This window comes from Porphyromonas gulae (genome assembly GCF_000765945.1).
Classification (GTDB): domain Bacteria; phylum Bacteroidota; class Bacteroidia; order Bacteroidales; family Porphyromonadaceae; genus Porphyromonas; species Porphyromonas gulae.
Window position 1 is genome coordinate 1 of the sequence record NZ_JRAT01000022.1, and the last position, 57,671, is coordinate 57,671.

The 57,671-nt window shown below is 51.1% G+C and carries 48 protein-coding genes, 1 tRNA gene and 1 other RNA gene (1 of these 50 running past the window's edge); 35 read left to right on the plus strand and 15 right to left on the minus strand.

Features of this window, described 5'->3' with window-relative positions; all coding sequences use genetic code 11:
- Window positions 1-357 precede the first annotated feature (357 nt).
- The 4 genes from HQ49_RS08080 to HQ49_RS08095 all read left to right on the plus strand — a co-directional run bounded on the left by HQ49_RS08080 (window position 358) and on the right by HQ49_RS08095 (window position 7,031).
- Window positions 358-1,872, plus strand: a complete 1,515-nt coding sequence (locus HQ49_RS08080) for a T9SS type A sorting domain-containing protein (RefSeq protein WP_039419431.1) — start codon at window positions 358-360, stop codon at window positions 1,870-1,872.
- A gap of 371 nt (window positions 1,873-2,243) precedes the next feature.
- Window positions 2,244-4,145, plus strand: a complete 1,902-nt coding sequence (gene dxs / locus HQ49_RS08085) for a 1-deoxy-D-xylulose-5-phosphate synthase (protein ID WP_039419432.1) — start codon at window positions 2,244-2,246, stop codon at window positions 4,143-4,145.
- 54 nt (window positions 4,146-4,199) lie between these two features.
- Entirely contained in the window at window positions 4,200-5,540 is a 1,341-nt protein-coding gene (trkA, locus tag HQ49_RS08090) for a Trk system potassium transporter TrkA (RefSeq protein ID WP_039419434.1), read from the plus strand.
- Between the two features lie 27 nt (window positions 5,541-5,567).
- Window positions 5,568-7,031 carry a TrkH family potassium uptake protein gene (locus HQ49_RS08095; RefSeq protein ID WP_039419435.1) on the plus strand — a complete coding sequence of 488 codons (1,464 nt, stop codon included), beginning with the start codon at window positions 5,568-5,570 and terminating at the stop codon, window positions 7,029-7,031.
- Window positions 7,032-7,231: 200 nt separating this feature from the next.
- Here the strand turns inward: HQ49_RS08095 and HQ49_RS08100 are convergent.
- A tRNA-Cys gene (locus tag HQ49_RS08100) sits at window positions 7,232-7,302 on the minus strand.
- A gap of 159 nt (window positions 7,303-7,461) precedes the next feature.
- Here HQ49_RS08100 and mtaB point away from each other — a divergent pair.
- From mtaB to husA, 7 genes are all read left to right on the plus strand, one after another.
- Entirely contained in the window at window positions 7,462-8,796 is a 1,335-nt protein-coding gene (gene mtaB, locus HQ49_RS08105) for a tRNA (N(6)-L-threonylcarbamoyladenosine(37)-C(2))-methylthiotransferase MtaB (RefSeq protein WP_018965118.1), read from the plus strand.
- Window positions 8,793-9,710 carry a lysophospholipid acyltransferase family protein gene (locus HQ49_RS08110; protein WP_046200967.1) on the plus strand — a complete coding sequence of 306 codons (918 nt, stop codon included), beginning with the start codon at window positions 8,793-8,795 and terminating at the stop codon, window positions 9,708-9,710. The genes mtaB and HQ49_RS08110 overlap by 4 nt, the downstream gene beginning before the upstream one ends.
- Window positions 9,707-10,717, plus strand: a complete 1,011-nt coding sequence (locus HQ49_RS08115) for a glycosyltransferase family 2 protein (RefSeq protein WP_018965120.1) — start codon at window positions 9,707-9,709, stop codon at window positions 10,715-10,717. The genes HQ49_RS08110 and HQ49_RS08115 overlap by 4 nt, the downstream gene beginning before the upstream one ends.
- 142 nt (window positions 10,718-10,859) lie before the next feature.
- Window positions 10,860-11,456, plus strand: coding sequence for a hypothetical protein (locus tag HQ49_RS08120; RefSeq protein WP_018965121.1), 597 nt, complete (start codon window positions 10,860-10,862; stop codon window positions 11,454-11,456).
- Entirely contained in the window at window positions 11,449-11,745 is a 297-nt protein-coding gene (locus tag HQ49_RS08125; protein ID WP_026292201.1) for a winged helix-turn-helix domain-containing protein, read from the plus strand. The genes HQ49_RS08120 and HQ49_RS08125 overlap by 8 nt, the downstream gene beginning before the upstream one ends.
- A 77-nt stretch (window positions 11,746-11,822) precedes the next feature.
- The gene (locus tag HQ49_RS08130) at window positions 11,823-14,045 is read left to right on the plus strand and encodes a TonB-dependent receptor (RefSeq protein WP_039419437.1); all 2,223 of its coding nucleotides are present in this window, start codon (window positions 11,823-11,825) and stop codon (window positions 14,043-14,045) included.
- Window positions 14,042-14,698, plus strand: coding sequence for a hemophore-like protein HusA (gene husA, locus HQ49_RS08135; protein ID WP_039419438.1), 657 nt, complete (start codon window positions 14,042-14,044; stop codon window positions 14,696-14,698). Before HQ49_RS08130 ends, husA begins: the two co-directional genes overlap by 4 nt.
- A gap of 76 nt (window positions 14,699-14,774) precedes the next feature.
- Here the strand turns inward: husA and HQ49_RS12755 are convergent, their stop codons facing one another.
- Window positions 14,775-14,852 (minus strand): DUF1661 domain-containing protein, encoded by a 78-nt coding sequence (locus HQ49_RS12755; protein WP_394331908.1) that lies wholly within the window; start codon window positions 14,850-14,852, stop codon window positions 14,775-14,777.
- On the opposite strand from HQ49_RS12755, the gene HQ49_RS12235 reads away from it, so the two are divergent.
- The 3 genes from HQ49_RS12235 to cdd all read left to right on the plus strand — a co-directional run bounded on the left by HQ49_RS12235 (window position 14,821) and on the right by cdd (window position 16,021).
- Window positions 14,821-14,913 (plus strand): DUF1661 domain-containing protein, encoded by a 93-nt coding sequence (locus tag HQ49_RS12235; protein WP_230587988.1) that lies wholly within the window; start codon window positions 14,821-14,823, stop codon window positions 14,911-14,913. The two genes, HQ49_RS12755 and HQ49_RS12235, sit on opposite strands and share 32 nt — an antisense overlap.
- Window positions 14,914-15,015: 102 nt before the next feature.
- Window positions 15,016-15,424, plus strand: a transfer-messenger RNA (tmRNA) gene (gene ssrA, locus HQ49_RS10865).
- Window positions 15,425-15,544: 120 nt separating this feature from the next.
- Window positions 15,545-16,021 (plus strand): cytidine deaminase, encoded by a 477-nt coding sequence (gene cdd, locus HQ49_RS08140; RefSeq protein WP_018965125.1) that lies wholly within the window; start codon window positions 15,545-15,547, stop codon window positions 16,019-16,021.
- 16 nt (window positions 16,022-16,037) lie between these two features.
- Here the strand turns inward: cdd and HQ49_RS08145 are convergent, their stop codons facing one another.
- Together HQ49_RS08145 and rmuC are read right to left on the minus strand one after the other, a co-directional pair.
- Window positions 16,038-18,623 carry a beta-mannosidase gene (locus tag HQ49_RS08145; protein WP_052073468.1) on the minus strand — a complete coding sequence of 862 codons (2,586 nt, stop codon included), beginning with the start codon at window positions 18,621-18,623 and terminating at the stop codon, window positions 16,038-16,040.
- Between the two features lie 32 nt (window positions 18,624-18,655).
- A complete protein-coding gene (gene rmuC, locus HQ49_RS08150) occupies window positions 18,656-19,954 on the minus strand; it encodes a DNA recombination protein RmuC (RefSeq protein ID WP_039419505.1) in 1,299 nt (432 codons plus the stop codon).
- A gap of 320 nt (window positions 19,955-20,274) precedes the next feature.
- On the opposite strand from rmuC, the gene HQ49_RS08155 reads away from it, so the two are divergent.
- The 4 genes from HQ49_RS08155 to HQ49_RS08170 are packed head-to-tail and all read left to right on the plus strand — an operon-like array spanning window position 20,275 to window position 26,225.
- Window positions 20,275-21,468 (plus strand): FMN-binding protein, encoded by a 1,194-nt coding sequence (locus HQ49_RS08155; protein ID WP_039419439.1) that lies wholly within the window; start codon window positions 20,275-20,277, stop codon window positions 21,466-21,468.
- Window positions 21,469-21,525: 57 nt separating this feature from the next.
- Window positions 21,526-24,222 carry a DNA gyrase/topoisomerase IV subunit A gene (locus HQ49_RS08160; RefSeq protein ID WP_039419440.1) on the plus strand — a complete coding sequence of 899 codons (2,697 nt, stop codon included), beginning with the start codon at window positions 21,526-21,528 and terminating at the stop codon, window positions 24,220-24,222.
- Complete coding sequence (locus HQ49_RS08165) at window positions 24,209-25,156, plus strand: DUF3316 domain-containing protein (protein WP_039419441.1); 948 nt, start codon at window positions 24,209-24,211, stop codon at window positions 25,154-25,156. Before HQ49_RS08160 ends, HQ49_RS08165 begins: the two co-directional genes overlap by 14 nt.
- The gene (locus HQ49_RS08170) at window positions 25,149-26,225 is read left to right on the plus strand and encodes a S41 family peptidase (RefSeq protein ID WP_052073469.1); all 1,077 of its coding nucleotides are present in this window, start codon (window positions 25,149-25,151) and stop codon (window positions 26,223-26,225) included. The genes HQ49_RS08165 and HQ49_RS08170 overlap by 8 nt, the downstream gene beginning before the upstream one ends.
- 29 nt (window positions 26,226-26,254) lie before the next feature.
- On the opposite strand, the gene bioC is transcribed toward HQ49_RS08170, so the two are convergent.
- Genes bioC through HQ49_RS12760 form a run of 3 tightly spaced genes read right to left on the minus strand, consistent with a single transcriptional unit; the run spans window position 26,255 to window position 27,920 of the window.
- Entirely contained in the window at window positions 26,255-27,022 is a 768-nt protein-coding gene (gene bioC / locus HQ49_RS08175) for a malonyl-ACP O-methyltransferase BioC (protein ID WP_039419444.1), read from the minus strand.
- Entirely contained in the window at window positions 27,001-27,687 is a 687-nt protein-coding gene (locus HQ49_RS08180) for a DUF452 family protein (RefSeq protein ID WP_039419445.1), read from the minus strand. The genes bioC and HQ49_RS08180 overlap by 22 nt, the downstream gene beginning before the upstream one ends.
- 32 nt (window positions 27,688-27,719) lie before the next feature.
- Entirely contained in the window at window positions 27,720-27,920 is a 201-nt protein-coding gene (locus HQ49_RS12760) for a DUF1661 domain-containing protein (protein ID WP_039419447.1), read from the minus strand.
- Here HQ49_RS12760 and HQ49_RS12245 point away from each other — a divergent pair.
- The 7 genes from HQ49_RS12245 (at window position 27,889) to HQ49_RS08215 (ending at window position 38,786) form a co-directional block, all read left to right on the plus strand.
- Complete coding sequence (locus tag HQ49_RS12245) at window positions 27,889-27,963, plus strand: DUF1661 domain-containing protein (RefSeq protein ID WP_230587314.1); 75 nt, start codon at window positions 27,889-27,891, stop codon at window positions 27,961-27,963. The genes HQ49_RS12760 and HQ49_RS12245 overlap by 32 nt on opposite strands.
- A gap of 187 nt (window positions 27,964-28,150) precedes the next feature.
- Window positions 28,151-29,572, plus strand: coding sequence for a cardiolipin synthase (gene cls, locus HQ49_RS08190; protein WP_039419448.1), 1,422 nt, complete (start codon window positions 28,151-28,153; stop codon window positions 29,570-29,572).
- A 69-nt stretch (window positions 29,573-29,641) separates the two neighbouring features.
- Entirely contained in the window at window positions 29,642-31,882 is a 2,241-nt protein-coding gene (locus HQ49_RS08195; RefSeq protein WP_039419450.1) for a RelA/SpoT family protein, read from the plus strand.
- Between the two features lie 146 nt (window positions 31,883-32,028).
- Window positions 32,029-35,016, plus strand: a complete 2,988-nt coding sequence (locus HQ49_RS08200; RefSeq protein WP_039419451.1) for a tetratricopeptide repeat protein — start codon at window positions 32,029-32,031, stop codon at window positions 35,014-35,016.
- A gap of 47 nt (window positions 35,017-35,063) precedes the next feature.
- Complete coding sequence (locus HQ49_RS08205; RefSeq protein ID WP_235290099.1) at window positions 35,064-36,833, plus strand: TonB-dependent receptor; 1,770 nt, start codon at window positions 35,064-35,066, stop codon at window positions 36,831-36,833.
- Between the two features lie 24 nt (window positions 36,834-36,857).
- Entirely contained in the window at window positions 36,858-38,081 is a 1,224-nt protein-coding gene (locus tag HQ49_RS08210) for an HAD-IIB family hydrolase (RefSeq protein ID WP_039419454.1), read from the plus strand.
- A gap of 33 nt (window positions 38,082-38,114) precedes the next feature.
- Complete coding sequence (locus HQ49_RS08215) at window positions 38,115-38,786, plus strand: M15 family metallopeptidase (RefSeq protein WP_039419455.1); 672 nt, start codon at window positions 38,115-38,117, stop codon at window positions 38,784-38,786.
- On the opposite strand, the gene HQ49_RS12765 is transcribed toward HQ49_RS08215, so the two are convergent.
- Window positions 38,760-38,933 carry a DUF1661 domain-containing protein gene (locus HQ49_RS12765; RefSeq protein ID WP_230587984.1) on the minus strand — a complete coding sequence of 58 codons (174 nt, stop codon included), beginning with the start codon at window positions 38,931-38,933 and terminating at the stop codon, window positions 38,760-38,762. The two genes, HQ49_RS08215 and HQ49_RS12765, sit on opposite strands and share 27 nt — an antisense overlap.
- Here HQ49_RS12765 and HQ49_RS12255 point away from each other — a divergent pair.
- From HQ49_RS12255 to HQ49_RS08245, 7 genes are all read left to right on the plus strand, one after another.
- Window positions 38,902-39,009 carry a DUF1661 domain-containing protein gene (locus HQ49_RS12255; RefSeq protein ID WP_230587983.1) on the plus strand — a complete coding sequence of 36 codons (108 nt, stop codon included), beginning with the start codon at window positions 38,902-38,904 and terminating at the stop codon, window positions 39,007-39,009. The two genes, HQ49_RS12765 and HQ49_RS12255, sit on opposite strands and share 32 nt — an antisense overlap.
- Before the next feature lie 154 nt (window positions 39,010-39,163).
- Entirely contained in the window at window positions 39,164-41,020 is a 1,857-nt protein-coding gene (mutA, locus tag HQ49_RS08220; RefSeq protein WP_039419456.1) for a methylmalonyl-CoA mutase small subunit, read from the plus strand.
- A 28-nt stretch (window positions 41,021-41,048) separates the two neighbouring features.
- Window positions 41,049-43,196: a methylmalonyl-CoA mutase gene (gene scpA, locus HQ49_RS08225; protein WP_039419457.1), complete on the plus strand. Its 2,148-nt coding sequence runs from the start codon at window positions 41,049-41,051 to the stop codon at window positions 43,194-43,196.
- 274 nt (window positions 43,197-43,470) lie between these two features.
- Complete coding sequence (locus HQ49_RS08230) at window positions 43,471-44,391, plus strand: CsgG/HfaB family protein (RefSeq protein WP_039419458.1); 921 nt, start codon at window positions 43,471-43,473, stop codon at window positions 44,389-44,391.
- 24 nt (window positions 44,392-44,415) lie between these two features.
- Window positions 44,416-44,772 carry a hypothetical protein gene (locus HQ49_RS08235; protein ID WP_052073471.1) on the plus strand — a complete coding sequence of 119 codons (357 nt, stop codon included), beginning with the start codon at window positions 44,416-44,418 and terminating at the stop codon, window positions 44,770-44,772.
- Between the two features lie 80 nt (window positions 44,773-44,852).
- The gene (locus HQ49_RS08240; protein ID WP_039419459.1) at window positions 44,853-45,206 is read left to right on the plus strand and encodes a DUF4810 domain-containing protein; all 354 of its coding nucleotides are present in this window, start codon (window positions 44,853-44,855) and stop codon (window positions 45,204-45,206) included.
- Window positions 45,203-45,901: a GNA1162 family protein gene (locus HQ49_RS08245; RefSeq protein WP_039419461.1), complete on the plus strand. Its 699-nt coding sequence runs from the start codon at window positions 45,203-45,205 to the stop codon at window positions 45,899-45,901. The genes HQ49_RS08240 and HQ49_RS08245 overlap by 4 nt, the downstream gene beginning before the upstream one ends.
- Window positions 45,902-46,010: 109 nt before the next feature.
- On the opposite strand, the gene HQ49_RS08250 is transcribed toward HQ49_RS08245, so the two are convergent.
- From HQ49_RS08250 to HQ49_RS08280, 7 genes are all read right to left on the minus strand, one after another.
- Window positions 46,011-47,630 (minus strand): protein FimE, encoded by a 1,620-nt coding sequence (locus tag HQ49_RS08250; protein ID WP_235290100.1) that lies wholly within the window; start codon window positions 47,628-47,630, stop codon window positions 46,011-46,013.
- An 8-nt stretch (window positions 47,631-47,638) separates the two neighbouring features.
- The gene (fimD, locus tag HQ49_RS08255) at window positions 47,639-49,651 is read right to left on the minus strand and encodes a fimbrial tip adhesin FimD (protein ID WP_039419463.1); all 2,013 of its coding nucleotides are present in this window, start codon (window positions 49,649-49,651) and stop codon (window positions 47,639-47,641) included.
- A gap of 19 nt (window positions 49,652-49,670) precedes the next feature.
- On the minus strand, window positions 49,671-51,065 hold the full coding sequence (locus tag HQ49_RS08260; protein ID WP_039419464.1) for a fimbrial protein: 1,395 nt from the start codon (window positions 51,063-51,065) through the stop codon (window positions 49,671-49,673).
- The gene (locus HQ49_RS08265; RefSeq protein WP_039419465.1) at window positions 51,052-51,963 is read right to left on the minus strand and encodes a FimB/Mfa2 family fimbrial subunit; all 912 of its coding nucleotides are present in this window, start codon (window positions 51,961-51,963) and stop codon (window positions 51,052-51,054) included. The genes HQ49_RS08260 and HQ49_RS08265 overlap by 14 nt, the downstream gene beginning before the upstream one ends.
- Window positions 51,964-52,094: 131 nt before the next feature.
- On the minus strand, window positions 52,095-53,255 hold the full coding sequence (locus tag HQ49_RS08270; protein WP_039419467.1) for a fimbrial protein: 1,161 nt from the start codon (window positions 53,253-53,255) through the stop codon (window positions 52,095-52,097).
- Between the two features lie 50 nt (window positions 53,256-53,305).
- Entirely contained in the window at window positions 53,306-54,778 is a 1,473-nt protein-coding gene (locus HQ49_RS08275; RefSeq protein WP_039419468.1) for a DUF3868 domain-containing protein, read from the minus strand.
- Window positions 54,779-54,803: 25 nt separating this feature from the next.
- A complete protein-coding gene (locus HQ49_RS08280; RefSeq protein WP_018965152.1) occupies window positions 54,804-55,385 on the minus strand; it encodes a DUF3575 domain-containing protein in 582 nt (193 codons plus the stop codon).
- Between the two features lie 620 nt (window positions 55,386-56,005).
- On the opposite strand from HQ49_RS08280, the gene HQ49_RS08290 reads away from it, so the two are divergent.
- The 3 genes from HQ49_RS08290 to HQ49_RS08300 form a co-directional block, all read left to right on the plus strand.
- On the plus strand, window positions 56,006-56,599 hold the full coding sequence (locus HQ49_RS08290) for a hypothetical protein (RefSeq protein WP_152567057.1): 594 nt from the start codon (window positions 56,006-56,008) through the stop codon (window positions 56,597-56,599).
- A gap of 217 nt (window positions 56,600-56,816) precedes the next feature.
- Window positions 56,817-57,299, plus strand: a complete 483-nt coding sequence (locus HQ49_RS08295; protein ID WP_018965155.1) for a TlpA family protein disulfide reductase — start codon at window positions 56,817-56,819, stop codon at window positions 57,297-57,299.
- Between the two features lie 61 nt (window positions 57,300-57,360).
- Window positions 57,361-57,671, plus strand: partial view of a DUF6029 family protein gene (locus HQ49_RS08300; RefSeq protein WP_039419470.1) — the 5' end (the start) only. 1,450 nt of this gene lie beyond the right edge of the window; 311 of the gene's 1,761 nt are visible here — the first part of the coding sequence; it begins with the start codon at window positions 57,361-57,363; its stop codon lies beyond the right edge, outside the window.

Consider the following 57,671-nt stretch of genomic DNA (forward strand, 5'->3'; position numbering starts at 1 on the left):
GGAGAGTAGGACGCCGCCGTTTTTTAAGAAGAAGAGGGGTATTATTTCCCCGAGTCAAGGAGAGAGTCTCTAACATACAGAGACTCTCTCCTTTTTTGATTCCTATTTTTGCCAAGGAAGTATGAAGCAAGAAGGAAGGGAGAAGACAGAAGATCAACTTTTAATATCAAACTCCGGATATATCTGCCTTTTAGGAGTCCTTTTGAATAATAAGTCAGTTTTCCTTACTTTAGCGGGCGAAAAATCATCGGTAAGGGTGTTTTCCTTTCCTCCCAAATGCTTTCTTTAGTCCTTGAATACCGAGGATCGACCGAAATATCTTATTCAAATCACCAAATAATTATAACCAATACAAGTATGAAAAGAAGTAAATTACTGGGTCGTATGGCCGTACTGTCTCTGTGTGCTGCCACCGTCTCGGCTCCTGCAGTGGGGCAAGCCGGTACAGCTCCGATTCAGTCCATTCACGCTTCCGACCGCACATCTGTCCGCGAATCTCAGGATATAGCCGACGAATGGAGTGCTGCCATGCCCCAAACGACATGGAGCAGTCATGCCGATATCAGTTGGTACACAGCAGAGGGTACGGAATTTACCCTCACGACGCCACAGCAATTTGCCGGTTTGGCCAAACTCGTCAATAGCGGCAAATCCATGAAAGGCGTGACCATCAAACTGGGTAATGACGTGGACTTTTCGGCCCATCGCTTCGACGAGGTGATTGGTAAGAATAATGACAATCCCTTTTCCGGCATTTTCGATGGAGCTAATCATACAATATCGGGTGTGATGATCAGTGATCCGGCCTTGGGTTTTATCGGATTCTTCGGACAAACGAATCAGGCTGTTATCCGCAATACGATCATTCGCAATGCTACGGTCGTAGGCTCTGCTCCTGCCGGAGCTCTTGTTTGCAACATCTACAACAAAGGGCTCGTGAGCAACTGCCATGCCTACGACTGTCGAGTGGTTTCCGCCCGATTCGAAACGAGCTTCGGTGGTAGTGGTGCCGGCTCTTTGGTCGGAGGCCTTTTGGATGAGTCGAGGATTGAAAACAGCTCTGCTACTCGTGTGGAAGTCTATAGCCAGGGACAAAGTGGGGCTTTCATTTCACAGGCTTATAACCTCTGCGAGGTGACTAATTGCTTCGTGGCCGATAGCAAGGTGATCGCAGACGTCGGGTTGATCGGTGGATTTGTCGGCGTAAACTTTGCTTTCTTCCCCGGAACCGAGTCTACTTTCTCCAACTGCTATGCTCTCAATGTGGAAGTCGCATCGCTCGACAGTGGTGATCAAGCCGTTCTCGGAGGGTTTGCCGGTCAGGTATCAGCCAACTTCATTGCCAAGCACTGCTACGTGTCAGCCAAAGTAACAGGTGGGAAAAATCCGGGTGCTTTTGTCGGTATGACAGCAGACGAATCCATGAACTGCAAATACGACGGTTGCTTCTACAACAACGAACAAAACCCGGGTATGGTCGGCATAGGGAACGGCGTCGAAATCCCTGCCATCGCAGGTATGCCGGAAGTGGCAATGAAGACGGCCGATATGGCTGCCAAGCTCAATGCAGATCAAAATCCTGCTCCCTGGCTTCAGGCAAACGACGTGAACAACGGTTGGCCGTATCTCAAAGACAACAAACCGGTAGTAACCTCTCTGGCTGCTCCCATGTTCCATGACATCCGTATTTGGGCTGCTGCCGGTCGGATATTCATAGCAGGTGCTCCTGTGGGCACATCTCTTCAGGTGTACGATATGCAAGGGCGTCGGATTTATAATGAGGCTGCTTTTGCCGATCATGATATTGCGGTTTCACCCGGTATATATATCGTACGAGCAGGCGAAAGCATCGCCAAGGTACTCGCTCCCTAACGGTCAAAGCCGATATGATCCAATCGTATCCTGTACGAACGATTTGTTTGTCTCAAGTCATTCGTGCAGGATTCTTTTTTTTCTTCATGGAGCAGGCGGAATAGCCTATGATCTCTCGCCTCGGTCTTATGAACTGAAAAACGCTCCGATCGTGGTGTCAGGGCTATCGCATTTGAAAATTTTTAGTCTCTTCCCTATAGAATTTGAATCTCTGACATATGAAATCATGGTTGTTTTGATAATTGAACGTAGCAATCATGAGGTTTAGATGTACATTAGTGGTTCAAATGCGATTGCCCTGATCGTGGTGTATAGGAGGTCTTGATAATAATCCGATATGATTACCTTTGTAGAAACGAAAAAGTATCAAGATGGAAGTCCGTCCAACGACTCTAATCGATCATATAAATTCCCCGGCTGATCTTCGCGCACTAAAACCTGAACAGCTGCCACAAGTGTGCCGTGAACTGCGCCGCTACATCTTGGAGGTGCTGTCGGTGACCCCCGGTCATCTTGGATCCAGCTTGGGCGCGGTGGATTTTACGGTGGCTTTGCACTATGTATTCGATACGCCCTACGACCGGATCGTATGGGACGTGGGGCATCAGGCCTATAGCCATAAGATCCTGACAGGCCGGCGCGAAGCCTTCCGACAATTGCGCCAATGGGGAGGCGTCAGCGGTTTCCCTTCTCCAAAAGAAAGCGAATACGATACTTTCCCTGCAGGACATGCCTCCAACTCTATCTCTGCAGCACTCGGGATGGCGGTGGCTTCGGCTGTCAAGGAAGAGAAGCGGAAGGTGATAGCCGTCATAGGAGACGGCTCCATGACAGGAGGAATGGCTTTTGAAGGGTTGAATAATGCTTCCTCTTTTCCGAACAATCTGCTGATCATCCTCAATGACAATAATATGTCCATCGACAGGAATGTCGGAGGGCTGAACCGCTATATGGTGGACATTCTCACCAGCAAGACGTACAATACGATTCGCTACGACCTTTATAAGGGCTTGCGAAAAATCAATCTGATCAGCGAGACGAACAGAAAAAACCTCCTGCGCTTCAACAACAGCTTCAAGGCACTGCTGGCACGCGAGAGCAATTTGTTCGAAGGATTCAGCATCCGGTATTTCGGCCCCGTCGATGGCAATAATGTACTCCGTTTGGTGGAAGTACTCAATCAGATCAAGGATATGGCCGGGCCTAAGATCCTGCACCTGCGAACGATCAAAGGTAAGGGCTACTCTCCGGCCGAGAAACAAGCTACGATCTGGCATGCACCGGGCGAATTCGACATCAAATCGGGAGAACGCAAGAAAGTAGAGAGCAACCCCGAGCCACCGAAGTTTCAGGATGTATTCGGCCATACGCTCGTAGAGCTGGCGGACCGGGACGAGCGCATCGTGGGGGTCACTCCGGCCATGCCGACAGGTTGCTCCATGACTTTCCTGATGAAGAAATACCCGAAGCGAGCGTACGACGTGGGAATCGCCGAAGGGCATGCAGTCACGTTCTCGGCCGGTTTGGCTAAGGAGGGTCTGATCCCGTTTTGCAATATATACTCTTCTTTCCTCCAAAGAGGATACGATCAGGTGATTCATGACATAGCCCTGTCCGGTGCGCATGTAGTGCTTTGTCTCGACCGTGCCGGTCTGGTAGGCGAGGACGGTGCCACACACCACGGGGTGTTCGATATGGCTTTCCTCAGATGCGTGCCGGACATAGTAGTGGCTTCTCCGTTGAACGAACACGAACTGCGCAATCTGATGCTGACTGCATACAAGGGCTATAACGGGCCCATGGTGATCCGTTATCCCCGTGGCAAAGGCGTCCTGACGGACTGGCACAACACTCCGCGATTGGTCGAAATAGGGCTAGGACGCTGCCTGACGGAGGGTGAAGCTGTTGCCTTCCTCTCCATAGGCCCGATAGGCAATATGGTGCAGAAGGTAGTGAGGCATTTGGCCGAGAAAGGCGTATCCGCTGCTCATTACGATATGGTATTCCTCAAGCCGCTTGACGAAGATATGCTGCACAGCATCGGGAAGAAGTTCGATACGATCGTTACTATTGAAGACGGTTGCATTCAAGGTGGATTCGGGACAGCCGTCATGGAGTTTATGGCCGATCATGACTACAGCCCCCGTATCAGACGGGTGGGAGTACCCGATCGCTTTATCGAGCAAGGATCTGTGCCCGAACAATATGCTGACTGCGGCATGGATGCAGATTCTTTGTTGCGCCTGACTGAAGAGCTTCTGTTACATTCGTAGAGGGAGGGCGAGGAGGAGACTTCATATGGATCTCACTAATCTTAATGTAGCAAGATGAACATTGTCATAGCCGGTGCCGGCGAGGTGGGTACACATTTGGCAAAGATGCTTTCGCAGGAGGACCAGAACATCATCCTGATCGATCCCAATCCCAAACGTTTGGAAGTGGCTGCTATGCGCACGGAACTGCTGCCTCTTGTGGGCAATCCGCTTTCTCCTTCGGATTTGATTCAGGCCAATGTGAAGTATACCGATCTATTCATCAGCGTAATGCCGGAAGAGGCGGACAACATCTTGGCTTGTGCCCTCGCTTCACGCTTGGGTGCTTCGAAAACATTGGCGCGCATCAACAACAACGAATTCCTGAAACCCGATATGGTACAGTACTTCCGTGATATGGGAGTCCATACGATGGTTTATCCCGAGCTCTTGGCTGCAAGGGAGATCGTATCGACCATCAAAAATCCATGGGCACGCCAATACGTGGAGCTGTTCGATGGAGCCTTGGTGCTTGTGGGGGTGAAGGTTCGTGAAGGTGCATATATCGTAGGGAAATATCTTCGTGAACTGACTCGAAAAGAAGGCAAAATCTTCCATATTGTCGCCATCAAGCGTGACCTCGATACCATTATTCCGAAAGGAAACACGCAGATATTGCACGGTGACATCGTATTCTTTGCAACGGCGCAAAACCAATTGGATGAAATTCGCAAGCTGGCCGGCAAAGACAATCCGCCCGTCCACAAAGTGGTGATCATGGGTGGTAGCCGCATAGCCATCCGATCCATAGAGATGATCCCGCGGAACATACAAGTGGCGATCATCGAGAAAGACAAGGAAAAGAGCATGCGTATCAGTGCCATTGCTCCCACCAACGTGCAGGTCTACAACGGTGATGGTCGAGACTCGGACATCCTTTTGGAAGCCGGTTTGGATCAGGCCGATGTTTTCATTGCTCTGACGGAAAATTCTGAGACGAATGTCCTCGCCTGCTTGGGGGCCAAGCGTTTCGGCGTATTCAAGACCATTGCCAAGGAGGAGAATATAGACTACATTTCGTTAGCTGACCGTCTTGACATCGGTACGCTTATCAACAAAAAACTTTTGGCTGCCGGCTCCATTTTCCGCATATTCCTTGGCGAAGACACGAGTACGGTGAAGTGCCTGACACTCGCCAATGCTGACGTAGCCGAACTCGTAGCGCACCGCGGAGCACCCGTTACCAAACGACCTGTGAAAGACCTGAACATTCCGGAGGGAATAACGTTCGGCGGCATGGTGCGCAATGGTGTTCCACAAATGATCCATGGCGATACAGTGATCGAACCATATGACCATGTCGTCGTATTCTGCTTGAATACACCGTTGAATATTCTGAGAGATTTCTTCGGCTAATCTTCCTCATTGCCAAGTCTGGGCAGTATGTTGCAGCACATCAATTTCAAATTCGTCTTCAAGGTGGTAGGCACTCTATGCCTGTCCGAGATTCTCTTTCTGTTGATTTGTCTGGGCATATCCGTCTACTACAAGGGGAGCGATCTGCTGCCTTTTGTTTACACCATAGGAGTGATGGCTGCGGTAGGTTCCTGTTTTTACCTGCTGGGGTGCCGTGCTCGTATGAACAACGCAAGTCGGCGCGAAGGGATGCTTACTGTCACGCTGACGTGGCTGATCCTATCGCTTGTCGGCATGCTTCCTTTTGTTTTCGGTGGATATACTCCCTCCGTGACGGATGCTTTCTTCGAGACCATGTCCGGCTTCACGACCACAGGAGCCACGATATTCCCCGAGGTAGAGTCTTTGCCCCGAGGCATTCTTTTTTGGCGTAGCATTATGCAGTGGCAGGGCGGTATCGGTATCGTAGTCTTTACGGTAGGGCTGCTCCCAATGCTCGGTGCCGGAAGTGCCGTTTCGCAGATATACAATGCGGAAACTACGGGCATCATCCACGATCGTTTTCTGCCACGCATCCGTCAGGTGGCACGTCGGCTTTGTGGTGTCTATATACTGAGTACTACCGTGCTGATTCTCCTCCTCTGGTTGGGACCGATGGGGCTGTTCGATGCCATTTGCCACGCTTTTACATGCATTTCCACGGGAGGCTACTCCACGCGCAACAGCAGTATCGCGGAGTTTCAATCCTCATACATAGAGTATGTCACCTCGTTTTTCATGTTCTACGGCAGCCTAAGCATCACGCTTCAGTACTTTCTGCTGGTAGGGAAACCCAGGAAACTGATTCGTGATGAGGAAATGCGCACTTTTGTCGTCCTGACCCTTTGTGCCGTTTTGATCACGACACTATGGCTTTTGTATAGGGGGGAATATCCGAGCATGGAGGAAAACTTCCGACATGCTCTCTTTCAAACCTATTCTATCATCAGTACCACCGGTTATACTACGGCCGATTATTTCTCGTGGGGACCTTTCTTCTGGAGTATAGCTATCGTGATGATGATTGTCTGCGGCTGTGCCGGATCGACGACGGGAGGGATCAAAATCAGTCGCCTCGTCGTCCTGATGAAAAACCTGCGCAACGAGTTTAAGAAGCGTACTCACCCCAATCTGATGGTACCCGTACGAATCAATGGGATTATCATCACGGGACCATTGGTCAGTCAGGTACTCGCCTTTGCTTTTCTCTATTTCCTGCTGATTTTCTGCAGCATCATCCTCCTCACGCTTGATGGCATGGACTTTGTCGCTGCAGTCGGTTCGGCCGTATCGGCCATGGGTAACGTGGGTCCCGGATTCGGCGACTACTACGGCAACTTCAGTCAGGCCGGAGACTTCTCCAAGTGGATTCTTTCTTTCCTGATGCTCACCGGACGTCTGGAAGTTTTCACCGTTATTTCCATTCTCCACCCTGCTTTCTGGCGCAGATAGAGCCTTTTCCTCTCAGAACTTCGGGTACCCCTATAGGCTATAGAATGGAGTATGGCATAAGCCTCCATTTCGTTTTCGTATTTCACGAGAGCGGTACAGTCCCGTTCTACGCTTCCCACGCGTCATCCAGAAAGCAAAATAAAGAAAAGGGAAAAGAAAAAAGGCCTCTCAAGCTCTGTAGCTTAAGAGACCTTTTGAAGAGGTTCGTGGCGGACTCGAACCGCCGTAGACGGTTTTGCAGACCGTTGCCTAACCACTCGGCCAACGAACCATGCTGAGGTTTGCGTCTGCAAAGAAAAGGTTTTTATTCGAGATTGGCAATGTTTTTCGAATTTTAATCAGGTTGGTCGCGCCAAAACAGATCCGTTTTTGGGTGGAGAAAGCCGAAATATCTGTCCCACCGTCTCAAAAAGTAGTAAATTTGCGTGGTATGACAGATGCTTTCATCTTTGAAAACAAAAAAGCGGCTTTCCTGACTCTCGGCTGCAAGCTGAACTTCGCAGAGACCTCGACTATCGGAAAAGCTCTCGCTGAGCAGGGCGTACGACCCGTGCGAGAGGGCGAAAAGGCCGATATATGCGTGGTCAATACATGCTCCGTAACGGAGTTGGCCGATAAGAAATGCCGCAATGCCATTCGCAAGTTACATAAAGAGCATCCGGGTGCGTTGATGATCGTCACCGGCTGCTATGCCCAGCTCAAACCGGAGGATATAGCTCGAATAGAGGGAGTGGACATCGTGCTGGGAGCCGATGAAAAGCTCGACCTCGTAAATATCCTCAGCCAAAGACCGATACAAGGCTTTGCCGAGCAGACTATTCTCACGACCCCTACAAAGGATATTCGCAAATTCCAACCCGGCTGTTCGGCGGACGACCGCACACGCCATTTCCTCAAAGTACAGGACGGATGCGACTATCACTGCTCTTACTGTACGATACCCAAAGCTCGCGGACGAAGCCGAAACGGGTCGGTAGAGTCTCTCGTTCGGCAGGCCGAGGCCGTAGCTGCAGAGGGAGGAAAGGAGATCGTACTTACGGGGGTCAATATAGGAGATTTCGGGCGCAGTACGGGGGAGACATTCCTCGACCTCTTGCGTGCTCTGGATCAAGTGGAAGGCATCGAACGATACCGAATCGGTTCTATCGAGCCGAATCTTCTTTCGGATGAGCTTATCGAGTTCTGTGCCTCGGCATGCCGTATCGCTCCGCATTTCCATATGCCGCTTCAGAGCGGATCCGACGATGTACTCAAGCTCATGCGTCGCCGGTACGACACGGCTCTCTTTCGGGAGCGAGTGGAGCATATCCGCAGGGCATTGCCCCATGCCTTCATCGGGATAGACGTCATTGTAGGTACGAGAGGAGAGACGCCCGAATTCTTCGAAGACTGCTACAGCTTCCTACGGGAGAAGATTTCTTTCAGCCGCCTGCACGTTTTCACCTATTCGGAGCGTCCCGGCACCCAAGCTCTGCAAATACCTTATAAGGTAGATGCTCGAGAGAAGCAACGCCGTAGCCGCAGCCTGCTGGATCTGTCCGATCTCCGGCTTGCCGAGTTTTATCGCTCCCAAGAGGGGACGCACCGGCGAGTGCTGTGGGAGGATGTTTGCCACGAGGGACTGATGCAGGGCTTCACGGAGAACTACGTCCGCGTAGCGGCTCCCTATGCTGCAGATTCTGTCGGCAAGGTGGAAGAGGTCGTATTGGGCAAAACCGATGCAAGCGGTGAATATGTGCTGACAGCCGATACCGTATTCCAATGAAAGCGACACCTCCCTTTTCCTATTATTTGCTGTTAGGCCTGACGTATATGCAGGCAGTGCTGCCGCTATGGATGGTGCGGTTGCAGAGCCGTATCCTGGCAGGGCTACTGCACACAGTCGTTCGCTACCGGAGAAAAGTGGTGCGTGACAATCTGACTCGCTGTTTCCCCGAGAAATCTTTACCGGAAATACGCCGCATCGAACGCCGATTCTACTATAATTTCACGTACCAAATCCTGAGTTCTTTCAAACTCCTGACTTATTCAGAGGCACAACTCCGCCGCCACATCTCATTCGAGAATCTTGATGTCCTGATCCGCTTGCGAGCCGAAGGGCACCCGGCCATTCTCCTGATGATGGGGCATTTCGGCAACTGGGAGTATTTTTCCGGCAGTCAGGCCATCATCAAAGATTTGGGCTTGCAGATCTATCAGATCTTTCGCCCGTTGAAAAGCACTTCTTCCGATCTGCTCATGCATCGCATACGGGAGCGATTCGGTTCGCGTGGGATAGCCAAACACGATGTGCCGCGCGAGCTCCTCCGGCTTGTCCGCAATCCTATTCCGACAGAGACTCCGCTGGTTATCTTCATAGCCGACCAAAGTCCGGCCTATGCCGGCTCATACTGGACTACTTTCTTCGACAGAGAAACGGCTTTCTTCAATGGGACGGAGAAGCTTAGCCGCAAGTTCTCTCTGCCCGTAGTCTATATGGATGTGGAGAAAACGGGGCGCGATGCTTTCACCGGCACCATCAAGCTCCTGCACCATCCTCAGGATAACAGTCCCGAAGGCAGTATTACGGAGCAATATGTCCGCCTGATGGAGACCACTATCCGTTGCGATCCGTCGCAATGGCTTTGGAGCCACCGCCGTTGGAAACGTCCCCGACTGCATAATACCCCCCAGTCATGACAACCGCAGTCATCATCCTCAATTGGAACGGGCGTAAGATGCTGGAGGAGTTCCTCCCCTCTCTTATAGCACATACGCCACGACAATCGGCGCGCCTCATCGTAGCTGATAATGGCTCCACGGACGACTCCGTGGAATTTCTCCGTCGCAGGTATCCACAGGTGGAACTGATCCTTTTCCCGGAGAACTACGGCTTTGCCGAAGGCTACAACCGCGCCATCGCACAGACCGAATGCGACTGCGTAGTACTGCTCAATAGTGACGTGGAGGTGACCGAGGGGTGGCTGGATGCTCCGCTTGCATTGCTCCGAGAGCGAAACGATGTTGCCGCCGTCCAGCCCAAAATCCGCGCTCTTCGAGACAAGCACGCGTTCGAGTATGCCGGTGCAGCCGGCGGCTATGTAGACCGCTGGGGCTATCCCTTCTGTCGCGGGCGTATCTTCGACACAGTAGAAACTGATACCGGCCAATATGATGATACGACAGAGGTATTCTGGGCTTCCGGCGCAGCCCTTTTCATCCGCCGACAGGTGTATATGGCGGTAGGAGGGCTGGATCCTCGTTTTTTTGCTCATCAGGAGGAGATAGACCTCTGCTGGCGGCTCCATAGCCGTGGCTGGCGCATAGCCGTAGCACCCGGCTCTACTGTTTTCCATTTGGGAGGAGGCAGCCTCGACATGAAAAATCCGCGCAAAGTGTATCTCAACTTCCGAAACAATCTGCTGATGCTGTACAAGAATTTGCCGGAAACAGCTCTCAAACCCACCATGCGCATCCGCGCTCTGTTGGATTTCCTCTCCGCCATGGTTTTCTTGCTCACCGGCAAATTCCGCCATATGCAGGCCGTTTTTCGTGCACGCCGCGACTTCCGCCGTATGCGACCGGACTTCTCCGCTTCCCGTTCCGAGAATCTTCTCCTCGGCTCCATCCCGGCACCGATGAAGCCCTATTCCATTGTCTTCCAATTCTATATCCGCCGGCGGAAAATATTCTCTCGCCTTCCTTGATCTTCTCCCTCCTGCGCAAAAATTTTCTCATTTATATTTGGTTTATAATATAAACTAATTTATATTTGCATCAGGAGAGGTAAGAAATGCCTCCGCAAGGCATTTTCAAACGGAATACAAACCACTAACAGATAGCGAAACAATGGAAGAGAAACAACTTACACCCCGAGAAAGCGTACAGATGATCGAGAAGATGCTCGAGCAGACGCGCAAACGACTGATCCGCGGAGCAGGCATTCCCAGCCTGATATGGGGATACGTTACCTTTGCCACCAGTCTGCTGATCCTTTTCGTTTACCCTCATATCGGTTACCGGGCCAATTATCTGTGGATGCTGATCCCGATAGTAGGTGGGTGTCTGACCTTTATTCATAGCAGGAAGAAACAGAAGGAAGCACATGCACGCACGCAGATAGACCGATTTATAGACACGACATGGATAATCATCGGGCTGAATGTTACAGCATTGAGCATACTGGCTTATCGCTTCCCGTTGGCTATTCTTCCCCTCGTACTCATTCTCGTAGGAATCGCTACGGCCATCACCGGATTCTCCCACAAGGTAACGCTGCTCAAATACAGCTCCATATTCGGCATACTCATGGGTTATACCCTTCTGGTGGTGCCTATGAGCGGAAAACTGATGGTGCTGATCTTCGGTCTTACCTTCTTCCTGATGCATTGCGTGCCGGGACACTACCTCTGCTACCTCGAACGAAAAATTCTGCACGATGCTTAGACCACTTGACCCGCTGCTCATGTCCGAATTGAGGTTGGCCATCATGTCCGTCCTCATGAGTGTGGAGGAGGCCGACTTCCTCTACCTCAAGGAGGTGACGGGGGCTACTTCGGGCAACATCAGTGTACAACTGGACAAACTGAGCACTGCCGGCTACATCGAAATAGAAAAAGGCTACAACGGCAAACGTCCGCGTACCACCTGCCGAGCCACCGATGCCGGCCGTGAGGCCTTCTCCGCACATTTCGAAGCACTCAAGTCCTACCTGCCGACAAACTCTACTCGCTAATCGAAAAAGAAAAAGAGTTGTCCACATCGGGGATTCGGACAATAGTGAATCCCTCTTAGAACCAATCATTTAAGAAAATGAAGCACTTAATATCGAGGAGCCTGATCAGGCTTCTCCTCACCCTTTGCATCCCTGTATCTCTCACTGCTCAACGACAGATAGCCGGTACTGTCACCGACACCAAAGGCCGACCTATCGTTTTGGCCAATGTCTATCCCATCAACAGCTTCGACGGTATGGCCACCGACAGCCTTGGACGCTTTCGTTTTACGACGACCGGCACTTTCCCGATACGTCTCGTGGCTTCGCACATCAATTATCACTCCGACACGCTCACCATTCGGAAGGGAGATCCGACGGAGAACATCCGCATCCGACTGCGCGAGACCGATGATTACAAGCTCTCCGAAGTCGTCGTCAGCGTCTCCGCTTTCGGAGTGGGAGGCAAGCAGAACAAGACGGTGCTCAATCCCATGGATGTGTACACCAATCCCAGTGGCAACGGAGACCTCTCGATGGCCTTGCGCCAGACACCCGGCTTGCAGGATGTGGGCGACCGTGAGGGATTTTTCGTTCGTGGAGGAGCCTCTTGGGAAACGGCCGTGACGATAGAAGGCGTACGGGTGAAGCGTTTTTTCGGCAAGAACAGGTTCGACACACCTGCCCGATCTCGTTTCGAGACGGGGATGTTCAGTGGCCTTTCGCTCTCCACCGGAGGCTATGGAGCCACGGAAGGCGGCGCACTGAGCGGACTGCTCCAGCTCCGTTTGGCAGGGAAGTCCCCCTCATCCGTTGCGATAGGAATATCCCCGCTTTTTGTAAACGGTGGGGCCGGGCATCTTTCCAAGTCGAATCGTTTCTATATAGAGCAGAACGCCTCAGCGAGCGATGCCGCCTATATCCGTCTGCTGCTCAAACCGGAGTACAAACTGCCCGGTACCAACCGCTCCTATGCCTACAATGCTCGGACGATATGGAACCCGACTCCGCAAGATGAGGTGAAGGGGCTTTTTCTCTTCGTGCACGATCTTTCCTCTTCGGCTCTGCGAATACCGTCCCCTGCAACGGCATATATGCTCTACACGGGACGAAACTCCTATGGATTCGGGATGGTTGTCTGGAGGCATGACTTCCAGGGAGGCAAAACGACATCCACCCTGTCTGCCGGCTATAGCGAAGATCACAATCGGCTGCACCGGCAGCTCGAAATCGAGCCGGACATGGAGAGTACTTTCCGCACTGTAGAACGCGATGCCAATGTCCGCCTTCGCTTCGATTCTCGGATCAAGACATGGAGGCTCTCCTACGGATCCGATTATACATATAGCGCAGCCAAGTCCTCTGTTCGGGAGGAAAAATCATCAGTCTTGCCCACCCTTCGGGAACACCTTGTTGCAGCTTATGCCGAAGCCCTCTTCCCTCTGTCGAATCGGATCTCCGCTACAGCCGGATTGCGTGCCGAGTATTCCGGACTTACCGAGTCGGCCATTGTCCTACCCCGTTTGTCAGCCACCTACAAGCTCTCCGGTTCGAGCCGGATCACTTTGGATGCAGGAGGCTATGCCGCCCCCGGCGACTACTACCTCACCCATGGCATTGTACCGCAAAAGCGCGAACACTCCCGGCAGTACAATCTGACTTATGAGTGGCGACCCTCACGTACACAAGTATTACGCCTCCAAGCCTATGACAAAGCATACTCCAGACTGACCACGTTCGCACCCGATGGCACGGCCTCCAACCTCGGCAAGGGATATGCACGGGGGCTGGACTTCTTCTGGAAAGCATCCGGACTGATCAGAGCCTTCGAGCAGTGGTTCTCCTATTCCTATACCGATGCACGCAGGCAGCATCTCTTTTCGCCCGATCAGGAGCGACCGGGTTTCGTGGCCAAGCACACCTTGTCCACCGTGCTGAAGTATTGGTGCGCTCCTATCAGCTCACTATTCAATGTGTCGATCTCCTGGCGTTCCGGCATGACTTACCACGATCCCAACGTATCCTCCCCGGCTTATCTGAACGCATCGCTACCGGCCAATTTCAGCATGAGTGCCTCGTACAATTACCCGTTCAAGTACAAGAAGGCTACCGGAGTACTCGTGTTCAGCGTGCACAATCTGTTCAACTCGGATCCCACCTACGGCTATCGCTTCGGGGACAAACCTATCGGAGGCGTATATCCATCGGTGAGAATCTCTACCCCTTACCGACAGTTTTATATGGTAGGTCTGTTCATCAACTTTGGAATAGACCGCCGGCAAGAAATCATGAACACCGATATAAAAATCAAGTCAAGATGAAAACTTTCAAAAGAATCGCCCTGCTCCTCGTTGTCGGCTTCGCAGGGCTGTGCACCACATTCGCACAAGGAATGGCCTATGCCGAAGTAATGAGTCGCAAGGTGGCTACTCTGGACAGTGTGCCACCGACGGAATATGCCACGCTGGCTGCGGACTTTTCGCGGATAGCAGCCGTGGAAGGCTCCGACTGGATGGCTGCTTATTATGCCGCCTACTGCCGGATACTCCCGGCCTTCGGCAATCCCTCCGAGGCCGATAGGCTATGCGAGGAAGCCGAATCTATGCTCGACAAAGCCGAATCGCTCGGAGGAGACTTGTCGGAAATAGCCTGCCTGCGCAGCATGGCTGCCTCGGCGCGTCTTTTGGTCAATCCGCAAGAACGCTGGCAGACTTATGGCGTGGAGAGCAGCCGACAGCTGGCTGCGGCACTTGAAGCCAATCCCACCAATCCGCGTGCCTACTTCCTGCAAGCCCAAAGCCTGCTGTACACTCCCGCACAGTTCGGAGGGGGCAAGGACAAGGCTCTTCCCCTTGCCGAGAAGAGTGTGGCTTGCTATGCAGCGGCCACCGTGTCGCCCTCCTATGCTCCGCACTGGGGAGAGCAGCAAGCACGCCAACTCCTGATGCTTTGCAAGGGGGAATCCCAAGAGTGAGTGTGCAGCCATCGGTCTCCTGATCGAGACCCTCTGTAACCTGCGATTTCGGAAACACGAACCGAAAACGCTCCGATTATGGCGCGTGTTTTCTGAGAAAATGGCGCGAGATTTTTTTCGCTTTGGCGCGTAAATTTTTCAGCTCCCGAACCAAAACGAAAAAGTTCTCGCGCCATGTTTTTACGAACAGCAAACACGAATTTTTCGGCGCGTAAACGATCCGTGGTGGACGAGCATGCAAAACGCAGCGGACAGAAAAGGATTGCGCCGCTTCGGCAAATAATGCTAACTTTGCACTCACAACCGAGACTCACAATGGGGCTGACCGGCTTTGACAGCGTGATGAAGCGGTATGTAAGCATGTAGTGCGTGGGTGGCTTGCACTATAATCTCAGACATCAAAAGTTTAATTGGCGAAAATAACTACGCTCTCGCTGCGTAATCGAAGAATAGTAGATTAGACGCTTCATCGCAGCCAAAGTGGCAGCGACGAGACATCGCCCGAGCAGCTCTTGTCCCGAAGCAGCTCGATAGTGCGGTGCTAACAAATCGGGAACCGCCACAGGATGGCTTCCTGCCTGTGGTCAGATCCAACGGGAGATAAGGATCGGGCACTGGGTCGTTTCAGCCTCCGCTCGCTCACGAAAATTCCAAGTGAAACTAAACATGTAGAAAGCATATTGATTCCATGTTTGGACGAGGGTTCAATTCCCTCCAGCTCCACCATCCTATCGGGTACAGACAGGCTGCGCGCTTATCTGTACCCGATCGCTTTTTAGTGACTGCCGGCGTGTAGCCGATTCTGTCGGATTTGTTATATTTTTGAGGAAACGAAAAATCAGATTTATGCTCCGTAAAACTCTTTCCACGCCTTATGATATAGTCCCCCGATCGGCATTTTCGGCCGATGTGCTCCGTCTGGAAGCTGCCGCCATCGAGGCAGCCCGATCGGCATATGCGCCTTATAGTCGCTTTTCGGTGGGGGCGGCTGTTTTGCTCGACAATGGGGAGATCCTCTCCGGCAGCAATCAGGAGAATGCGGCCTATCCGTCCGGCCTATGTGCCGAGCGTACGGTGCTTTTCTATGCCGGAGCCAGGTATCCGGAGGCAGCCGTGAGGGAGATGGTGCTCGTGGCTTTTTCCGCTTCGGGACGTGTGCCCCTGATCACGCCCTGTGGGGCTTGCCGTCAGGTGATGCTGGAGGTTTGTAGCCGCCATCGTCCTTTCCCGATCCTGATGGTCGGGGAAGAGGAGGCTGTCAGGGTGCCGGATGTGCGTCTGTTGCTGCCCTTTTCTTTCGACGGTAGCGACTTGGAACGATAGTCTCCGTCCTCCGTTTTTATAAGTGCCGCAGACGGATGGCCGGCTGTTCCGCACTATCGGTGGGCAGAGTGATCGTGAGCTTGCGCTCTTCGTTCGGGAGCAAATCGAAAGCATTGTCGGAGAATCGCGCTCCGAGTGCATCCGTCTCCACAAACAGATCCTTCACCAAATAGGGCGACCGCACCGTCAGTTCCCAAGTCCTCAGGCCTGTCCGGCGAAGCTCTTGCGTGATGGGAGGAGCCGCAGGAAGGAGCAGATCCTTGGGCGAATGATGATAATACAGCGTGGAGGCCCAGACTTCGCCGTATGCTTCTCCCACATCCTCCACAAGCGACAGGCGAAGCAGGCTCGTTCGCTGCAATTCTTGTGGCAGCCATTGTTCGATCCGGAATGGCAGGACGGTGGGGTGTTCGTTGTCTACTTCGATATTCCTCACCCAGAAAGTCGGATAGCGTTTCCCCTCGAAGCTGATCGGCTCGATGCGCAGTGCCATCCGATCCTCTCCTTTGGCTTCGGGAGCATCCGATACGATGCTGATCGTGCGCCGTTCGGCATCAGGAACGATAATAACAGGCTCGAAAGCTCTGCGTACCTGATAGTGTAGCGGTTTCCAGTTCCCGTAGTAGTCTATGCCGGACCATGAGATGGCCGGCCATGCGTCGTTGAGTTGCCAGTAGAGACTACCCATGCAGTAGGGTTTGGCCGCTCGTTGGGCTTCCAATCCGATGCGCATACCTTGTCCCTGCATGATGAGTGATTTGAATACGAAATCATCGAAGTCTTTCGGCTCGGGATAGTCGCGCCGCATATATTCGAGTATGATTTCGTTGCCCACGCTGCTCTTCTGTCTGGCTTTCATGACCGGGGAGTCGAGCTGCATGTCTTCCGCCCATGCAAAGCTATCGAGCGTTTTTCTTTCGGGGAAACTTTCAAATCCGAACTCGCTCATGAAACGCGGTATCCTCTCTCGCAGGATACCGAATGGTTCGCGTCCGTACCACACTCCCCAGTAGTGGCTGTCGCCCAAAGCCAAGGTGGCGGGGCGTCCCCAGTTGGCCGTGTCGGGGGATGTCTCGATATAGGCGCGTGTGGGATCCAATGCTGCCACACGCTCCGGCAGGAGTCTGCAAAACAGCTGGTCGTAGTTGGTGAGAAACTGCTGATAGGTGGATGGGTCGAAGCGTTTCTGCCAACCCCAGTATTTGAGGCCTTCTCGTATTTCATTGTTGCCGCACCAGAGAGCCAGAGAGGGGTGTTCGCGCAAGCGGCGGATGTTGTAGTCGGCTTCTTCTCTCACATTCCGAAGGAATTCCTCGTCGCCGGGATAGGGCGTGCAAGCAAAAGCGAAATCCTGCCAAATGAGGATCCCATTTGCATCGGCCAACTCATAGAAACGTTCGTCCTCGTATATACCGCCTCCCCATACGCGCAGCATATTCATATTCGCTTCCGAGACGGAGCGGAAAAGCTCCTGCCAATACTCCTCCGTGCGTGCGGACAGCATCATGGTGCCGGGGATATAGTTGGCTCCCTTCATGTATAGAGGCTTGCCGTTGATACGGAAGAAGAAGCTGCGCCCGTGGGTATCCTCTTCACGGACAAACTCCACGGTTCGGAATCCTATTTGGGTTCGGTAGGTCTGCCACGTGGTGCCGTCTTTGTCCTGAAGACGGGCAACGAGTGTGTACATCAGGGGCAGGCCTATCCCATTGGGCATCCACCGATCGGGGGATGATACGGTGAAAGAGGTGCCACAGGTGGGCTGTCCATAGCTTGCCGTCAGCTCTTCGCTGTGTACTTGCCGCCCATTCGGGCTGTACAGCTCCACGACCAAACGGACAGAAAGATCTTTTTGCTCGTTCCAAGAGAGGGGGAAGAGGCAGTTTACCTGAGCATCTTCTGTCAGCGTGTAGGTGATCTCCGGCTTCGATGCGAAGGCTACCGCCCCTTCGAAACGTATGCCGACAGGTCGCCAAATGCCTGTGGTTACGAGTCGAGGCCCCCAGTCCCAGCCATAGTGGTAGGGTGCTTTTCGGGTGTATACGCTTAGCTTTTCGCTGCGATGATCATTGTCTGCAGGGTAGTCGAAGCCATCGCGCTGTCTCAGAGGGCGTACTTCTTTCATGGGGGAGCGGAAGCGGATCAGCAGTTCGTTTCCGCTTTGTCGCAGCAGACCGGTTATATCCGCTTCCCTGCCGACGAACATATTGTGGCTCTCCATTATCTTTTTCCCATTGAGGAGTACGGTGGCGTAGGTGTCCAGCCCTTCTGCCATGAAGATGGCCCGTGGGCTTCGGAGCTGCTGTTCCGTGATGGAGAAGAGCAGCCGATAGTCCCAGTCGTGCTCTTCCGGCCACTGTGCCTCTTCCTCCTGAAGTCTGTAGTTGGGATCGGGTAGCAAACCGTGACGGATAAGGTCGTACTGCACGACTCCGGGCACTGTGGCCGGCAGCCATGCCGTGCTATCGTGGCGGCTGAATTCCCAGCCCTTGTCGAGACGGAGTGTATCGGACGAAACGGTATGTGCCGCTTGGGTTTGGATGGTCATGGCTATCGGGATCAGCCACAGGAGCAAAGTTCGGAGGGTGTTCTTGCTAATCATATCGGAAAGGGAAAGAATAGGAGGAGGGAGGATTATTCGTTTTCCGGCAGTTCCTCCGCTTCAGGACGGAACGATGCCGGTACATTCTTTTTGGGCGAAAGGCCGAGACTGCGCATCTTTTCGATGCGCCCGATGATGTTGCTGCGGCCCTCGACCAATTGACCGCGGGCTTTGGCAAGTGTGGCAACAGTGTTTTGGGCTTGTTCCTCGGCACGAATGAGTGTCTCGGCGAAGGTGCAGAACTTATCGTACAACCCGTTGGCTTGCTCTACGATTCGCTGCACATTTTTCACTTGCCGGTCGCGCTGCCATAGATCCAGAGCCATCCGCAAAGCTGCGATCAGGTTGGTCGGATTCATGAGCAGTACGCGTTTGTTGTAGGCCTGATCCCATAAGGTGGGTTTTTCTCGCAGAGCCAGCGTATAAGCCGGTTCGTTCGGGATGAAGAGCATCACAAATTCAGGAGCTTTGTCGCAATAGTCCTGATAGCTTTTGCTTGCCAGCTCATCTATATGCCGGCTGATGCTGGCGATGTGCTCTCCCAGCAGCCGTTTGCGCTCGGCTTCGTCCTCGGAGGCGACGAAGGAGGCATAGGCCGTAAGGGACACCTTGCTGTCGATGATCACCTCCTGACCGTTCGGGTAGCGGACGATCACGTCGGGACGCATCCGTCTGCCCGTCTCATCGTGGAGAAGGGTACGCCCTTCATCATCGGTCAGCGTCTCTTGGATGAAGAACTCTTCTCCTTCGGTCAAACCGCTGCGGCGGAGGAGGTTTTCGAGGATCATTTCGCCCCAGTCGCCCTGTACTTTGGAGTCGCCTTTGAGTGCACGGGTCAGGTTGTTGGCATCATCGCTGAGCCGGCTGTTCTGCTCGATGAGCTTTTGTAGCTCTTTGGCCAGAGAGAAACGCTCGCGGGCTTCTTCATTATAGCTCTTTTCGACTTTTTCTTCGAATAGCTTGATGCGTTCGCTCAGCGGTTTGAGTATTTCACCGATGCGCTCTTCGTTCATCCCGGATAGCTTCCGCGTCTTGTCTTCGAGTATCTCCGATGCCGTGGCTTTGAAGAGGGCTTGCATCTCTTCGGATATTTGTCCGGAGCGTTTCCTTTCGCGCTCCAATTCGGAAGTGGTAGCTTGCAAGCGTGTCTCCAGTTCGGCACGGATACGGATGGCTTCTTTCTGCTCCTCTTGCAGGTCTGCCAGCTTCTCAGTGGCCGCCTCCAGTTGTGCTGTCAGCCTGTTTGTCTCCATGTTGTACTTGCGATGGAAGAGCCATACGATGAGTCCGGCAGCTATTGCGACGATGACGATTAGCCAATACAGTTCCATTTCGCCCATAAATTTTACTGTTTTACGAACGAAGGTAATCAATACGTATATAAATCTTCAGCGGAATCCTTGCCCGTTTCTATAGTGTCGGCTGCATTCTTGTTTGCAAGTCCGGACAACGGTGGTCTCACCGTTTTTACTCGCAACGGGAAATAACCGCGAATTTTTAGCTTGCAGTTGAGAGCGTTCGCAGCCCTTTTGCGTTTTCTTCGACCGCATGCCCATGAGCCTTTCTGTAAGGGCCGAATTGCCACAGGCAAGTATGAATTCATTATATTTGCACGTAATCATCGGCATACTGTCACAAACATAAAACGCCCATGTTGTCTTCCCGCACATTTCGCTACCTGCTCAATCTGATTCTGCTCCTTGGCGGTATCATATTGGTGACGGGATTTGCCCGTGCCAATAAGGCGAGCTCGGAATCCACGCAAGTAGCCAAGGCTGATACAGCCTCACAAACATTCCCTGATGAAGTCACCCGTTTCTATCCGATGGCAGCCGGTATCCTCCAAGAGGACAGTACCCGCACCATTGTCATGGATGCCAAAGCACGCCAGTTGGGTTACTTGCTCTACACCTCGCCCTATACAGACTACGTGGAAGGGTACAACGGGCCTACTCCCGTAGCCATCGCCTTTGGTGCGGATGACCGCATCCTCGGCACGATGCTGCTCGAACATGACGAGACGCCGAGCTTTGCTCGCAGAGTGGAGAAGGCTGGGTTATATGAAAGTTGGAATGGCAAGACCGCCGAGGAGGCATTGGCCGAGGATGTCGATGCCGTATCGGGAGCCACCTATACGTCCGAAGCCGTTATCACTTGTGTGCAGAAACGCTTGGAGATATATATCGGTCAAAAAAAAAACAAAAAAGCTGACGTTTGGGGGATCGTCCGCACAGGAGGAACCATCGCCGTCATTCTGATGGCTTTAGGTTGCTTCTTCTTTCCGTCAAAGGCCAAACCTTTTCGTCTCTATCTCCTTGCACTTAGTGTAGTATTCCTCGGTTTTCTTAAAGGGACGTTCCTCTCTTTGGAGAGTACTTACCATTGGTTGAGCACCGGATTTCCCTTTGCGACGCAGTGGTTGCTCATCGGGCTGTTTGCCTTGGCCGTATTGCTGCCCCTGATTACGAACAAACCGTTTTATTGTCGCTGGGTATGTCCTTTCGGTGCAGCACAGGAATTGATGGGGAAGCTATCCCGACGCAAACTGCATATACCGCCACAGTGGATAAAGGCACTCACCTCCATAAGACGCTATTTGCTCCTGATCGTCGTCGTGCTATTGATCTTCAACGTTGCCGGTGATCTCTCCAAGTGGGAGCCATTCGCCGCTTTTTCTTTTCGTTCGGCATCGGTATGGGTGCTTGTCTTGGCGGGGCTGATGCTCTTGGCTTCTGTCTTCGTTCAGCAGCCGTGGTGCCGTTTCTTTTGCCCAACGGGACAACTGCTCGAAAGCGTCAGAAAATGCTCGCCTCGCAATTTGCGACACAGCCCCCCAAAGAACTAACGGATTTTTTCCTTTCCCTCTTCCCTTTCTTTCAACTGAACAAATCGATCTATTCAAATGACAGATTCTTTCGATAACGAACAACCGGATATAGAGTCTTCTGTGCCCGATCTGCTTCCCGAAGCCGGCAGTCGCCTGCCGGCCGATCATCCTGCCATGGCTACACACCATCTCGGGGGCATGTATCGAAACTGGTACCTCGACTATGCTTCTTACGTAATTCTGGAACGTGCAGTGCCTCATATAGAGGATGGACTCAAGCCCGTACAACGCCGTATCCTCTACACCATGCACCATTGGTTCGACAATGGTCGTATGAACAAGGTGGCGAAGGTGACGGGGCAGACTATGGCGCTACACCCACATGGCGATGCTTCTATCAACGATGCCCTCGTCCAACTGGGACAAAAAGGCTATCTGATCGACACACAGGGGAACTGGGGTAATATCCTCACGGGGGACGAGGCGGCAGCCGGTCGTTATATCGAGGCCAAACTCTCGGCTTTGGCTCAGGAGACTCTTTTCAATGATAAGATTACCCGATGGAAGCGTTCTTACGATGGCAGCGAGGACGAGCCGGTGGCGTTGCCCGTTAAGTTTCCGCTTCTCTTGGCACAGGGGACGGAAGGCATTGCCGTGGGTTTGAATTCCAAGATATTGCCGCACAATCTCGGTGAACTGCTCATGGCTTGTATTGCGCACCTGAGGGGTGAGTCTTTCGAACTTTATCCCGATTTCCCTACCGGTGGTATGATGGATGCCAGCCGGTACAATGACGGCCGGCGTGGGGGACAGATCAAGAGCAGGGCTAAGATTCGCAAACTGGACAATCGTACTCTCAGCATTACCGAACTGCCTTGTGGCAAGACGACGTCTTCCCTGATCGAATCTATTCTGAAAGCCAATGAAAAGGGCAAGATCAAGATCAAACGAATAGATGATATGACGGCTGCCGAAGCCGATATACGTATTCATCTGGCTGCGGGTGTATCTTCGGACAAAACCATCGATGCACTCTATGCCTTTACCGACTGTGAGGTAAGCCAGTCGCCCAATGCTTGCGTCATCATGGACGACAAGCCGGTATTCTTGGGTGTGACCGATTTGCTGCGTTATAGTGCAGAGCGAACGCGAGAGCTGCTGAAGCAGGAACTGATGATCCGTTTGGAAGAGAAGCGAGAACAGTATTTGGCAGCTTCGCTCGAGAGAATTTTCATAGAAGAGCGTATCTACAAAGATCGGGAGTTCGAAGAGGCGGAGAGCGAACAGGATGCTCTCATGCACGTAGAGACGAGGTTGGAGCCTTTCGCCCATCGTTTTATTCGTCCGATTACCTACGATGATCTGAAAAAACTGCTGGAAATACGCATGGCGCGGATCCTCCGCTTCAATTTGCCCAAGCACGAAGCCATGATGCTTCAGCTCGAAAAGGATATTGCCGAACTGGAAAAGAATATCCGTGAGATTACTGCTTATACCATCCGTTGGTTCGAGTATCTGCACGAGCACTATGCTTCCCGTTTTCCGCGAAGGACACAACTTATCGGATTCGGCACCATTCAGGCCACGAAAGTGGCAGAAGCCAATGCCAAGCTCTATATCAACCGCGAAGAAGGGTTCATCGGTATGGGGCTCAAGGGCGATGAATTCGTGTGCAACTGTTCCGACCTCGACGATGCCATCATCTTTTTCCGCGATGGTACGTACCTCATTACGAAGGTTGAGGAAAAGAAATTTATCGGCAACCGTGAGGTGATCTATATCGACCGGTTCGAACGAAACGACAAACGCACCATCTACAACGTCATTTATCGCGACGGCAAGTCCGCTCCATTCTATATCAAACGTTTCAGCGTCACCGGTGTTACGCGCGACAAGGAGTACAACCTTACGCAGGAAACGGCCGGTAGTCGGGTGATGTATTTCACTGCCAATAAAAACGGCGAGGCAGAGACCGTGAGGATCATCCTCAAACCGAAAGCCCGCCAGCGGGTACTCTCTTTCGAGAAAGACTTTAGCGATGTCGCTATCAAGGGGCGGAGTAGCAAGGGCAATCTACTGACCAAAGCAGAGGTACACAAGATCCTCTTCAAACAGCAGGGTGCTTCCACCCTCGGAGGGCGCAAAGTTTGGTTCGATCGGGACGTGATGCGACTGAACTACGACGAGCAGGGCGAGTATCTCGGCGAATTCCAAGCCAATGATTCGGTGCTGGTAATCTTGGATAATGGGGACTGCTATACTACATCCATAGCGGAAAACAACCACTTCGACCCCAATATGATCAGAATAGAGAAGTACCGTCCCGAAAAAGTTTGGACAGCCATCTATCACAACAGAGATGCCGGCTTCCCTTATCTGAAGCGTTTCAAGATAGAAAACGGCAGTCGGGATAATATGTTGGGAGGAGAAGCTGAGGGCAATAGCCTGCTTTTGCTCTCGGATACGCGCTACCCGCGTTTTGCTCTTACTTTCGCCGGAATAGATGCCACTCGTCCGGAGCTGATCGTAGAGGGAGAAGACTTCGTCGCTGTCAAGGGCATACATGCTAAAGGCAAGCGACTGACTACCTATAAGCTCGATGGAGCGAAAGAATTGTCTCCTGTTCGTGATGAAGAACCGGATGAGGAAACAACTGATCCGGAAGAGAGCTTCGCCGAGGTTGCACCCGAAGCCGTTGCTTCCGATGAAGATATAAGAGACGAACTCTTGGGTATCCAGCGATTGCAATTCGACGACGATGAAAACGAATAGGAGATACGCACTTGTTTTGCTGCTTCTGCTACTCGCAGGAGTGTCGGCATGGGGGCAGGATTCTTCCCACGGTAGCAATACCGCATTTGTAGCTGATTCTTCGTGCAGAGAGTTGCCCACGGAGCAGTTTGCCTACCGCATTCATTCTGCTTATATGGTCGGTGGTGGCGGAAGTATAACGCGCGACACCTATTTGTCGCCCCTTCGTTATGGAGGATGGACGCTGAATTTATTGGGAGAGAAGACACTCCCTCTCAGAATGTCCGATTCCCGTTGGATGATCCGTACCGGACATGAGTTGGATTTTGCTCTGATGGACAATCCTGCCAATAATGCTCATTTCTATTCCCTGCTGTATAACGGTTCCGCTGCGGCTCTTTACCGCCTCGGTGCCAAGCATTTGCGAGCCGCGTGGATGGACAATCTGCGCTTGGCATTCGGCCCGGGCTTGGAAGTCGGGCTTGGAGGAATTTATAGTACGCGCAACGGCAATAATCCTGCGACATTGAAGCTCTACACCAATGCCATCGCCCAAGCCTCGATAGGATACTATGTTCCCTCCGATGCTTTCCCCCTGTATTTTCGGTTGCTTTCCCAGATCAATCTCTTCGGTATAGCCTATGGAAATGGTTTTGGCGAGAGCTATTACGAGAATTTTATGCTCGATAACGGCATTGCAGGCTCCCTGCATTTCACTTATCCGGGCAGGTTTACTCGGTTTACGACACTCATAACGGCGGATATTCCCGTTCGGAACTTCTGTACGCTTCGTGTCGGTTATCGCTATTCCCATTTGGGTTCTTCGCTTAACGCATTGGATACTCGCATCCACAGTCATACGGCTTTTGTCGGTTTCGTCACGGAGTTTTACCGATTCCGTGGGCGCAAAGCCATGAATACCGGTCGGAGAACCAGTCTTTATTATCATGATTAGAACGACGATGAAGAGATTGCTCGCTATCCTCCTGTCTGCATTGGCTTTCAGCTCATGCTCCACGAAGGAAGATTTTACCTTCGATCCCTATCGGAATTACGATGCTCTGTGGGAAATCTTGGATCGGGGATATTGTTTTTTCGATCTCAAACTGCCCGAGGACTCTACGTGGCGCGATATGTATCACAAGCATTATAGGGATTTGCGTCCCCAAATGAGCCGTGACTCCCTCTTCCTCGTCATGACGCAGCTCCTCTCCGAACTGAAAGACGGCCACGTCAATCTGAGCAGTTCGTTCGACTACGGGCATTATTGGAAATGGTACGAAGATTATCCTCTGAATCTGAGTCTCGACCTGAGACGCAAGTATCTGGGACACGATTACCGTATCGCCGGCGGACTCAAGTACCGCAGACTTACGTACAACGGTCATGCTCCCGACAGTATCGGCTACATCGTCTACGAAAGCTTTGGGAAACCTATTTCCAATAGCAATATAAGCGGTATGCTTTCGCGGCTGACCGAGTGTAAGGCTCTGATCATCGACATTCGTGGCAATGGAGGGGGACAGCTTACTTATGCAGACGAATTTGCCCGTCACTTCACCAAGAAAAAGATGCTCACCGGCTATATCCGCCACAAGACCGGCCCGGCACACGATGCCTTTTCCGATCCTCTCCCCCTTTATTTGGACACGCTTTCTTCCGGAGTCGTATGGATGCGCCCCGTAGTACTACTGACGAATCGGGAAGTATTCAGCTCCGCCAATGATTTTGTCCTGAAGATGAGGCCCCTGCCTTTCGTCACCGTAATGGGCGACAAGACCGGCGGTGGTGCCGGATTGCCCATCTCATCGGAGATCCCTTGTGGTTGGGGGGTTCGTTACTCAGCCGGCAGGATGACCGATCCGAGTGGTGCGGATGTGGAGTTCGGGATAGAACCGCACTATTACGTCTCCCTCTTGGATAGCGACCTGGCCAATAGCCATGATACCCTCATCGAAGAAGCTGTACGATATATCAAAAGAAAAATAGCCGAGTACAATCAGAGCGGCCAATGGATCAAGTAGACCGGCAGCCGTATGCCGCCTCCTGCATCCTACTTTGCAAGGAAATAAAGTGGGGTATAGGTCAGCGTAACTTGTCCGTCCGGGGTGGAGAACCCTTCCCGATACGCTTCTTCGAATCGTGCCAATCGGCTCCGTGTCCATACCTCTTCGTGTCGGGGAGTCGCTGTAACGCCGGTACGCTTCAGGTGCATGAGTACATCGCGAGGCGAATCGAACGTCAGTACGATCTGCTCCTCATGCTTATAGACGGCGGAAAAAGCAGCCTCCAGCCATTTCATCAGTACCTCTGTCGAAGGATAGAGCAGTCCTCGGTTCGTGAGCGTTCTTATCTCGGGAAGATTGTCGGGAGAGAAAGTGTTGAAGAGAAAGATGCCATCGGGACGCAACAAGCCTGCCACCGTCCGAATGAATGACTCCGGATCCTTGAACCACTGGAAGGCCGATGCCGAGGTGATCAGATCGTAAGTATCCGTGTGGGGCATCGTCTCGGCTTCGCCTGCATGGAAGGAAGCAGGGCTTACGCGTATATACTCCTCGCAGACGGGGCATAAATCATTGAGCGTCCACTGCTTTACCGTAACGGCTTGAGCCAGTTGGCGCGTATAGACACCGCTGCCGCAGCCGTATTCCAGCACATGTTCGAAGTGGCGACGCCCTGTAGCCGTCAGAAGATCGGTCAGCCGCTCCCCTATACGATGCTGCGCCACGGCATACTTCTCGTAGTAGGGCAAAGCCGAAGTAAACCGTTTGATGACCAGTTCGCTGTCTACCTCTCTCAACTCCAAAGCTGCTCCCATTCGGTGAAACGGTTAAACAAATAGTGATCGCCTTCCGCTACGGTCTCTATGTCCCGACAGCCTCGCATCTGCCAAAAAGCCTGCTGATTCTTAGCCGGTATGATCCGATCCTTTGCCCCTATCAGAGCTTTATCCCAGCTAAGCGGAGCGGTAGGGTGAGGATCAACGCTTTTCAGTCTCTTCTCCTCTTCTTCGCAGACGCGTCCCAACTCAGCTTTAATTTCGTCGGTCTCCCTCGCCGCCAGTGCCTCGAACAGGTGTTTCAGCGATTTGCCTCCGCACATTCGCTTGTTGAATCGCAGGCGGTTTTCTTCCGTCAGGCCATCCAGCGTACCACGGAAAATATCCAAGGGTATTCCCATCGCATCGTCCATCGGATAGCCGGTGCCGCATATCGCTACGGCCGAAACCACGGCAGGCAGCTTCCCCTCTCGCGCAAGCCTTTCGGTCGCCCATACGCCCATAGACCATGCCGACAAGCGAATCTCGCGGTAGGGCGACCAATCGACGTCCAGCGTATCCGTTCGATAGTCCCACACGTGCAGCAAGTCGTATTCGGGAGGAATGGCCAGGTGCGAAACGGCTTCGCGGGTCATAGCCCAGCCGTTGAAAAAAAGGATGAGTTTATCGGAATCCGGAGACTGCCGGAATAATTCTTTTTGCATACGCCGGCAAAGATAGTGAACTTCGTTGCTCTCTATCGTTCTCCCTGCGTGGCTTCTCTTTTTCCGCCTTTTAACCCTGCCGTCTCTCGAATGGGAGCAAAAGGATAAATATCGAAAAGTGGCAAAATGAAATTCTCAAGCCGAAAACGCTCCGATTGCGGTGCGTGTTTTCCCGAAAAGCGGCGCGAGATTTTTTTCGCTGTGGCGCGAGAATTTTTTCGCTCCCGCGCCAAAACCGAAAAGTTCACGCGCCACGTTTTTCTGTACTGCGAATGATCTTTTTTTCGCGCCTAAATGTCAAAGACTGTCATCCAAGAGGTACAGATCGAATTCGGATCGCTCCTTCGGTGCCGACAGTCTTTCTTCTTCGAGAAGAAAAAGGAGCCTGTGGGAGTCGCTCACCATGGGTTTTCTTGCTATTTTTGTTCGTATTCGGATTTCATCCTAAGAGGACGACCAACTTATGATTGCACTCTTAATAATCGTATACATGCTGATGACGGCTGCCGTCAGTGCCGTCATTATCAGCGAGAATCGCAATCCGCTGAAGGCTACTTCGTGGATTCTGGTCGTCTCTTTTGTGCCCGTCTTGGGGCTTATTGTCTACATCTTTTTCGGACAGGATCAGCGCAGACGGCGTATTGTCAGCAGGCGTATATACAGGCGCATCATGCTGAAGCCTCACTATCTGTCCATCCCCGAAGCACAGCTGGAAGCCATGAACAATATCCAGCTGAATCCCATCATGAAGCTGATCAACAACAATTCGGACAGCCCCGTCATGCTCAGCTCGCCACCGGATATATTCACGGCCGGGAAGGACATGTTCGACTGCTTCTTTCGCGACATAGAGGCTGCCCGCCACCATGTGCATATTCAGTTCTACGTCATAGAGGATGACCATCTGGGCAGTCGCCTGGCCGATCTGCTTGTGCGCAAGGTGCAAGAGGGGGTGAAGGTGAGGGTCATATTCGATCATGTGGGTTCGTGGGCTACCGGCCGTGGCTACTGGAAACGACTGCGCCGAGCCGGCGTGGAGGCCTATCCTTTCATGCCGGTCTTCTTCCCTATACTGTCCAGTCGCGTAAACTACCGAAACCACCGAAAGGTGGCCGTTATAGATGGTAAAACAGGCTATTTGGGCGGTATGAATGTGGCCGATCGCTATTACTCGGGCAACAGGCTCGGTCTGTGGCGCGATACGCACTTCCGCATGACGGGCAATGTCGTAGCCGGTTTGCAGAGCAGTTTCCTGCTGGACTGGTATGTCGTATCGCGACGGGTCATCAATCTCTCCGGCTACTATCCCGATCTGCCGATACCCGTATCCGACGAGGGTGTGAAGATACAGCTCGTACGCTCCGGCCCCGTGGGGCAATGGCGTACCATCGAGCAGGCCACTATCTACTGTATCGAACGTGCCTGCGAACATGTCTATATCGAGACTCCTTACTTCCTTCCGACCGAAGGGCTGAACAATGCTCTCATTACGGCAGCTTTGGCCGGCATCGAAGTGCACCTGCTGGTGCCCAAACGAAGCGATGCCCGTCTGCCGCAAGTGGCTGCCTTCTCCTATGTGGAGGATCTCTTGCAGGCCGGAGTACATGTACACCTCTATACCAACGGCTTCCTCCATTCCAAGCTGATGATGGTGGATAGTCAGGTGGCTTCGATCGGCTCTACGAATATGGACTTCCGCAGTTTGGAAAATAACTTCGAATTCAATGGTATCATCTATGACGAGCCTACTGTTCGCCGCTTGGAAGCCATCTTCTTCGAGGACTTGTTGCAGAGCGAACCGCTCGATCTCAAACGCTGGCGAAAGAGAAGCCGGATAAAAAAATTCAGTGAATCCTTTGTTCGCCTTTTTTCTCCTCTGCTCTGACCGATATGCTCTATCCGATATTAGTATTGATCCATCGTCCACTATTCATTATCCTATCCTGTATCCCTCATGACAATACCCGACAATACTCTTTTCTCCGCTGATGAGCGGGGTCGCTTCCTCTCCTCATACGCGAGTTTGATTCGTACGCTGGCTCCCGATCGGCAGCTCGTGAAGAAAGTACGCAGTCTGCTGAGCCGCTTTACGGAGCTGGGATGTTTCGATCGTGACAAAAACGGTATGCACGGACTTATGCGCAACATGGAAGTGGCGCGCATAGCCTCCTGCGAGATCGGGCTGGGGATAGAGGCCATCGGGGCACTCCTCTTTTATCGTCCGGCGATGAAGGGGCTGATGAGATCCGAGGAGATAGCCGAGTTCATGGGCGAAGATGTGGCTCGCCTGATCGACCTCCTGCTGAAAACATCGGAGATCTACATGCGCAATACGGCTATCAATACGGCCAACTTCGAGCACTTCCTCCTCTCCATCGCCGAAGATATTCGCGTGGTACTGCTCATCATCGCTGACCGCGCCTATCTGCTGCGTCAGGCCAAAGACATGGTCTGTGCCGAGGAGCGTACGGCCTTGGCTGCCGAGGTGTCTTATCTCTATGCTCCGCTGGCACACAGGCTCGGACTTTACGCCATCAAGAGCGAAATGGAAGACCTCTGTCTGAAATACACAGACCGGCAGACATTCGACTTCATCAAGAGAAAGCTCGGGGAGACGAAGCGTAGCCGCGATGCCTATATCGAAGCTTTCATCGCTCCGCTGCGCCTGCGGCTGGACGAAGCTCTGCCCAATATCCCGTACGAGATGAAGGGGCGTACCAAGAGCATCAACAGCATTCGCAACAAGCTCCGTCAGCAGGGTATCGAGTTCGAATCCATATACGATCTTTTTGCCATACGAATCATATTGGACGTACCCGTGAAAGACGAGAAAGCTGCCTGCTGGCATGTCTATTCCATCATCACGGACATGTATCAGCCCAATCCGCAGCGAATGAGGGACTGGATCTCCATCCCCAAGAGCAACGGCTATGAGTCGCTCCACGTTACGGTGATGGGACCGCAGAATCGGTGGGTGGAGGTGCAGATTCGCTCCCGTCGCATGGACGAGGTGGCCGAAAGGGGATTGGCCGCCCACTGGAAGTATAAGGGGATCAAGAGCGAGAGCGGATTGGATGAGTTCCTCACTTCCGTACGCGAGACGCTCGAGGCACGAGATCACTCCTCGGACGATTCGGCGGAGACGGTGAAAAACTTCAAGATGAACCTCTTCACCGATGAGATCTATGCTTTCACCCCTACGGGAGAACTGATCAAGCTGCCTCAGGGAGCCAGTGTGCTGGACTTTGCTTTTGCCATCCATTCGTGCATCGGCTGTCAGGCCGTCGGAGCCAATGTCAATGGAAAGAATGTGCCGCTCAAGCATAAGCTCGAAAATGGCGACTCCGTTTCGATCATTACCTCTGCTCAGCAGACCCCGAAGAAGGATTGGCTCTCCTATGTGGTCAGCTCCAAAGCACGCAATAAGATCAAGCAGCAGCTTCGCTTGCAAATGGAAAGCAGTATCGGCGTGGTCAAAGAGCTGCTGAACCGCCGTCTGAAGAACCGCAAATTGCCGTTCGAAGAAGCCGTATTCACGCGCGTGGTACGACGCAAGGGGTTCAAGCATCTGACAGATTTCTATATGGAGATAGCCGCCGACAGGCTCGATGTACAGGAGGTGCTGGAGCTATACTCTCATGAATTGGAGGAAGAGCAGCGACGCGATGCCGGTTCGGGTGCAGCTCGTCGCAGTGCCGATACTTTTGTGGCGTATCCCTCTCGAGAGGAGGAGACCGTCAAAGGGGGAAAAAGCGATGTATTGGTTATCGACAACAATATGACGGGGGTGGAATACAGCTTCGGCAAATGCTGCAATCCTATTTACGGGGATTCCGTATTCGGATTCGTGAGCAATAGCGGCATCAAGATACACCGCACGGACTGTCCGAATGCGCCGGATATGTTCAGCCGATACGGTTATCGCATCATTGAAGCTCGCTGGAGCGGTAAGGGATCGACCGGATACGAGGCCACGCTTCATGTCGTAGGGCAGGACAATCTGGCCATCGTGACGAACATAACTTCGGTCATCAACAAAGAAGCGGGCGTATCGCTCCGAGCCTATTCGATCAATTCGAAGGACAATCTCTTCGAAGGGGTATTCACAGTCGAAGTGCCCGATACCTCGACCCTATCCATCCTCCTTCGCAAGATCCGTGCTACACATGGGGTCAAGTCGGCCGAACGACATTGATACCTCGGCATATGGTTTCGGGTAGAATAGCGTATATTTACCTAAGAATTATCGCTGACACTAAAATAAAAGGCGATGACTCAGAGTTAGTTAATAGGGCATTGCGACCTGCTTCTCTGAAGACAAATAAGGAAACAGACTGATCAATGAAAAAAAAGATATTACCGGCTCTCGTGCTTGGCGTAGCCATGACCTTCATGGCACAAGCACAAAATAAAACGACAGAGACTGCCGAAGCGTTTTTCCTCGAAGGGAGAGCGATGTTTATCCGCCAAAATTATGTCGGAGCCTTGGACCAATTCCGTCTCTATCGCCTGCACGGAGGTCAGGAGCACGCTTTGGAGGTGGATTATTATAGTATCATCGCGGACTATCTGTTGGGAGCAGATCACGATTACGTCCTCGGCGCGGTAGGCAATTTCATGGGTAATTTCCCCGAATCGATAGACAAATCCCGTGTGCGGCTCCTCGCGGGGGAGCTGATGATCCGGCATGAACAGTATTTGCGTGCCGATGTCATTTTCTCTGACATCGACGATCGTACGCTCAACGATGAAGACTTGGCTGCATACCTGCTCTATTATGCATGCGTGCGTATGCAGTTGAGTGGAAGCAATGCTTTGGCTGAGCAGTTGCTGCTGAAAGCTTCCGAGAACAGAGGTGAGCTGGGCGGGCGTGCTCGTCTCCTCCTGGCTGCTATCCAAATAGAGGACCGTAGGCTGGACGAAGCCGAACAGACCCTTTCGCGACTGAAGAATCGCTCACAGTTTGCGGATGACGCCGATGCTTACATGGCGGAAATCCAACTGCTCCGAGGCGACTACCGCGAAGCGGCCGATATAGCCCAGCGGCTGATGTCGCGCAACTCCTCCATGAGACAGCGGCCCCAGCTCTTGCGCGTGGCGGGCAATGCTTACTACCGCATGGGGGATTCGAGCAAAGCCATCGACTATCTTTCCGCCTACAGCGAAAGGGTGGGGGATCGTATCGCACCTGCCGATGCTTATGCTCTTGGTGTCACTTACTATAAGCAAGGTCTGATGAAAGAAGCACTTCGGCCGCTTGCTGCTGCTACCTCTGACACCGGTTCTCTCGGTGCAGAGTCAGCTCTCTATCTCGGACAGGCACGGCTGGCCGAGGGGATGACGAGCGAGGCCCTTATGGCTTTCGAGAAGGCTGCGACTCAGGAGGTCAATCGGCCTGTACGGGAGGTCGGGATGTACAATATGGCTATGCTCATGCGTAGTACGGGACAGTCGAGCTTCGGTCAGTCCGTCCGCATCGCGGAGAATTTCCTCAATGAGTTTCCCCGATCTTCCCACCGCGAGCAGATGGCCGCTATTCTTGTCGAATCATACTTTACAGGCAAGGATTACAACTCTTCCCTCCGGTCGATTCAGAAGATCGCACAGCCGACGGCTTCCATTCTGGCTGCCAAACAGTTTGTGCTGAATCGTATGGCAGAGCAAAAGGAAGCAGCGGGCTATGACAGCGAGGCTCTTTCTTTTGTGTCGAGCAGTATATCCATGGGGGACAAAGGAGAGTATTTCCCTGAAGCATATTTCCTCCGAGGCAATCTGCGATATAGAGCCGGTGACTTCCCGGCTGCAGCTGCGGATTACAGAGCCTATATCTCGGCCGCCGGTGATCGTGATGCGGCAAATCTTCCTTTAGGATATTATCGCCTTGGCTATTCTCTCTTCAATGCCGAGCGTTACGATACGGCTTTGGAGGCCTTCAAAGAGTATGTATCCCGATCCGGTATTGCTCCGAATCTATCGGCTGATGCCTATGCCCGTATCGGAGACTGCAGGTATATGAAGCGCGACTTCCATGGCGCACGCGAAGCCTATTCCATGGCTTACCGTGTCTACCCTTCCGGAGGCGATTATGCTCTTTTGCGTCGTGCACGGTTGGAGGGACTGGCCAAGCAGTATGCCGATCAGATCCAAACGTTGGACAAGCTCATTCAGCAATTCCCCGATAGCCGCCATCTGACAGCTGCTCTCTATGAAAAGGGGCGTGGTGCGGTGCTTAGCGGTAAGCATAACGTGGCAGAAGAAGCCTTCAATGCTGTCGTCAAGAGAAGCTCCGACAGCCGTGAAGCCAGACAGTCGTCCCTGCAGTTGGGCCTGCTCTATTATAATACGGGCCGAACGAAAGAGGCTATTCGCACATACCAACGGATCATTGACCGCTACCCTCGTAGCGAAGAGGCGACTGTGGCTCTCTCGGATCTCCGTTCTATCTATTTGGAAGAGGATCGGATAGATGAGTATTCTGCCTATGTGCGTCGTTTGGAAGGTAAGGTGTCCATTGCTCCATCTGAGACGGAACAACTCAGTTTCCTTTCGGCCGAGCGCAAGTATCGCCGTCGCCAGTCCGATGCTCGCCGAGATTTGGAGGCTTATCTGGAGCGTTATCCACAGGGAAGCGATCGTCACAAAGCAGAATTGTATTTGGCCGATCTCGATTATCAGGCCGGTAATGCCGATGCGGCTTACAATCGCTATTCACGGTTGGTGAGCAGCCCCGGTTTGCCAGAAGACTACAAGATCGATGCGCGTCTGCGTCTCGGTCGTATGCAGTACGAGCGCAAAGAATACAAGGCTGCGCTGAAGTCATTCCAGTCCGTACTCGATACGGATGGTGCCGAAGCTGTCCGCGATCAGGCGGTAGAGGGAATAGCTGAGTCTGCCTATGCCGATAAGGATTACCGGAGGGTGATCGACGTCATTGCCGGATTGAAGAATCAGTCTGCTCTGCCTCATGCTCTTCGCCTCTATCGTGCCAGAAGTTATCAGGCACTGAAGATGAATCGGGAAGCGATTGCCGACTACGAAATCCTTGCCGAGGACTTTTCGACCGCCGCTGGTGCCGAAGCTGTTGTGATGCAGGCACAGCTGGAAATGGAAGCCAAGCGTTTGTCCAAGGCGAAGTCTATCCTCGAAAAATTTATTGCCAAGAGTACTCCACAGCAGTATTGGTTGGCGCGAGGTTTCATCCTCTTGTCCGATATTTATAAGGAGGAAGGAGATACGTTTACTGCAAGGCAGTATTTGGAAAGCTTGGAGAAGAACTATCCCAATCATGAGGATGACATTCACGAACAGATAGCCCTGCGGCTTGAATAATCTTCTGTACGATTCGTCACTCTGAGTTGGAACTAATGAACAGCATCATGAAATATCAATTATATACGGCCGTCATAATGGCTCTCTCTGTATCATCCGTTTGCGGTCAAACCCCACGAAATACAGAAACCAAACGCCCCGACACGTTGCGCAGGGAGCTTACTATCGTTAATGACCAGACAGTGGAGATGGAGCATGCGGATCCGCTTCCTGCTACATACAAGGCCATCGAACCTCGATTAAAACCTTTCCGTCCGGAATATAACAAGCGTACATTCGGATTTGTCCCCGAAGCCTCCTCTTCAGGCATGAACAATCTTCCGAATATCCTGCCGGCGGAAGGTCATATGAAGCACAGGGGGTATCTGAATATCGGCATCGGTCATACGCTAAACCAGCGAGTGGATGCCGGCTACCGTCTGGTAGATGCGGAGCAGGAGAGACTGAATCTTTTCCTCTCCTATCGTGGCATGAAATCGGCTTTCAATACCGGTGACTTCGACGGCGACAGAAAGGATAGACGAATGATGGCAGGAGTGCACTACGAGCAGCGCAGGCCTTCCTTTGTGCTTGCTACCGGCTTGTGCTATACGAACCATTATTTCAATCACTACGGACGGGGGGCTACCACCAATGTGGGCAGCATCCCTCAATTATCGACACCTGTTACTCCTCAGATGGACAACGGGACCCACAACGTCCGTGCATATTTGGGAGCAAAAAACGATGTGATCGATGCCAGGATCGACTATCGTTTCTTCCGTTCTATTCCCTATTTGGGAACCGATCCGATGAAGGCTCTTACGGAACACACGCCTGAACTGAACGTGACGATGCGCAAGGAGTTGTCCGATGACATTAAGCTCGGTGTGGAAGTTTGCACGGGAGGATTGTTTTTTGCCAAAAACAGCGAAATGATTCAAACAGGTGTTCTGTCCGAAACCGACCGAAACCTGTATTATGTGGAGGGCGCGCCTACAATCGGATTTGTCGGAGACTCGGACAATATGCAATGGAACATACAGGCCGGTGTAGGGGTTTCTTCCCATTTCGGAGCCAAAGGAAGGTTGTTTTTCTGGCCAAAACTGGATGCTTCGCTTAGTATCTTCCCCTCATGGCGTCTGTATGCGAAAGCCTTCGGCGGCGCGATTCGAAATGGACTCGCCGATGTTATGCAAGAGGAAATGCCCTACCTGATGCCCAATACGATTGTACTCCCTTCTCGCAATGCTTTGACTGCCCAATTAGGGGTGAAGGGGAATATAGCCGATGTGGTACGTATGGAGGTTTATGGCGACTTCTCCAAGCTGACAGGTGTGCCTTTCTATACTCCGACTCTACCCTTATATAATCCATCCGACTTGTATCAGTATAATGTGAGTTTCTTGCCGTTATATGCCGACGGCAGTCGCTGGCGCGCAGGTGGTAAGCTGGAATACTCTTATCGCGATATGCTCCGCTTTCTGGTAGACGCATCCTATGGCAAGTGGAATTTGGATGGAGGACTTGTCGCCTCCATGCAGCCCGATCTTATATTGAAGGCAGAAGTAGGTGTTCATCCCATTGCCCCATTGGATGTCAGACTCCGGTATACACAGCTGAACGGACGGTATCGGTATTCTTTCGGCTCGGCTGGCTCGGAAGCCTTGGGTATCGGTAATGTACATCTTCTCAGTGCGGATGTTTCATACAAGCTGAAAAAGAACTTGAGCCTCTATCTCAAAATCGATAATATGCTGGCGGAAACGACAGAGCTTATCGGTTATTATCCGATGCAGCCGTTCCATTGTTTCGCCGGTTTTAGCTGGACTTTCTAATTCTCTTTTATAAATTTTACTGCAATGAAGTATAAAATCATAGTCATAGATGTATTCAACACCCTGCTCAATAACAAGTATGAGCTGACGGAAGAGAACCGCAATGCACTCCTCTATATCCAGAAAGAGCTGGGGATCCGTGTCGTACTCACTTCCGGTCGTACTGTGGCGGCACTGAAGCCACTCGCAGAGGAGTTGAATCTTAGGGAATATAGCGGCTATCTCATCCCTTATCACGGAGGACAGATCGTAAACTGTCGCTCGGGCAAAGTCATCGCTTCGCACCGGATGGCTACCTCTTTTGTCGATGTGTTGGACGCTCGTGCCCGGGCCGAAGGTGTTACCTTGTTGGCTTTCGGCAGGGATTCCATATTCTCCACCGATCCCCATGATCCCCTTGCAGTGAAAGAATCGGATATTTGTGGCCAGCCGCTTGTATCCAAACATCCTCGTTCTTCGGAGGTGATCAAGTGTTCTTTTGTCGGTGAGGCAGAGAAAATCGCAGAGCTGGAGGTCGTGATGCGGCGTGACTATGGGGACAAATTGAATGTATTCCGCTCTTCTGAAACGCTGCTTGAGTGCCTTCCGTCCGAGGTGCAGAAGATAAAAGCCATATCCGACCTCTTGGACAAGCTGGATTTGTCACGAGAGGAACTTGTTTCGGTCGGAGACAGCTACTGCGATGTGGAGATGATCCAACTGGCCGGCTTGGGTGTGGCAGTGGCTAATGCTCGGGAGGCTGTCAAAGCCTGTGCCGACTATATTACGACGAGCAACGAGGAGAACGGTGTCGCTCACTTGGTGGACAAGTATATCCGACACGAATATGAAGCTGTTCCGTTCTCGGTGGAAGACGTCAATAGCATTGTCCCGGGTACGCTCATGGAGAGCCTTGGCATTCGCTGTACCAAGATAGCGCGTGGCTACGTCGAGGCAACGATGCCGGTGGACATCCGCACTCGTCAGCCTATGGGTATTTTGCATGGAGGGGCCAGCTTGGCTTTTGCTGAGACCCTGGCCGGATTCGGTTCCGTGGCACTCTGCAATCCGGGAGAGATACAAGTGGGATTGCAGGTGAGTGGCAACCATGTATCCTCGGCTCTTGAAGGCGATGTGCTTCGGGGTGAAGCCTCCATTATGCATCAGGGACGCAGCACACATGTATGGAGTATCAATATCTATTCGACCAAGAGTGGCAAGCTGATTTGTACCTGTCGTGTATTGAACTCCATTCTCAAGCAGCGGTAAGACGTTTTTTCTCTCTCTCTTTCGTCCGGTTCGATGTGTCGTCTCTTTGTCGGTATTGCAGTCGCGATGGCATTGAATACGATGCTCTGTGCGCAGACTTTCTCCGAAGAAGATTTCCGCATACGAGGCTACGTTGATATTCACCGTCTCGACACTACGATTCGTCTCGCTCTCATTTATTCCACGACGGACAACTTTGTGGGCGAAGATATGTACGGCGACTTCGATAAAGCCTATTTCGAAAAGGGCTTTGCCGAACGCATCCGTCAAGCGCAGCGACTGCTACGCAAAGAATATCCGGACTATTCTCTACTCATCTACGACGCATCCCGTCCCATCAGCATACAGAGGCGTATGTACACCCTCGTGAAGGGAACTTCCAAGGCTGTCTATGTAGCCAACGGAAACAGAGGAGGGAAGCATAACTACGGAGTCGCTGTAGATCTTACCATCGTGGATCGTGATGGAAAACCGTTGGATATGGGCACTCCTGTCGATCACTTTGGCCGAGCGGCACATGTGGGTCAGGAAGAACGCTTGGCCGCAGACGGCCTGATCAGCCGAGAGGCTGTCCGGAACCGCCGGTTGCTACGTCGCATAATGAAGTCGGTCGGGCTGGTACCCTATCGCAGGGAGTGGTGGCATTACGAACTGCCGGAGAGCATGAGCCACACCCGCTCACATTATCGCTTGCTCGACTTTTAATCCTTGTTCTTGTTTGCCGAGAGGTCTGCAATGCGGACATCTTGCAAATACGAACCAAAAATTCTCTGATTGCGGCTCGTGTTTCCTGAAAAAGTGGCGTGAGATTTTTTTCGTTTTGGCGTGTAAATTCTTTAATTGCCGTGCCAAAACGAAAAAATTCTCGCGCCATGTTTTTGTGGGGAACAAATGCGAAAATTCCGGCGCGCAAACCGACCGGATATGAAATGATGTATCCGTTGTACTTGAGACCGGAGAGTGCAGGATTCTTCTCTCCAAAATGTACTTCGTAAGTGTAAATTAGCTTACTTTGTTAAGTATAAACAAAGTAGTACAGTCGGAAAAATAAAGTATCACAATACTCACTCTAAGTTAAAATTATGGCAAAAGAAAAAGAAAAGCTCTTTTCCGAATTCCCTCCGGTTTCGAGAGAAGCCTGGATTGATAAGATAACGGCCGATCTCAAGGGGGTTCCCTTTGAGAAGAAGCTTGTCTGGCGGACGAACGAGGGCTTTAATGTCAATCCGTTTTATCGCAGAGAGGACATCGAGGATCTGAAGACAACGACTTCTCTTCCTGACGAATACCCTTATGTGCGATCCACCCGAATGCACAACGAATGGCTCGTACGCCAAGACATCGTTGTCGGGGATAATGTGGCAGAAGCCAATGAGAAAGCCCTTGACCTGCTCAACAAGGGTGTGGACTCGTTGGGTTTCTACCTGAAAAAGGTTCATATCAATGTAGATACATTGGCTGCTTTGCTGAAAGACATAGAGCTGACAGCCGTGGAATTGAATTTCAACTGTTGTATCACACGTGCCGCAGACCTGCTGTCAGCATTCTCTGCATATGTCAAAAAGGTTGGTGCCGATCCGAATAAATGTCGCGGCTCGGTCAGCTACGACCCGTTCAAAAAGCAGCTTGTCCGTGGCGTATCCAATCCCGATTGGGTGAAGATGACGCTCCCCGTCATGGATGCTGCACGCGAACTGCCTGCTTTCCGGGTGCTCAATGTAAATGCCGTGAATCTGTCCGATGCCGGCGCATTCATTACGCAAGAGCTGGGATATGCTTTGGCTTGGGGTGCAGAGCTGTTGGACAAGCTCACCGATGCCGGCTACAAGCCGGAGGAAATCGCCTCACGCATCAAATTCAACTTCGGTATAGGATCCAACTACTTCATGGAGATAGCCAAGTTCCGTGCCGCTCGCTGGCTGTGGGCTCAGATCGTCGGCTCGTATGGCGATCAGTACAAGAACGAAACGGCCAAGATCCACCAGCATGCTACGACATCCATGTGGAACAAGACCGTCTTCGATGCGCACGTAAACCTCCTGCGTACGCAGACCGAAGCCATGTCCGCAGCGATAGCCGGAGTGGACTCCATTACCGTATTGCCTTTCGATGTCACCTATCAGCAGAGCGACGACTTCTCGGAGCGTATCGCTCGCAACCAGCAGCTTTTGCTCAAAGAGGAGTGCCACTTCGACAAGGTTATCGATCCTTCGGCCGGATCTTATTATATCGAGACGCTGACCAATTCCATCGGAGAGGAAGCGTGGAAGCTGTTCCTCTCCGTAGAGGATGCAGGCGGTTTCACTCAGGCTGCTGAGACGGCAAGCGTTCAGAAGGCCGTCAATGCAAGCAATATCAAACGCCACCAGTCGGTGGCGACTCGCCGCGAGATCTTCCTCGGGACCAACCAGTTCCCCAATTTCACGGAAGTTGCCGGCGACAAGATTACTCTTGCTCAGGGAGAGCATGACTGCAACTGTGTCAAATCCATCGAACCCCTGAACTTCAGTCGAGGAGCATCCGAATTCGAAACTCTCCGTCTCGCAACGGAAAAGAGCGGCAAAACGCCTGTCGTCTTCATGCTCACTATCGGCAATCTGGCCATGCGTCTGGCACGCTCACAGTTCTCAAGCAACTTCTTCGGCTGTGCCGGCTACAAATTGATCGACAATTTGGGCTTTAAGTCCGTGGAAGAAGGTGTGGATGCAGCATTGGCAGCGAAAGCCGATATTGTGGTGCTCTGCTCCAGTGACGATGAATATGCCGAGTATGCTCCGGCTGCATTCGACTATCTCGCCGGCCGTGCCGAGTTCGTAGTGGCCGGTGCACCGGCCTGTATGGCGGATCTTGAGGCCAAAGGCATCCGGAACTATGTGCATGTGAAGTCCAATGTCCTCGAAACGCTTCGTGCCTTCAACGACAAATTCGGTATTCGGTAGTATCCATCCCTAAAGCAAAGAATCAAAGATGAAACCTAATTATAAAGACATCGATATTAAGTCCGCCGGCTTCGTGGCTAAGGATGCTGCACGCTGGGCGGAGGAAAAGGGCATCGTGGCTGACTGGCGTACTCCGGAGCAAATCATGGTAAAGCCCCTCTATACGAAAGATGACCTCGAGGGCATGGAGCATCTCGACTATGTGTCCGGCCTGCCTCCTTTCCTGCGAGGCCCCTATAGCGGTATGTACCCCATGCGTCCGTGGACTATTCGTCAGTATGCCGGATTCTCCACGGCGGAAGAGTCGAACGCTTTCTATCGTCGCAATCTGGCCTCCGGTCAGAAGGGTCTGTCCGTGGCATTCGACTTGGCCACGCACCGCGGTTATGACGCGGATCATTCGCGCGTGGTGGGCGATGTCGGGAAGGCCGGTGTTTCCATTTGCTCGCTGGAAGACATGAAAGTCCTTTTCGACGGTATTCCGTTGAGCAAGATGTCCGTTTCCATGACGATGAACGGAGCCGTTTTGCCCGTCTTGGCTTTCTACATCAATGCCGGACTGGAGCAGGGCGCGAAGCTCGAAGAGATGGCTGGAACGATCCAGAACGACATCCTCAAAGAGTTCATGGTGCGCAACACTTATATCTATCCGCCCGAATTCTCGATGCGGATCATTGCCGACATCTTCGAGTACACCTCTCAGAATATGCCCAAGTTCAATTCGATCTCGATCTCCGGTTACCACATGCAAGAGGCAGGAGCCACCGCCGACATCGAAATGGCCTATACGCTGGCAGACGGTATGCAGTATCTCAAAGCCGGTATCGATGCCGGTATCGATGTGGATGCTTTTGCTCCTCGTCTCTCATTCTTCTGGGCCATCGGCGTCAATCACTTCATGGAGATCGCCAAGATGCGTGCGGCACGCCTCCTATGGGCCAAGATCGTGAAGAGCTTCGGGGCGAAGAACCCCAAGTCATTGGCTCTGCGCACACACAGCCAGACGTCAGGCTGGTCGCTGACGGAGCAGGATCCGTTCAACAATGTCGGACGTACCTGTATCGAAGCTATGGCAGCCGCTTTGGGGCATACCCAGTCGCTGCACACCAATGCTCTCGATGAGGCCATCGCCCTGCCGACGGACTTCTCGGCACGTATTGCACGTAATACCCAGATCTATATTCAGGAGGAAACCCTCGTCTGCAAGGAGATCGACCCGTGGGGCGGCTCCTACTATGTGGAAAGCCTGACCAACGAACTCGTACACAAGGCGTGGACACTCATCAAGGAAGTACAAGAGATGGGCGGAATGGCAAAAGCCATCGAGACCGGACTACCCAAGCTGCGTATCGAAGAAGCTGCTGCCCGTACACAGGCTCGTATCGACTCGCACCAGCAGGTTATCGTGGGGGTAAACAAGTATCGTCTGCCTAAGGAGGATCCTATAGATATTCTTGAGATCGACAATACGGCTGTTCGTAAGCAGCAGATAGAGCGCCTCAACGATCTCCGCTCTCACCGTGATGAGAAAGCGGTGCAAGAAGCCCTTGAGGCTATCACCAAATGCGTGGAGACGAAAGAGGGCAACCTGCTCGACCTTGCGGTCAAAGCTGCAGGGCTGCGTGCCTCTTTGGGTGAGATCTCGGACGCATGTGAGAAGGTTGTGGGAAGATATAAAGCAGTAATCAGAACTATTTCAGGCGTGTACTCATCCGAATCGGGAGAAGATAAAGACTTCGCCCATGCCAAAGAATTGGCAGAGAAGTTTGCAAAGAAAGAAGGCCGTCAGCCGCGTATCATGATCGCCAAAATGGGGCAGGACGGGCATGACCGTGGTGCCAAAGTGGTCGCTACCGGCTATGCCGACTGCGGATTCGACGTCGATATGGGGCCTCTGTTCCAAACACCGGAAGAAGCCGCTCGTCAAGCTGTGGAAAACGACGTGCACGTGATGGGCGTTTCCTCTCTGGCAGCCGGTCACAAGACGCTGATCCCTCAGGTAATAGCAGAGCTGGAGAAGCTCGGCCGTCCGGATATTCTGGTGACAGCCGGAGGTGTTATACCGGCGCAGGATTACGACTTCCTCTATCAGGCCGGTGTCGCTGCCATCTTCGGCCCCGGTACCCCCGTGGCCTACTCGGCAGCCAAAGTGCTTGAGATTCTTTTGGAAGAATAATCTCTACTCTCGATAAGGAGTATTTCAGCATTCTCTGTATGGCCGCTCATATGATTCCTCGAAAGGGAGTCGTATGAGTGGCTTTTTTCTATCCGAAGTGCTGCTTGGCCCAAATAAAACGGTTGGAAGATCATACTTTTATGCGTGTCTTTCTTTCAAAAGGAAAATGCGATTCTTCCTTTTCCGGAAAACCATTTTTCAAAACGAAGTTTGGCTATTTTTGTTGTCAATATCAAATAAAAACGCAGATAGCTAAAAAACAAAAAGAGAGCTTATGAAAACTATTCTTCTCGCACTACTGATGAGTGTCAGCGGACTCATGCTACAAGCACAGTCCGGCGCACAATCTTCCTCCGTGCAAGCCGGAACCACTCAAAATAGAACGCTGAAAATGAAAGTGGCCATTAGCCGATTCTCCAACGAAACGCAGTATGGAAAAGGCATCTTCTATGACCGAGACAGCGATCCCATGGCCAAGCAGGCGTTGGATATTTTATCGACTAAGTTGGCCGGTACGGGGAAGTTTATCCTGCTTGAGCGTGAAGATCTCGACAAGATAGAGGAAGAGCTGAAGAACAATGCTGCCTCCAAGCAGACCATTGGTGCGGACTACCTCATTCTTGGGTCGATAACGGAATTCGGCCGTAAGACGACAGGCAATGACGGTGTCTTTACTGCCACTAAGAGCCAGATCGTGCAAGCCGGCGTAAGTATCAGGATCGTAGATGTGGCTACCGGTATGATCATCTATTCGGAAGAGGGCAAGGGAACGGCCGAGACGACCACGAAGTCCACGCTGGGCTTCGGCGGTAAGGCCGGATTCGATGCTACGCTCAGCGACAAAGCCATATCCGCTGCTATAGATATGCTGGTGGAAAATATAATAAACAAGTGTACGGACAAACCCTGGCGTACCTACTTCCTCAATGTCGATGAGGATGGCATCATTATAGCCGGAGGACAGTCGCAAGGCCTTCGGGAGGGAGACCTCTTCGATGTTATGCTCCGTGGCAAGAAGGTGAAAAATCCCCAGACAGGAGTCGCATTTGAGCTGCCCGGCAAGAAAGTGGCTACCATCAGGGTAGAGGCCGTAGGCGGCGATACACAGGAGACGGAATTTGCCATTGCCACGCTGGTCAGCGGCCAATTCGACGCAAGCGAGCCGGACAAGTATTACATCGAACAACCACGCTAACCGTTCTTTCAAAATCAGATCGTTATGAAAAGAAAAATCATCAGTTCCCTCCTCGTTTTGCTCGTCCTCGTGACGAGTGTGGCAGCCTTCAGCTCCTGCGGATCTGTGGCATCGGCCAGTTATGGAATGCAGGACGAGAGTTACCTGATCGTGACTGCAAGCAAGCAATACCTGGGTAAGACCGTCTTCGTCACCATCGATGGCGACTCTGCTGTGCAGGCAGTGCCCATCAAGGAGAAGCATGCCGTGCGCAAAGGCAAGCGCATAGTCGTAAGTCCGGGCAAGCATACGGTAGTCGTCACAGACCGATCCGGAGTCCGACTCTATGAGAAGCAGATATTCGTATCGACCAATAATGGGAAAATGATCCATTTGCCATAGCCGAAATGTAGAGGCTGAGGGCAAAGAGTCGGACTGCCTTTGCCCTTGCCTAAAAGATGTAATCCGAATACTCTGCAGATATGAAGAAAATTCTACTTGCCGGTCTTGTGAGTTTCGTCGCTTTCGCATTTTCCAACTGTAGTACCAAGACGCTCTATTCTTGGCATGGCTATGAGGAAAAATCGTATGCATACTCGAAAAAACAGACACCCGAGGCCGAACAAAAGCTATTAAAAACCTATGAGGAAATCATCAAGGAACAGGGCGGTATACGCAAGACTGTTCCCCCCGGTGTATATGCCGAGTACGGTTATCTCCTCGTCAAGAAAGGACGGATAGAAGAGGGCATCCGGATGCTCAAGATGGAGATGGCCCTTTATCCCGAAAGCAATTTATTTGTCAGCAGAATCATCGAACAACTACAGAACCCATGAGAATGCCGATCAGAGCTGCTTTTTCACGTACTATCGCTTTGTGCGCCCTCCTCTCCCTCTCCATGGCCGGAAGCGGATATGCGCAAGAGTCGATCAAGAAAGTAGTATATTCTAAGATGTACGAAGAGTCTCCCGTGGCTATCCTCATTATGCCGCCGATCAATGAGACCAATCACGTAGAGGCGCAGGACTATTTCTTCTCCACGCTTACGATGCCTTTGGTGGAGAAAGGGTTCTACGTCTTCTCCCCGTACCTCGCCATGGAGCTTTTACGTCAGGAGAGTGCTGCGGATGCCGAGCTGTTTTTGGAGGGTGATCTCAAGCCGTTTTACGATGTGTTTCAGGCCGATGCGGTACTTTTCACTGTAATCAAGAATTGGTCTAAAGCTGCTCTCGTCTCCACTGTCAGCGTACAGGTGGAATACATCTTGCGCTCGGCCAAAACCAATGAGGAGCTGTTCCGCCGCAGTGCCGATGTCTCTGTGGACTGTTCTATCAGCAGCGGCAATGGTATTCTGATCGATATGCTTGCCAATAGCCTTGCTACTGCCGCAACGGATAAGGTGGTCGCTGCCAGAAAGGCCAATGCTTTCATCCTTCAGGATATGCCTCATGGCAAATACTCTCCCAAAGGAGGACGTGACGGAGCGGACAGAGTCGGGGCGCAACATCTCACCGGGATCACAGTAAAGTAGAGGGTATGACGATCTGCCGAATACTTCCCCAAAAGTAATCGGGACACAGCGTAGCGTGGATATGCCGCTCTGTGTCCCGATTATTTATAAGGAGAGAATGAAATATGATCTAATTTGTCACTTGAATCCTTTGGTCATAGAAGTAATTCATCTTGACGATGATGTCTTCGGACGATTCCACTTTGTTTGACTTGAAAGGAAGCTGGAACTCCCTGTTCTGAGGCATTGTCGTCAATACGTATTTGTACAAGGTCTTTCCTCCCTCTATCCCTATGGTCATCCCGGGATTAGCCGGGTAGAAGTTTTCTGTAAAGACTTTGAACGTAATAGGTAGCAGAGCCTCATTAAACACTTCCGGTAGTTTCGCCTTGACTGTCAGAGGTTTTGCTTGCCCTGTAGGCAAAGCTACATTTACTACATTGTTCGAGGCCGCTTGTCCGTTTGCCTGAAAAAGATCATAGGAGTATGGATTGCGAACCACAATACGAACCTTTCGTTTGAGGTCGGGATTGCCGGTGATACCTAATACTATATCTGTTATATAGGCTCCCGTGGAGGGTGGGTTCTGATTCAATGTTAGGGTAATCTTCCCATTACCATCATTAACCGGAACGCCCATCACCGCTTGTCCGTTTATGTGAGTCACATTGTCTACGACTATCTTGTTATTCTCCGCAGTGGTTGACCCCTGAGGAGTATAGGAGGCAATAATATAGCCTGTAGCTTCCTTATTGACAAAGGCCATATAAGTACTGTTCACAGTAAGCAGGCCGGTACCGTCCGAGAATGAGGGGAAGACCTGCACCTCGGGGCTGAGTGCAATGTTGTTGGCTGCAGCTCCTTGTAAAGCTCCCTCGATGGAGGGATACCCTGCCGTTTTGGCTTGCAGGATACTGACTTTATAAAAATGATTTCGAATTACATCGTACCGATCTTTGTCGGCATTGACCAAGTCGATTTTATAATAACTATAGGCAGCGGAGGGGGTTTCGTATTTGGCTTTCACAATCAAGCAGGTGATTTCTGTTTGTATGGAATTTTGACGTTCAAATCCATAGAAAAAATTGTTGTCTCCCGCCGGTTTGAAATGTTGAGGAGCCGCAAAGGTCGTGCCGGCCGGCTCGGTAACATAGTCATTGACAAACTCGCCGGTACTTGGGTTGAAAGGAGCCAACGTGCCTTTGTTCAGAGAATTGTACAATGAAAAGGATACATCGTATAACTTGCTCTGAGAAGGCTCTGCAACGTACAAGGCAAACTTGGCCATGTTGCGGAGTAATTTAATCTGACCCAAATCTGTAGCGGTTGCTATACCTGTGTCATAGGTTTTCTTTGCCCACATCCGGATGGTCTCTTGGTCGTCCTGTACAGAAAATGAAGGCACCATCTCTTTCTGGCTGTGACCTACCCACGTCTGTGGGTTCAGCAAGTTATAGTTGGCTATGAAGTGAATGGTTCTTTTTTTATCAGAAGCGGTAATAGTAGCAGTGAAATTTTGTCCTGAAATATTTGCTGCAGCTCGTTCCAGAAAACAGCCATCTTCGTCGAAGACCCAGAGCTCGAGACTTTCTACCGCATTCTCTTTGTTGAAAGTGGCTATCCTGACAGGGTATTCCGACGCGATTATGCTTCCTCTGACCTCCACCATCTGTCCGGGACAGGGCTCGTGCCGATCTGCTACACATGATGTGAGTAGCAATAGCAAAAGTATATACTGAAACTTTTTCATCGTTCTCTTCATTTTTTCTTCCTGATATCGTCTTTCACATCTCGAACGCAGCGGACGTGCGCTCTGCTTTCTGAAACGTTGTTCACAAATTCTCCATCGGGGTTGTGAATGGCCGGATGTTTGAGGTTGCTCCAATAGTATTTACCGGTCATGATAGCCTTCACAGCACTCTTTGGGTCTTTTTGCAGTCTATACACTAATTCCACTTCTTTTTTGGTAGGTAAGCGCCAATCGTTTAAGATAACCTCAGCTCCGTTGACCACACGTTTCTCCCAATATTCAGCACAAGTCCCTAATGCATTTCGAGTCGTGGCACTTCCTGACGCATAGTTCGAATGGATGTTATACCCGCCTATTACCTTTTCGTAAGGTTGTATGACAGTCGCACCTAACTGAGAGGCCAATTCGAAAGAAGGTGATACCATTTGGGATGTTTCTGTTGAACTATTGGTTACATCGTCACTGTATGCCAAACCACTGGGAATTCCCGGACTGTTTTGATAATAAAAGTCTTTGTTTTCTCTCGGGGGGAATCCGGTCACCATATCTCCTGTGGGAGCCAGAATGACGATGTGATAAATCGCTTTGTTGTTTAGCCCGGGCGCAAGGTTTCCTCCCAGTTGCCAAGAGGATGCAGTACCCATTGTGTGGACTACATATTCTGACGGATTTTGAACAATCGTAACTTGCTTCATTAGCCCGCCTTTCAGATTCTTCACTGTAAAAGTGATTTTCTTTGGAACGTTGTTGACCGGAAGGATCGAGCTAACCTTGATCTTACCTGATTCTTCCGTTACGATCGGGAATTGACCGATGTGCGATTCCGGTGCAGTCTGATTAGGATGGTAGTGAACTGTTGTTTCTATTCCGGTTTCTCCATTCACAAAAGTGTAAGAAGCCTTGACATCCTTAATTTCAATTGTGGAAGAGCTCTTATAGTCGAGGTGGGTCTCTGTGATCAGATTCATTACGCTTTCTTGTGGAATTACCTCCAGATACTGCGTGTCAGGGAGAGTCTGGTCGTCCGCATGCTCTGACCATGGTAAAACGCAGAATGTACCGTTCAGTGCTATCGGGTTCTCTTCCTCCAGGCCTCCCAGCACTTCTATCGTCACACTCATGTCATAGAGGTAGTTGCTGCGGATTTTATTGTCCGAAGCGTTGATGGGAACTCTGTAATAGTATGCTTTGGCCAGATTGTCTGTTTGACCATCTTGTTTAAGCTTGATCATCAGAATAAGCTCGGGCCGCTGATCTGCGGGAGTGGTTTCTTCCCACTGATTATAATAGGAGTAAAAGTGAACTGTCCCATTTGCTTCGTTCAGCTCCTTATAAGGAATGACACCACCTGCATCGGCTCCTGACGGAATACCTTCGAATTGCAGATACCCCTTGTTCACATAGTTCCTGTATTTGGCCTGAGGAAGCCCTACCATCGTGTATCCTTCAACGATAACTGTTGGACTTTTCAACCTGATTTTTGCCGCCACTCGCTTTAGATTGATGTTGCCAAGCTGTTTGCCTTCGGATGTCGCCATATTGATCTGCTTCGACGTAAAGCCGTACATGGCGAACTTGTCGGGAGGTGTCCCGGAAGATGAGGAAACGGCAATATCATTGCTGATTACCTTTTTAGGAAGATCTGTCTCGGAATTGGGACCGGCGAAACCATGAACGTTGGCGATTAAGTAGATATTAAATTCTTTCGTGCCATCGAACTGTCCGTACATGTGTTGAGGTACAGGGATTATATAATTGCCTACGGACTGTACTGTCGGAACGGCTTCCCATACCTTTGTTCCACCATGGTAGAAAACCACAGCCAAATGCTCTATCGCATTTTCTCCATAAGAGGTCTCTCCTGCCTCAGTGCTACGCCCTTCCCCTCCTTCCGAAAGCTGCACCCTTAGGATAAGCGAAGACGGATCTGTCTCAGGATTGCCTACCTTTTCGTGGATACACCCTGTCACAATAGAGACAAAGAGTATAGCCAATAGATTTATCTTAAGTTTCGTTTTCATCTTAGTTTCTTCTTGTCCTTTAGTGCCCTTGTTGTACGATGGTAATGTCTGTCAGCTGGACGCCATTACCTTTCTTTAGAACTACCTTTTTTCCATTCACGGTAAAGTACAGTTTCGCCTGTCGGTCGTGGTTCGTAGGTGCTTTCAGTGGCTTAACGATAACAGTGTATCCTGTATACCCATCAGCTTCCCCTGTGTTTACACCATTGACCGTATCGAATCCGAATTCCAATCCGTTATCGAGTGTCGCATGCCATTGGCTGCCATCTGTTCCTTTGATTTTGATTTGAATGGTAAGCGGGTTGGAGATGGTCACGTTGTTTTGAGGGAGTTCGAGGATATTCTCCGGCTGAATTAGCGCAAAATATGGTACGAGAAAACCATGATCCAAGTTCTCTACCGTCCACGGAAGGACTGTGGTCGTGAGGAGCAAGCTGCTGAATTCGCCGATTTTTGTGATTGTCCCGTCCAGTTTATAATGGTGGTTGCGGTGGATGGCGTAGTGATGATCGGCCGTAGTGGTCTGATCGTTCACATAGGCATAGTAGCGCGTCTTGATGCCATTGTAGAGAGCTTCTACCACAAGCTGCGTAGCACGGTTGGAAGAGTCTGTTGCCATTCCCATGTTCTCATATACGTAGAGTGGAGTAGATGTCGGGATGATGCTCTGCGCACTACCGTTGTTCGTCAAGGGTAGATCATAGGCATTCGCCCAATTCCAAAATCCTGTAGGCTTGCTCGTGCTACCTTCGAGCAGGCGAGAGTTCTTGGCGTTGCGAAGAATCTGCACGTTGGTAATCTTGATTACATCGCTGCCGGGAGTAACTTGCTTGATGTCCAGTGTGATCTTGGCTGCAATGCGGCTGAGGTTGATGTTTGCTTGCACAGTGTTTTGCGGATCAAGGATTGCCGTAGCCACCCCCGTCATGGTGAATGGTTGGACTATCGGCCCGTTCACATCAGGAGCCTGAATATCATCAAGTTCTTTCTTGAAAAGGATTTTGTTCAGTTTTGTCGTGAGAGCATCGGGTTCGTTGGCAATCACGTATATGTGGCGAGGCCCGGCATGTGCGCTGATCGCAAAAGGATTTTGAAAATCGGATTGTCCCGATATGAATAGTTTTTGGTTGTCGAGAGCCCAAAGGCCGTTTAGCCCTTCGCGAAAGACGAATATGCGCACTTTCTTTATCAGATCTTCACCTGAGTAGAGATCTCCGTTTCGTATTTCAACGTCGTCAAGCGACATCTTTACCGTTGCCACATCGTCCGAGGTGGGCTGATCGGGATTATCTTCCTTGGTACATGCTACCGCCCCCATCGTAAAAAGCAATAACAGGAGAAGGCGTGGAAGTAGTCCCGAAGGATGGTGGAAGTATTTCATTTTCGTAATAGTTGTCAGATTAGTATTCTGCATATTGTTGCACTACGTCCCAAGGAGTGACGGATACGATCACGCTGAGGTTTGCACCACGGAGATCTATGTAGATGTTCAGCATTTTGCCTACAACGGGAATGAAAGGCACTCCATCCGACCCTGCACTGAAGTTTAGCAACTCTTCCCCATATGCATAGAGCTTGAGGTGCAAAGGAGTGGAGTCGAGGGTGGGATAAATACGGAAGATGGAAGAAATGAAATCCCCGTTTTGGATCTGTCCGTCGGGACGGTATTGAACGGCATTGCCGATGAGGTCGGCGAGGCCGGTATAGGTGTCGGGAGTTTCTCCCAGAAGAATGTCAGCATAGTCTGGCAGTTGTCTGGGGCCATTAGCGTCCAGCCACTCTTGATAGCCACGTATTATGATATGTACCTGTGCCGTACGGCGGTAGATATCGACAGTTTGGTCTGTACCCTGTTCGATGGAGCCATACTCTATCGGGCAGGTCAGTATGCCGGAAAAAAGGTCTTCAGGCGATTGGGCTATACCATTGGTAGAGGCCAGTCTGAAGAATAAGTCTTTGACGTTCTGCACATCGGCTGTCTCTGCCAACATGCGATCGTCGGGATTGGCCCATGCCACGAAAGAAACAGTGGTTGGCCCGTCGTATTCCAATGGTATAGGTTTGCGTGCAGCCACTTCTGCGGCGTCCATCATCAGGCGATCGATGCGCCGGCCGGTTTCGTCGAAGACGAAAATAACGACGCGCTGCACGGCTCCGGATTCGGTTATATCCTGCATATCGGCATCCCATGCCCTGACAGTGAGGCGAAACGGACGGGGACAATCGGAATAGTCCTCTTTAACACATCCGCCAAACATTCCGGATACGAGTAAGATCAGCACCGATACGATATATTTCTTAGCGTCGTTCATAACTATAATTCTTTGATTGGTGATTCAGATTTCCCTATTCGATTTTAGAGAGGATGAATATAGGGAACGGAGCGAACTCCGCTCCCTGTATTCCGATATAAACAAACTATGAAAGTTCTTTGATGAGCTGATTACCAAATAACATTTTGTACAACACCTTTCCACGCAGCAACCACACAATTAACGTTGAGGTTAGCAGACTCTGTAATGGGGTTTTCAGGATTATTCGTACCAGGACCGGTGATCGTCAGATTGATGTCAAACTTGTGGTTACGAACGATTTTCCCTTTCTCAACAGCATCACCTGTGTAGGTGTAATTATTGCTCTCAAAGTTCACTAATACAGGATAATAGGTCGTAGGATCATTGTTTGCAACAATCCAGCCGGCATTGAATGCAGCTGTCATTTCCTCAGAACTCAAAGGAGTACCATCATGCTTTGTCAGCTTACCCTTTACACATAGAATGGTAGGACGTAGACCTGCATTCTGAGCGTATGCACTCTCCAAAACATAGAAACCTTGTGGAGCATCATTGGAAGGCGCTGTGTAGCCTCTTCCCAACCAGGCGACATGAGTATAGTTTGCAGGGGTATAAGCACCGTTGAAAGTCGTCAAAGAACCGGTCAAATAAGCATCATCACTATTTGCCAATGAAGTACCGAATAGATTAGACTTCTTCTTAGCCACAAGTGCATAGATGTTTTCGGGGGTAAAGTTGTATTTGTTCACATAAGAATCGCTCATCTTCACTTCAATCTTAGTGAACGCAATACGGGCATGAACACGTTTGATTTCAAGAGGAGTACCTTGCGAAATCTGATTGCCTCCCTGAGTTCCATCATAACCATAATAGTTATTGCCGGCGACAAGTGTTACGTCAACAGGCTCTGCTGTCATGATCAAACCTGTAGCCTCTTGGTTTTCTGCAGTTAGTTCAGTTGTCAATGCTTTTACCTCTGCAAGAGTCTTGCCAGCCAATTCCATTCCACCCGTATTGGCCATTACGACCAGCGTACGTGAGCCTGCACCACATTTGATGTTCTCAACCTTAATTGCATTTTCGGCTGATTTGATGGCTTCCTGCTGTTCTCCATTATAAACCATTACGGTCAACTTAGCCACTTTTGCTTCGTCATCTGCAACCCCGAAAGCACGATTCGGATTGCTGGTCTTCAATACTACGCTAATGGTAGCGTTACCTTCTACAATGGGTTCTGCTTCGTTGTCTTTGTTACAAGCTGTCATAGCAAGGGCAGCAAGTCCCAACAAGAAAAACTTAGTCTTTTTCATCTTGTTTTTGTTTTAAAAGTGAATATTGTTTTATTAGGATCTTTTTTGATTTAGAGATTGTCCTGCATATAGTGTCGCAGTTCGTCGAGGTTATGCTGCGCTCCGGGCTGGCCTTGCTGAGCAGCGCGAGTAAGGTAGCTTTCGGCTTCAGCCCATTTTTCGCTGTAAGCATATGCCAAGCCTAACAGCATCCATAGCTTGGGTTCGCTCTTACGCGCTTCGAGGCGAGCCAGAGCTTGTGGATACCTGCCGGCACGAAAGTCTATGATGGCCGCATTGGCTGTCGGTTCTATCGCTTTCGGGAAAGCTTTCTCGGCTGTTGTCCACGTCTCGTAGCGTTCGTAGCTCCCTTCCGGATAGCTCTGTGCTACGGCGTAGACCTCTGCCAGACTCAGACGAGAGGGGTGTGTCTTGATAATTTCACGTGCTTTGTCCAACTCAAATCCTTTGACCACGATATGGAAAGTGAGTTCGCTTCGGCGAAGCGGGGGGTAATAGTCCGAGAGCAATGTGGCATAGAGAGAGCCTCCATCGATGGCTTGCAGAGCAGCTGTGCGCTCGCCGGCCGGCTTTTGGTCTATGATGTCCAATATGGCAGCCTTTTGTGAGAGGTCGCTCTTGACCACTGCAGTGCGCAGACCTGCCCAGTCGGGTCCTTTCCAATCGTTTTCGAATCGATTCTTCAGGATCGGGTACTTGCGCATAAGATAGTCTGCAAAGGAGTGTGCCCGATCCTTAGAAAGCTGTACGTTGTACTCTGCACCCCCTTCCGGTGAGGCGTATCCTACCATGCTGAGTTTCTCGAAAGTGATGTCGCTATCGCCTCTGATTTCTTTCAGTTTGCTATCGATACGTGCCAGTTCTGTGGGGTTGCCATCAAAATCCGGTAGTACAGTATATTTCCCTACCCGATAGGCCAGGTGAGCGGAGAGGGTTTCTTCACGTTTTTTCAGTAGTTCGCCTTCCGGTACTATGATTCGGTATCGGTAGTCTGCTTCATACAGTGGTACCAAAGCATCGTCCGTAAGTGTCGTTTCTTCTGAACCGAGCGGGCAGTCCGCGCAACCGGTGTTTTCTGCCAAAAGAATCATGGAAGAATGGCGCATCCACGGCCTATAAGGTGTAGCCGCAGAATAGTCCATGCTCTGCTCCTTGCCATTGTGACGCTTTACCATGGCCGAAGGTTTGGTGTCAGGTTGATTGTAGATGTGGTGTTTGTCGAGAGTGATACGACGATCGATGATCCGGTAGCGTCTGTTCCCCATAAGCAGAAATGGACGAAGAGCGACCTGATCGTTCGACGTATTGGAGCGGATAATGGGTGTAACCACCATCAGCAGATTGCTCTTCATATCCGGCATGGCCGTCAGATTCAGGTTCATCTTTACGTTGGCAGTATGTCCCGTTTTCTTGATCACGTGCTTCTCGCTTATCTTAACACCTCCTAGATGGGTCTGAGCTATCACGGCAAGCGTGGACATTCCGAAGAGAAGCGACAGGATGATATAGCGACTCTGTTTCATATAGCTTGTCAGTATAATTATGGTATTACTTAATGATGTATATGAGCGAAAGTGTAGCTTTCGTTACGCCGAAGTAGTTGTACTTGCCTTCTTCGATCTTTTTGCCGCACTTGGCACATTCGAATTTGTCATAGTCGAAGTGGACGAATCCTCCGCTGATCGATGCCTCCAGATTCCATCTTTTGCCCAACAACCATTGATAGCCATAGGTCAGGCCGGCACCGATGGCGTATCCTTCGTGTCGATAGTTGTTGAGATTTTTGAGCCGACCGACAGGGATGTCGATATCATTCACATTGTACTCTCCTCCGATGCCATGAAGTCCGAAGAAGTGGCCGGAGAAAGCCTCACACGTCCAATAGCGAAGTTCCGGAGCCACGAGCCAATGTTTGAGCTTGCGATGGTGGCTGAATGTGAAAGGATTGTAACCTCCCGAAACATCGAGTGTCCACTTCTTACCCATGCGAAACTCCAATCCTGCATTAGGTGTAGTCGTGCCCCAATAAAGCAGATTGGTCTTTAGCCCGATCTGCTGTGCCCGAAGGGAGGGGATCAGTCCTGCAATCAGAGCGATCCCGATAAGCAGCAATCGTGTTTTCCTTTTCATATGTTTTTATAATAGTTGCTTACAGTCTATAGATGTAACCACATGAAAAACAGAAAGAGGGAGCAACCTTAGACTGCCTCCTTTTCCTGTCCTTTACTCACAAGCAAAGTTAGACTGTGTCATTGGGGATTTTCTACGTGAAAACACCTGACTTTTTTGCGTGTTAATACGTATTTTAGGGGCTATCGGTGCCTGGTCGCTGTATTCCGGCCCGATCTTTCGATTGGAATCTTGTTTAATACACTTTTTTGAGATGTCATTTTTTTCTTTTTGCGCGAGGAAGGATCGGGAGATAATTTTCGTTCGAAAGGATGGAGACGTGTGGTTCGCAAAAACGTGGTTCGTAAAAGTTTTTCTTTTGGTTCGGGAACTCAAAAAAAGACGCGCCAAAACGAAAAAAAAGACACGCCAAAATTTTCAGAAACACGCGCCGTTTTTTGAGCCTTTTACGCTTGACTTTTTTCTCTGAGATGAGAACGAAGACTTCAGAAAGTGCCTCTCTTATATTATATATGGTGTATAGTTCCGGAATAAGCCTTTTTCAAGGGAAGAGTGGACGTCGCTCGGCGAATCGCTTTTTTGCTATTTTTGCGGCCGCTAATCAAAAAGTCAAACCCATTATGAAAAAGAAACTGACATTACTTTCGATCCTATTGGCTGTCGTTTTCAGCCCCATAGCAAATCTTTCGGCACAAAGCGAAGGAAAACACACATTGAAACGCCATCATGTTGCATTGGACCTACTTGGCAATAAAGGCTTCGTAGGTGCTTCGTACGAATACCGTTTGGGAGATAAGATCAATTGGCTTGGCCTTAGAGCCGGATTAGGCTTTATGGGGGTATCACAATCAGGCCTTTACACATCCGGAGACAGCTTCCTTTGGGGTAAAGTTGCGGCTGAGGCTGTCTTACTACCCATGGAGTGCAATGTGCTGTTAGGAGCGAAAAATCATCATTTGGAGCTGGGTCTTGGCATGGTGCCCCTTCTGGCCAGAGGGCATTCGTCTGCCTATTACAACGACCATTTGCAAGAGGACAGCTCATACGGTTTTGCTTTCGGAGGCAACGCCACGGTGGCTTACCGCTATCAGAGACCGCAAGGGGGATTTGTCTTTCGTATCGGATTAAGCCCCATGTTCAAAATTCCCTTCATAGACAATTACATCAGCACCTCTGCCATTTGGCCTTTCCTTTCCTTGGGATATAGCTTCTAAAAGAAGTGTCCGCAGGGACTGTCTTTGCCACGATTGGCTTCCTTAAGTGAATCGGGATGCTGTCGGTGTCGGGCAGGCGTTTGATGCTATATAATATCGGTATGCTGCGCCTGCTCGCGGATGACAAAGTGTAAGGAAATGGATGGGAAACGGTGCATTTTGGAAAAAATACTATATTTGTCCGCATCCAAAATAATTTTAATCTAAAAAGGAACAGATGAAACGCTTCTTTATCGCCCTGATCGGGTTGTTGTTCGGCTTGAATGCATATGCTCAGCTTCCGGCCGTTAGTTTGAAAAACATTGAAGGTAAAACGGTGCAGACCAATAAGCTGGAGAATGCCGGCAAGCCGATGATCATCAGCTTTTTCGCCACCAACTGTAAACCCTGTCTGCGCGAATTGAAGGCCATTCAAGAGGTGTATGCAGACTGGCAGGACGAGACAGGCGTAAGACTTATAGCCGTATCTATCGATGAAGGCCAAAACGCCCAGAAGGTGAAGCCGTTGGCAGATGGCAACGGGTGGGAATACGAAGTGCTGCTCGACAGCAACGGCGACTTCAAGCGCGCCATGAACGTATCGCTCATTCCTGCCGTATTCATCGTCGATGGCAATGGTAAGGTCGTGTACAATCATACCGGCTATACGGAAGGCGGAGAAGCCGAACTGATCAAAAAGGTTCGTGAGCTGGTGAAGTAACCTTTCTCTCCTCTCTCGCGGAGGACTACTATCTATAAAATAGAAAGACAAACAAGACATTATGACCCGTAAATTGATCATGCTGCTGGCCCTCGTGCCGGCAGCTTCTGTGGTTTTTGCAGCACCGGCGGACAGTACGGACACGAGTGGTAATCGTATTCTTACAAGCATGAAGTCCTCTACGCTGAATAAGGCTACTGCTCAAGAAGCCGATGCGAAGGACAAATGGCAGCCGATGCGCGCCAACTTCAGCATTCAGAGCGACATGCTACTTTCTACCGCCAAGGAATCCAAGAATACCTGGTTCGGCAATTCCTATATCATGGGTATCCTCAAGAACAATTATTTGGAGTTTGGAGCCCGTTTCGAGGA

Bases quoted from the DNA above. Each gene is read 5' to 3' on its own strand.
- HQ49_RS08130 (WP_039419437.1), top strand. From the start codon at position 11,823: ATGAAGCACTTAATATCGAGGAGCCTGATCAGGCTTCTCCTCACCCTT.
- cls (WP_039419448.1), top strand. From the start codon at position 28,151: ATGATTGCACTCTTAATAATCGTATACATGCTGATGACGGCTGCCGTC.
- HQ49_RS08125 (WP_026292201.1), top strand. From the start codon at position 11,449: ATGCTTAGACCACTTGACCCGCTGCTCATGTCCGAATTGAGGTTGGCC.
- HQ49_RS08240 (WP_039419459.1), top strand. From the start codon at position 44,853: ATGAAGAAAATTCTACTTGCCGGTCTTGTGAGTTTCGTCGCTTTCGCA.
- HQ49_RS08120 (WP_018965121.1), top strand. From the start codon at position 10,860: ATGGAAGAGAAACAACTTACACCCCGAGAAAGCGTACAGATGATCGAG.
- HQ49_RS08250 (WP_235290100.1), bottom strand. From the start codon at position 47,630: ATGAAAAAGTTTCAGTATATACTTTTGCTATTGCTACTCACATCATGT.
- HQ49_RS08200 (WP_039419451.1), top strand. From the start codon at position 32,029: ATGAAAAAAAAGATATTACCGGCTCTCGTGCTTGGCGTAGCCATGACC.
- HQ49_RS08230 (WP_039419458.1), top strand. From the start codon at position 43,471: ATGAAAACTATTCTTCTCGCACTACTGATGAGTGTCAGCGGACTCATG.
- mtaB (WP_018965118.1), top strand. From the start codon at position 7,462: ATGACAGATGCTTTCATCTTTGAAAACAAAAAAGCGGCTTTCCTGACT.
- HQ49_RS08215 (WP_039419455.1), top strand. From the start codon at position 38,115: ATGTGTCGTCTCTTTGTCGGTATTGCAGTCGCGATGGCATTGAATACG.
- HQ49_RS08160 (WP_039419440.1), top strand. From the start codon at position 21,526: ATGACAGATTCTTTCGATAACGAACAACCGGATATAGAGTCTTCTGTG.
- HQ49_RS08265 (WP_039419465.1), bottom strand. From the start codon at position 51,963: ATGAACGACGCTAAGAAATATATCGTATCGGTGCTGATCTTACTCGTA.
- HQ49_RS08195 (WP_039419450.1), top strand. From the start codon at position 29,642: ATGACAATACCCGACAATACTCTTTTCTCCGCTGATGAGCGGGGTCGC.
- HQ49_RS08210 (WP_039419454.1), top strand. From the start codon at position 36,858: ATGAAGTATAAAATCATAGTCATAGATGTATTCAACACCCTGCTCAAT.
- HQ49_RS08145 (WP_052073468.1), bottom strand. From the start codon at position 18,623: ATGATTAGCAAGAACACCCTCCGAACTTTGCTCCTGTGGCTGATCCCG.
- HQ49_RS08180 (WP_039419445.1), bottom strand. From the start codon at position 27,687: ATGCAAAAAGAATTATTCCGGCAGTCTCCGGATTCCGATAAACTCATC.
- cdd (WP_018965125.1), top strand. From the start codon at position 15,545: ATGCTCCGTAAAACTCTTTCCACGCCTTATGATATAGTCCCCCGATCG.
- scpA (WP_039419457.1), top strand. From the start codon at position 41,049: ATGAAACCTAATTATAAAGACATCGATATTAAGTCCGCCGGCTTCGTG.
- HQ49_RS08080 (WP_039419431.1), top strand. From the start codon at position 358: ATGAAAAGAAGTAAATTACTGGGTCGTATGGCCGTACTGTCTCTGTGT.
- HQ49_RS08110 (WP_046200967.1), top strand. From the start codon at position 8,793: ATGAAAGCGACACCTCCCTTTTCCTATTATTTGCTGTTAGGCCTGACG.
- HQ49_RS08095 (WP_039419435.1), top strand. From the start codon at position 5,568: ATGTTGCAGCACATCAATTTCAAATTCGTCTTCAAGGTGGTAGGCACT.
- trkA (WP_039419434.1), top strand. From the start codon at position 4,200: ATGAACATTGTCATAGCCGGTGCCGGCGAGGTGGGTACACATTTGGCA.
- dxs (WP_039419432.1), top strand. From the start codon at position 2,244: ATGGAAGTCCGTCCAACGACTCTAATCGATCATATAAATTCCCCGGCT.
- HQ49_RS08235 (WP_052073471.1), top strand. From the start codon at position 44,416: ATGAAAAGAAAAATCATCAGTTCCCTCCTCGTTTTGCTCGTCCTCGTG.
- bioC (WP_039419444.1), bottom strand. From the start codon at position 27,022: ATGGGAGCAGCTTTGGAGTTGAGAGAGGTAGACAGCGAACTGGTCATC.
- HQ49_RS08245 (WP_039419461.1), top strand. From the start codon at position 45,203: ATGAGAATGCCGATCAGAGCTGCTTTTTCACGTACTATCGCTTTGTGC.
- HQ49_RS08260 (WP_039419464.1), bottom strand. From the start codon at position 51,065: ATGCAGAATACTAATCTGACAACTATTACGAAAATGAAATACTTCCAC.
- HQ49_RS08165 (WP_039419441.1), top strand. From the start codon at position 24,209: ATGAAAACGAATAGGAGATACGCACTTGTTTTGCTGCTTCTGCTACTC.
- HQ49_RS08280 (WP_018965152.1), bottom strand. From the start codon at position 55,385: ATGAAAAGGAAAACACGATTGCTGCTTATCGGGATCGCTCTGATTGCA.
- rmuC (WP_039419505.1), bottom strand. From the start codon at position 19,954: ATGGAACTGTATTGGCTAATCGTCATCGTCGCAATAGCTGCCGGACTC.
- HQ49_RS08205 (WP_235290099.1), top strand. From the start codon at position 35,064: ATGAAATATCAATTATATACGGCCGTCATAATGGCTCTCTCTGTATCA.
- HQ49_RS08275 (WP_039419468.1), bottom strand. From the start codon at position 54,778: ATGAAACAGAGTCGCTATATCATCCTGTCGCTTCTCTTCGGAATGTCC.
- mutA (WP_039419456.1), top strand. From the start codon at position 39,164: ATGGCAAAAGAAAAAGAAAAGCTCTTTTCCGAATTCCCTCCGGTTTCG.
- fimD (WP_039419463.1), bottom strand. From the start codon at position 49,651: ATGAAAACGAAACTTAAGATAAATCTATTGGCTATACTCTTTGTCTCT.
- HQ49_RS08295 (WP_018965155.1), top strand. From the start codon at position 56,817: ATGAAACGCTTCTTTATCGCCCTGATCGGGTTGTTGTTCGGCTTGAAT.
- HQ49_RS08115 (WP_018965120.1), top strand. From the start codon at position 9,707: ATGACAACCGCAGTCATCATCCTCAATTGGAACGGGCGTAAGATGCTG.
- HQ49_RS08270 (WP_039419467.1), bottom strand. From the start codon at position 53,255: ATGAAAAAGACTAAGTTTTTCTTGTTGGGACTTGCTGCCCTTGCTATG.
- HQ49_RS08290 (WP_152567057.1), top strand. From the start codon at position 56,006: ATGAAAAAGAAACTGACATTACTTTCGATCCTATTGGCTGTCGTTTTC.
- HQ49_RS08155 (WP_039419439.1), top strand. From the start codon at position 20,275: ATGTTGTCTTCCCGCACATTTCGCTACCTGCTCAATCTGATTCTGCTC.
- husA (WP_039419438.1), top strand. From the start codon at position 14,042: ATGAAAACTTTCAAAAGAATCGCCCTGCTCCTCGTTGTCGGCTTCGCA.
- HQ49_RS08170 (WP_052073469.1), top strand. From the start codon at position 25,149: ATGATTAGAACGACGATGAAGAGATTGCTCGCTATCCTCCTGTCTGCA.